This is a genomic window from Micromonospora sp. HM134 (assembly GCF_007833915.1).
Classification (GTDB): domain Bacteria; phylum Actinomycetota; class Actinomycetes; order Mycobacteriales; family Micromonosporaceae; genus Micromonospora; species Micromonospora wenchangensis.
The window spans coordinates 6587535-6644698 of record NZ_CP041061.1; the positions used below are offsets into that span (position 1 = coordinate 6587535).

The 57164-nt window shown below is 72.9% G+C and carries 52 protein-coding genes, 2 pseudogenes and 1 riboswitch (1 of these 55 only partly in view); of the genes and pseudogenes, 16 read left to right on the plus strand and 38 right to left on the minus strand.

Annotated elements, in window-relative coordinates; genetic code table 11:
- Nucleotides 1-75 precede the first annotated feature (75 nt).
- Nucleotides 76-1233 (plus strand): pyridoxal phosphate-dependent aminotransferase, encoded by a 1158-nt coding sequence (locus tag FJK98_RS28550; RefSeq protein WP_240763078.1) that lies wholly within the window; start codon nt 76-78, stop codon nt 1231-1233.
- A 38-nt stretch (nt 1234-1271) separates the two neighbouring features.
- On the opposite strand, the gene glmM is transcribed toward FJK98_RS28550, so the two are convergent.
- The 8 genes and pseudogenes from glmM to FJK98_RS34890 all read right to left on the minus strand — a co-directional run.
- Nucleotides 1272-2627 (minus strand): phosphoglucosamine mutase, encoded by a 1356-nt coding sequence (gene glmM, locus FJK98_RS28555; RefSeq protein ID WP_145921720.1) that lies wholly within the window; start codon nt 2625-2627, stop codon nt 1272-1274.
- A 115-nt stretch (nt 2628-2742) separates the two neighbouring features.
- Nucleotides 2743-3207: a 30S ribosomal protein S9 gene (gene rpsI, locus FJK98_RS28560; RefSeq protein ID WP_088647409.1), complete on the minus strand. Its 465-nt coding sequence runs from the start codon at nt 3205-3207 to the stop codon at nt 2743-2745.
- Between the two features lie 20 nt (nt 3208-3227).
- The gene (rplM, locus tag FJK98_RS28565) at nt 3228-3671 is read right to left on the minus strand and encodes a 50S ribosomal protein L13 (protein ID WP_088647410.1); all 444 of its coding nucleotides are present in this window, start codon (nt 3669-3671) and stop codon (nt 3228-3230) included.
- 211 nt (nt 3672-3882) lie between these two features.
- Nucleotides 3883-5325 carry a nitrate/nitrite transporter gene (locus FJK98_RS28570; RefSeq protein ID WP_240762401.1) on the minus strand — a complete coding sequence of 481 codons (1443 nt, stop codon included), beginning with the start codon at nt 5323-5325 and terminating at the stop codon, nt 3883-3885.
- Between the two features lie 121 nt (nt 5326-5446).
- The gene (locus FJK98_RS28575; RefSeq protein ID WP_145921721.1) at nt 5447-5740 is read right to left on the minus strand and encodes a type II toxin-antitoxin system PemK/MazF family toxin; all 294 of its coding nucleotides are present in this window, start codon (nt 5738-5740) and stop codon (nt 5447-5449) included.
- A complete protein-coding gene (locus tag FJK98_RS28580; RefSeq protein WP_145921722.1) occupies nt 5730-5987 on the minus strand; it encodes a DUF6364 family protein in 258 nt (85 codons plus the stop codon). Before FJK98_RS28580 ends, FJK98_RS28575 begins: the two co-directional genes overlap by 11 nt.
- Nucleotides 5988-6076: 89 nt before the next feature.
- Complete coding sequence (locus FJK98_RS34410; RefSeq protein ID WP_240762402.1) at nt 6077-6487, minus strand: trans-aconitate 2-methyltransferase; 411 nt, start codon at nt 6485-6487, stop codon at nt 6077-6079.
- A gap of 59 nt (nt 6488-6546) precedes the next feature.
- A pseudogene (locus tag FJK98_RS34890) lies at nt 6547-6774 on the minus strand (SAM-dependent methyltransferase); the annotation flags it as partial.
- 150 nt (nt 6775-6924) lie between these two features.
- Here FJK98_RS34890 and FJK98_RS28590 point away from each other — a divergent pair.
- Genes FJK98_RS28590 through FJK98_RS28610 form a run of 5 tightly spaced genes read left to right on the plus strand, consistent with a single transcriptional unit; the run spans nt 6925 to nt 14531 of the window.
- Entirely contained in the window at nt 6925-9072 is a 2148-nt protein-coding gene (locus FJK98_RS28590; protein WP_145921723.1) for a molybdopterin oxidoreductase family protein, read from the plus strand.
- A complete protein-coding gene (locus FJK98_RS28595; RefSeq protein ID WP_145921724.1) occupies nt 9069-10502 on the plus strand; it encodes an FAD-dependent oxidoreductase in 1434 nt (477 codons plus the stop codon). Before FJK98_RS28590 ends, FJK98_RS28595 begins: the two co-directional genes overlap by 4 nt.
- A 29-nt stretch (nt 10503-10531) precedes the next feature.
- Nucleotides 10532-13099, plus strand: a complete 2568-nt coding sequence (nirB, locus tag FJK98_RS28600; protein ID WP_145921725.1) for a nitrite reductase large subunit NirB — start codon at nt 10532-10534, stop codon at nt 13097-13099.
- Nucleotides 13096-13443: a nitrite reductase small subunit NirD gene (nirD, locus tag FJK98_RS28605; protein WP_145921726.1), complete on the plus strand. Its 348-nt coding sequence runs from the start codon at nt 13096-13098 to the stop codon at nt 13441-13443. The genes nirB and nirD overlap by 4 nt, the downstream gene beginning before the upstream one ends.
- On the plus strand, nt 13443-14531 hold the full coding sequence (locus FJK98_RS28610) for a uroporphyrinogen-III synthase (RefSeq protein ID WP_145921727.1): 1089 nt from the start codon (nt 13443-13445) through the stop codon (nt 14529-14531). The genes nirD and FJK98_RS28610 overlap by 1 nt, the downstream gene beginning before the upstream one ends.
- A 58-nt stretch (nt 14532-14589) precedes the next feature.
- Here FJK98_RS28610 and FJK98_RS28615 read toward each other — a convergent pair whose 3' ends face one another.
- The 5 genes and pseudogenes from FJK98_RS28615 to FJK98_RS33400 form a co-directional block, all read right to left on the minus strand.
- Nucleotides 14590-15213, minus strand: coding sequence for an ATP/GTP-binding protein (locus FJK98_RS28615; RefSeq protein WP_088647419.1), 624 nt, complete (start codon nt 15211-15213; stop codon nt 14590-14592).
- Nucleotides 15194-15556 (minus strand): DUF742 domain-containing protein, encoded by a 363-nt coding sequence (locus tag FJK98_RS28620; RefSeq protein WP_088647420.1) that lies wholly within the window; start codon nt 15554-15556, stop codon nt 15194-15196. The genes FJK98_RS28615 and FJK98_RS28620 overlap by 20 nt, the downstream gene beginning before the upstream one ends.
- 92 nt (nt 15557-15648) lie before the next feature.
- On the minus strand, nt 15649-16056 hold the full coding sequence (locus tag FJK98_RS28625; RefSeq protein ID WP_030329975.1) for a roadblock/LC7 domain-containing protein: 408 nt from the start codon (nt 16054-16056) through the stop codon (nt 15649-15651).
- Nucleotides 16053-19276: pseudogene (locus FJK98_RS28630) on the minus strand (nitrate- and nitrite sensing domain-containing protein). Before FJK98_RS28630 ends, FJK98_RS28625 begins: the two are co-directional and overlap by 4 nt.
- Nucleotides 19273-19434 carry a hypothetical protein gene (locus FJK98_RS33400; protein ID WP_168222566.1) on the minus strand — a complete coding sequence of 54 codons (162 nt, stop codon included), beginning with the start codon at nt 19432-19434 and terminating at the stop codon, nt 19273-19275. Before FJK98_RS33400 ends, FJK98_RS28630 begins: the two are co-directional and overlap by 4 nt.
- 279 nt (nt 19435-19713) lie before the next feature.
- Here FJK98_RS33400 and FJK98_RS28635 point away from each other — a divergent pair, with 279 nt between their 5' ends.
- Nucleotides 19714-20895 carry an ABC transporter substrate-binding protein gene (locus FJK98_RS28635; RefSeq protein WP_145921728.1) on the plus strand — a complete coding sequence of 394 codons (1182 nt, stop codon included), beginning with the start codon at nt 19714-19716 and terminating at the stop codon, nt 20893-20895.
- A 75-nt stretch (nt 20896-20970) separates the two neighbouring features.
- Here FJK98_RS28635 and FJK98_RS28640 read toward each other — a convergent pair whose 3' ends face one another.
- Together FJK98_RS28640 and FJK98_RS28645 are read right to left on the minus strand one after the other, a co-directional pair.
- Nucleotides 20971-21843, minus strand: coding sequence for an ABC transporter permease (locus FJK98_RS28640; RefSeq protein ID WP_240762404.1), 873 nt, complete (start codon nt 21841-21843; stop codon nt 20971-20973).
- A gap of 101 nt (nt 21844-21944) precedes the next feature.
- Nucleotides 21945-22976, minus strand: a complete 1032-nt coding sequence (locus FJK98_RS28645; RefSeq protein ID WP_088647305.1) for an ABC transporter substrate-binding protein — start codon at nt 22974-22976, stop codon at nt 21945-21947.
- Nucleotides 22977-23236: 260 nt separating this feature from the next.
- On the opposite strand from FJK98_RS28645, the gene FJK98_RS28650 reads away from it, so the two are divergent.
- The 4 genes from FJK98_RS28650 (at nt 23237) to FJK98_RS28665 (ending at nt 27949) form a co-directional block, all read left to right on the plus strand.
- Complete coding sequence (locus FJK98_RS28650; protein WP_145921729.1) at nt 23237-24022, plus strand: ABC transporter ATP-binding protein; 786 nt, start codon at nt 23237-23239, stop codon at nt 24020-24022.
- Between the two features lie 2 nt (nt 24023-24024).
- The gene (locus tag FJK98_RS28655) at nt 24025-24975 is read left to right on the plus strand and encodes an LLM class F420-dependent oxidoreductase (RefSeq protein ID WP_145923050.1); all 951 of its coding nucleotides are present in this window, start codon (nt 24025-24027) and stop codon (nt 24973-24975) included.
- Entirely contained in the window at nt 24972-25280 is a 309-nt protein-coding gene (locus tag FJK98_RS28660) for a cupin (RefSeq protein ID WP_145921730.1), read from the plus strand. The genes FJK98_RS28655 and FJK98_RS28660 overlap by 4 nt, the downstream gene beginning before the upstream one ends.
- Nucleotides 25281-25366: 86 nt before the next feature.
- A complete protein-coding gene (locus tag FJK98_RS28665) occupies nt 25367-27949 on the plus strand; it encodes a hypothetical protein (protein ID WP_145921731.1) in 2583 nt (860 codons plus the stop codon).
- A gap of 316 nt (nt 27950-28265) precedes the next feature.
- Here the strand turns inward: FJK98_RS28665 and thiC are convergent, their stop codons facing one another.
- From thiC to thiE, 7 genes are all read right to left on the minus strand, one after another.
- Complete coding sequence (thiC, locus tag FJK98_RS28670; protein WP_145921732.1) at nt 28266-29858, minus strand: phosphomethylpyrimidine synthase ThiC; 1593 nt, start codon at nt 29856-29858, stop codon at nt 28266-28268.
- A gap of 17 nt (nt 29859-29875) precedes the next feature.
- The gene (gene thiD / locus FJK98_RS28675) at nt 29876-30664 is read right to left on the minus strand and encodes a bifunctional hydroxymethylpyrimidine kinase/phosphomethylpyrimidine kinase (protein WP_145921733.1); all 789 of its coding nucleotides are present in this window, start codon (nt 30662-30664) and stop codon (nt 29876-29878) included.
- A complete protein-coding gene (locus FJK98_RS28680; RefSeq protein ID WP_145921734.1) occupies nt 30661-31317 on the minus strand; it encodes a thiamine phosphate synthase in 657 nt (218 codons plus the stop codon). The genes thiD and FJK98_RS28680 overlap by 4 nt, the downstream gene beginning before the upstream one ends.
- Entirely contained in the window at nt 31314-32084 is a 771-nt protein-coding gene (locus FJK98_RS28685; protein WP_145921735.1) for a thiazole synthase, read from the minus strand. Before FJK98_RS28685 ends, FJK98_RS28680 begins: the two co-directional genes overlap by 4 nt.
- A 5-nt stretch (nt 32085-32089) precedes the next feature.
- Nucleotides 32090-32290: a sulfur carrier protein ThiS gene (thiS, locus tag FJK98_RS28690; protein ID WP_145921736.1), complete on the minus strand. Its 201-nt coding sequence runs from the start codon at nt 32288-32290 to the stop codon at nt 32090-32092.
- 10 nt (nt 32291-32300) lie between these two features.
- Nucleotides 32301-33371 (minus strand): glycine oxidase ThiO, encoded by a 1071-nt coding sequence (gene thiO / locus FJK98_RS28695; protein ID WP_145921737.1) that lies wholly within the window; start codon nt 33369-33371, stop codon nt 32301-32303.
- A complete protein-coding gene (thiE, locus tag FJK98_RS28700) occupies nt 33365-33991 on the minus strand; it encodes a thiamine phosphate synthase (protein WP_145921738.1) in 627 nt (208 codons plus the stop codon). The genes thiO and thiE overlap by 7 nt, the downstream gene beginning before the upstream one ends.
- A riboswitch (TPP riboswitch) is annotated at nt 33986-34094 on the minus strand. Its footprint overlaps the gene before it by 6 nt.
- Before the next feature lie 338 nt (nt 34095-34432).
- Here thiE and FJK98_RS28705 point away from each other — a divergent pair.
- Together FJK98_RS28705 and FJK98_RS28710 are read left to right on the plus strand one after the other, a co-directional pair.
- Nucleotides 34433-40255, plus strand: a complete 5823-nt coding sequence (locus FJK98_RS28705) for a ThuA domain-containing protein (RefSeq protein WP_145921739.1) — start codon at nt 34433-34435, stop codon at nt 40253-40255.
- A 75-nt stretch (nt 40256-40330) separates the two neighbouring features.
- Nucleotides 40331-40879: a hypothetical protein gene (locus tag FJK98_RS28710; RefSeq protein ID WP_194821774.1), complete on the plus strand. Its 549-nt coding sequence runs from the start codon at nt 40331-40333 to the stop codon at nt 40877-40879.
- Nucleotides 40880-40948: 69 nt separating this feature from the next.
- Here the strand turns inward: FJK98_RS28710 and FJK98_RS28715 are convergent, their stop codons facing one another.
- The 3 genes from FJK98_RS28715 to FJK98_RS28725 all read right to left on the minus strand — a co-directional run bounded on the left by FJK98_RS28715 (nt 40949) and on the right by FJK98_RS28725 (nt 44323).
- On the minus strand, nt 40949-41911 hold the full coding sequence (locus tag FJK98_RS28715; RefSeq protein ID WP_194821775.1) for an aldo/keto reductase: 963 nt from the start codon (nt 41909-41911) through the stop codon (nt 40949-40951).
- An 85-nt stretch (nt 41912-41996) separates the two neighbouring features.
- Nucleotides 41997-43676, minus strand: coding sequence for an ABC-F family ATP-binding cassette domain-containing protein (locus tag FJK98_RS28720; protein WP_145921740.1), 1680 nt, complete (start codon nt 43674-43676; stop codon nt 41997-41999).
- A gap of 41 nt (nt 43677-43717) precedes the next feature.
- Nucleotides 43718-44323 (minus strand): class I SAM-dependent methyltransferase, encoded by a 606-nt coding sequence (locus FJK98_RS28725; RefSeq protein WP_145921741.1) that lies wholly within the window; start codon nt 44321-44323, stop codon nt 43718-43720.
- Nucleotides 44324-44479: 156 nt separating this feature from the next.
- On the opposite strand from FJK98_RS28725, the gene FJK98_RS28730 reads away from it, so the two are divergent.
- Entirely contained in the window at nt 44480-45583 is a 1104-nt protein-coding gene (locus FJK98_RS28730) for a hypothetical protein (RefSeq protein ID WP_205789263.1), read from the plus strand.
- An 84-nt stretch (nt 45584-45667) separates the two neighbouring features.
- Here the strand turns inward: FJK98_RS28730 and FJK98_RS28735 are convergent, their stop codons facing one another.
- On the minus strand, nt 45668-46162 hold the full coding sequence (locus FJK98_RS28735) for a GyrI-like domain-containing protein (protein ID WP_145921742.1): 495 nt from the start codon (nt 46160-46162) through the stop codon (nt 45668-45670).
- Between the two features lie 154 nt (nt 46163-46316).
- Here FJK98_RS28735 and FJK98_RS28740 point away from each other — a divergent pair, with 154 nt between their 5' ends.
- Both FJK98_RS28740 and FJK98_RS28745 read left to right on the plus strand, forming a co-directional pair.
- Complete coding sequence (locus tag FJK98_RS28740) at nt 46317-47126, plus strand: phytanoyl-CoA dioxygenase family protein (protein ID WP_145921743.1); 810 nt, start codon at nt 46317-46319, stop codon at nt 47124-47126.
- A gap of 8 nt (nt 47127-47134) precedes the next feature.
- On the plus strand, nt 47135-47965 hold the full coding sequence (locus FJK98_RS28745) for a TrmH family RNA methyltransferase (RefSeq protein WP_240762406.1): 831 nt from the start codon (nt 47135-47137) through the stop codon (nt 47963-47965).
- Here the strand turns inward: FJK98_RS28745 and truA are convergent.
- From truA to secY, 12 genes are all read right to left on the minus strand, one after another.
- On the minus strand, nt 47962-48792 hold the full coding sequence (gene truA / locus FJK98_RS28750) for a tRNA pseudouridine(38-40) synthase TruA (protein ID WP_145921745.1): 831 nt from the start codon (nt 48790-48792) through the stop codon (nt 47962-47964). The genes FJK98_RS28745 and truA overlap by 4 nt on opposite strands.
- 74 nt (nt 48793-48866) lie before the next feature.
- A complete protein-coding gene (rplQ, locus tag FJK98_RS28755) occupies nt 48867-49430 on the minus strand; it encodes a 50S ribosomal protein L17 (RefSeq protein WP_145921746.1) in 564 nt (187 codons plus the stop codon).
- 34 nt (nt 49431-49464) lie between these two features.
- Nucleotides 49465-50487 (minus strand): DNA-directed RNA polymerase subunit alpha, encoded by a 1023-nt coding sequence (locus FJK98_RS28760; protein WP_007073009.1) that lies wholly within the window; start codon nt 50485-50487, stop codon nt 49465-49467.
- Nucleotides 50488-50583: 96 nt separating this feature from the next.
- Complete coding sequence (gene rpsD / locus FJK98_RS28765; RefSeq protein ID WP_067301470.1) at nt 50584-51210, minus strand: 30S ribosomal protein S4; 627 nt, start codon at nt 51208-51210, stop codon at nt 50584-50586.
- A gap of 14 nt (nt 51211-51224) precedes the next feature.
- Nucleotides 51225-51632, minus strand: a complete 408-nt coding sequence (rpsK, locus tag FJK98_RS28770) for a 30S ribosomal protein S11 (protein ID WP_030329919.1) — start codon at nt 51630-51632, stop codon at nt 51225-51227.
- A 69-nt stretch (nt 51633-51701) separates the two neighbouring features.
- Nucleotides 51702-52082, minus strand: a complete 381-nt coding sequence (rpsM, locus tag FJK98_RS28775; RefSeq protein WP_088646990.1) for a 30S ribosomal protein S13 — start codon at nt 52080-52082, stop codon at nt 51702-51704.
- A gap of 263 nt (nt 52083-52345) precedes the next feature.
- Complete coding sequence (gene rpmJ / locus FJK98_RS28780; RefSeq protein WP_012184307.1) at nt 52346-52459, minus strand: 50S ribosomal protein L36; 114 nt, start codon at nt 52457-52459, stop codon at nt 52346-52348.
- A 93-nt stretch (nt 52460-52552) separates the two neighbouring features.
- A complete protein-coding gene (infA, locus tag FJK98_RS28785; RefSeq protein WP_007073013.1) occupies nt 52553-52774 on the minus strand; it encodes a translation initiation factor IF-1 in 222 nt (73 codons plus the stop codon).
- A gap of 250 nt (nt 52775-53024) precedes the next feature.
- On the minus strand, nt 53025-53627 hold the full coding sequence (locus FJK98_RS28790; protein WP_145921747.1) for a DUF1707 domain-containing protein: 603 nt from the start codon (nt 53625-53627) through the stop codon (nt 53025-53027).
- 781 nt (nt 53628-54408) lie between these two features.
- Nucleotides 54409-55260, minus strand: coding sequence for a type I methionyl aminopeptidase (gene map, locus FJK98_RS28795; protein WP_145921748.1), 852 nt, complete (start codon nt 55258-55260; stop codon nt 54409-54411).
- A gap of 95 nt (nt 55261-55355) precedes the next feature.
- A complete protein-coding gene (locus tag FJK98_RS28800; protein ID WP_088646992.1) occupies nt 55356-56009 on the minus strand; it encodes an adenylate kinase in 654 nt (217 codons plus the stop codon).
- A protein-coding gene (gene secY / locus FJK98_RS28805) for a preprotein translocase subunit SecY (protein WP_145921749.1) crosses the window boundary here: on the minus strand, nt 56010-57164 show its 3' portion. The gene runs 174 nt beyond the window's last position; 1155 of the gene's 1329 nt are visible here — the last part of the coding sequence; the start codon falls outside the window, past its right edge; the stop codon is at nt 56010-56012.

Below are 57164 nucleotides of genomic sequence, written 5' to 3' on the forward strand. Positions count from 1 at the left end.
GTGGCAGGAGCGGTCGCGGGCCGTAGGCTGACGGGCGTGACGACGCCTACCGATGTCGACCCGCTGGTGGCCCGGATGCGTCCGTTCGGGACGACCGTCTTCGCCGAGATGTCCGCGCTCGCCGTCCGGACCGGTGCGGTCAACCTGGGCCAGGGCTTCCCGGACACCGACGGGCCGCCGGAGATGCTGGCCGCCGCCGCCGAGGCGCTGCGCTCCGGGCACAACCAGTACCCGCCCGGCCCGGGGGTGCCCGTGCTGCGCCGGGCCGTCGCCGAGCACCAGCTCCGCTTCCACGGCCTGACGTACGACCCGGACGGCGAGGTGATCGTCACCGCCGGGGCCACCGAGGCGATCGCCGCCAGCATCCTCGCGCTCTGCGAGCCGGGCGACGAGGTGATCTGCTTCGAGCCGTACTACGACTCGTACGCGGCGTCGGTCGCCCTGGCCGGGGCGGTACGGCGGCCGGTGACGCTGCGCCCCGGCGACGACGGCCGGTACGCCTTCGACCCGGACGAGCTGCGGGCCGCGTTCGGGCCGCGTACCCGGCTGGTGCTGCTGAACTCGCCGCACAACCCGACCGGGAAGGTCTTCACCGCACCGGAGCTGACCCTGGTCGCCGACCTCTGCCGGGAACACGACGTGTACGCGGTCACCGACGAGGTGTACGAGCACCTCGTCTTCACCGACGCCGCCGCCACGCACCTGCCGCTGGCCACCCTGCCGGGGATGTGGGAACGCACCCTGCGCATCTCGTCGGCCGGCAAGACCTTCTCCTGCACCGGCTGGAAGGTGGGCTGGGTCAGTGGGCCCGCCCCGCTGGTCTCGGCGGTGCTGCGGGTCAAGCAGTTCCTCACCTACGTCAACGCCGCGCCGCTGCAACCGGCGGTGGCCGTGGCGCTGGCCCTGCCCGACGACTACTACACCGGCTTCCGCGACAGCCTCCAACGGCAGCGGGACCTGCTGATCGGTGGCCTGACCGACGCCGGGTTCGCGGTGCTCACCCCGGAGGGGACGTACTTCGTCACCGCCGACATCACCGGCCTCGGCGGTCGGGACGGGCTGGAGTTCTGCCGTTCCCTGCCGGAACGCTGCGGCGTGGTGGCGGTGCCCACCCAGGTCTTCTACGACGACGCCGAGGCGGGCCGCCGGCTGGTCCGGTTCGCCTTCTGCAAGCGCCCGGAGGTGCTGACCGAGGCGGCCGGCCGACTGCGCGCCCTGGCTGCCGCGCGCTGAAAACCGGCGGCGGCCGGCGGGCGGCGGACCGAGGTCGGTCAGCTGGCGGGGCTGGCGGTGCGGACCTGCTCGGCGATCCGCTCGGCCACCGACCGGGCGGCTTCCTCGGTGCCGGCCTCGACCATCACCCGGACCAGCGGTTCGGTGCCGGACGGGCGCAGCAGCACCCGACCGGTCTCCCCCAGCTCGGCCTCGGCCCGTTCGACCTCGGCCTTGACGGCGGGTGCGGCGGCACCGACGGTACGGTCGCCGACCGGCACGTTGATCAGCACCTGCGGCAGCTTGGTGACCACCGAGGCCAGCTCGGCCAGGGACCGGCCGGTGGCCGCCATCCGGGCCATCAGGTGCAGACCGGTGAGCACCCCGTCGCCGGTGGTGGCGTGCGCGGGCATGACGAGGTGGCCGCTCTGCTCGCCGCCGAGGGCGAGGCCGGAGGCGCGCAGCTCCTCCAGCACGTACCGGTCGCCGACCTTGGTCTCGACCAGCCGGATGCCCTGCGCGGACATGGCCAGCCGCAGGCCGAGGTTGCTCATCACGGTGGCGACCAGGGTGTCCCGGGTCAGCTCGCCGGCGTCGCGCAGGGCCAGCGCGAGGATCGCCATCAGCTCGTCGCCGTCGACCTCCTCGCCGTCGGCGTTGACCGCGACGCAGCGGTCGGCGTCGCCGTCGTGGGCGAGGCCCAGGTGCGCGCCGTGCTCGACCACGGCGGCCCGCAGGCCGTCGAGGTGGTTGGAGCCGCACTCGTCGTTGATGTTGAGGCCGTCCGGCTCGGCGTGGATCGCGATGACCTCGGCGCCCGCCTCCCGGTAGGCCACCGGGGCGACCTCGGCGGCGGCCCCGTTGGCGCAGTCGACCACCACCTTGATCCCGTCGAGGCGGTGCGGCACGGTGCCGACGAGGTGCTGCACGTAGTGGTCGGCGCCGTCGAGCAGGTCGTGCACCCGGCCGACGCCGGCACCCACGGGGCGGTTCCAGGCGGTGGTGGCGTTGGCCTCGACGGCCGCCTCGATCCGCAGCTCGATCTCGTCGGGCAGCTTGTGCCCACCGGCGGCGAAGAGCTTGATCCCGTTGTCCGGCATCGGGTTGTGCGAGGCGGAGAGCATCACGCCCAGGTCGGCCTTGGCCTCGGCGGTCAGGAACGCCACGGCGGGGGTGGGCAGCACGCCGACCCGGACGACGCTGGCCCCGGCGCTGGTGAGGCCGGCGACCACGGCGGCCTCCAGCATCTCGCCGCTGGCCCGGGTGTCCCGGCCGACGACGGCCAGTGGCGGGTGGCTGCGGTCCGACTCGGCCAGTGTGTGCGCGGCGGCCACGGCCACCGCGAGCGCCAGTTCCGGGGTGAGGTCGACGTTCGCCCGCCCGCGTACGCCGTCCGTGCCGAACAACCGACCCATACCCGCCAACCTCCGGTGCGACTGCGATGAGTGGAGAAAGCGGAACGGCCGGGCCACCTCCCGCGAGGGGAGGCGGACCCGGCCGTCCGTCAGAAGTACAACGCGCTGTCGGTGATCAGCGCTTCGAGTACTGAGGTGCCTTACGGGCCTTCTTGAGACCGTACTTCTTGCTCTCCTTGACCCGGGCGTCCCGGGTGAGGAAGCCGGCCTTCTTCAGGGCCGGGCGGTCGTCCGGCTCGCTGACGATCAGCGCGCGGGCGATGGCCAGCCGCAGCGCACCGGCCTGGCCGGTGGTGCCGCCGCCCCGCAGGTTGGCGATGACGTCGAACGCCTCGGGCTTCTCGGCGGTGACCAGCGGGTCCTTGATGAGCTGCTGGTGCACCTTGCTCGGGAAGTAGGCCTCCAGGTCACGACCGTTACAGGTGATCTTGCCGCTGCCGGGGACGATGCGGACCCGGACGATGGCCTCCTTGCGGCGGCCGACGGTCTGGATCGGGCGGTCACCACGCGGCGCGCGGGCGACGGGCGCGGGGGCCTCGGTGGCCTCGGGGGCGACCTCGGTCTCGGTGATGTCGGTCATGCTGTTTCCTTCGCCCTCGCTCACTGCGCGATCTGCTTGATCTCGAACGGCACCGGCTGCTGCGCCAGGTGCGGGTGCTCGGCACCGGCGTAGACCTTCAGCTTCTTGATCAGCTGACGGCCCAGCTTGTTGTGCGGGAGCATGCCCTTCACGGCCAGCTCGATCGCCCGCTCGGGCCGCTTGGTCAGCAGCTCCTCGTAGCCGACCTGCTTGAGGCCGCCCGGGTAACCGGAGTGCCGGTAGGCGACCTTGGTCTGCCGCTTGTTGCCGGTCAGCGCCACCTTGCCCGCGTTCACGATGACGACGAAGTCGCCCGTGTCGACGTGCGGCGCGAAAGTCGGCTTGTGCTTGCCGCGCAGCAGCGTGGCGGCGTGGGTGGCCAGGCGGCCCAGCACGACATCAGAGGCGTCGATAACGTGCCACTGACGCTCGATCTCACCCGGCTTCGGGCTGTACGTACGCACAGGTCTACCTTGTCTCGTCGTCGGTCTGGGGTCGCGCGCCGAGGTGACCAGAGGCTTCCCGGCCGGACCAGCGCGCACGAACGACCAAGCGTACCTGAGCGGCACGCCTCTGGATGTCGTACAACAGCAGGCAACGATACCCGCCGCCCCGTCGGCTGGTCAAAACGGGGGGTCGACCGGTGTGGCCTGCGATTTTCTCGCATGACCAGGGTCACACCCCGGTCAGCCTACCCGGGCCGGGCCGCAGGTACACCGTCCAGGTCACCAGGAAGCAGAGCGCGTACCACCCGATGAAGGCCAGATAGGCGGCGTCGGCGTTGCCGGAGGCGAGGAAGGACTGCCGGAAGGCCACGTTCACCAGCACCCCGCCCGAGGCGCCGACCGCCCCGGCGATGCCGATCAGGGCCCCGGAGAGCCGCCGGGCCCGGCGCTGCGCGGCGGCGGGGTCGCCGGTCAGCTCCGCCTCGGCCGTCGCGCGGGCCCGGAAGATCGCCGGGATCATCTTGTACGTCGACCCGTTGCCGATGCCGGAGAAGACGAACAGCGACAGGAACCCGGCCAGGTAGAGCGGGAACGAGCGCTCCCGGGCGGCGAAGAGCACCAGGCTGGCGCCGACGGCCATGGCGACGAAGTTCCAGAAGGTCACCCGGGCCCCGCCGAGCCGGTCGGCGAGTTGCCCGCCGACCGGGCGGATCAGCGAACCGATCAGCGGTCCGAGGAAGGTCAGCCAGGCCGCGTCGACCGGGGTGGGGAACCGCTCGGCGAACTGGAGCTGGAGCACCTGGCCGAAGGCGAACCCGAAGCCGATGAACGAGCCGAAGGTGCCCACGTAGAGCAGGGACATCACCCAGGTGTGCCGGTCGCGGGCGGCCTCGCGCAGCGCGCCCGGCTCGTTGTGGGCGTCCGGGATGTTGTCCAGCCAGCGGGCGGCGGCGAGCGCGGCCAGCACGATCAGCGGCAGGTAGACCGCCGGCACCAGCCGGGGGTACGCGGCCCCGGCGGTGGCCAGCACCGCCAGCCCGACCAGTTGCACCGCCGGTACGCCGAGGTTGCCGCCGCCGGCGTTGAGCCCGAGCGCACGGCCCTTGAGCCGGTCGGGGAAGAACAGGTTGATGTTCGCCATCGACGAGGCGAAGTTGCCCCCGCCGACCCCGGTCAGGCAGGCCAGCACCATCAGCGTGGTGTAGGACACCCCCGGCTCCAGCAGCACCGTCATCGGCACCGCCGGCACGAGCAGCAGCAGCGCGCTGACGATCGTCCAGTTCCGCCCGCCGAAGCGGGCCACCGCCAGGGTGTACGGCAGCCGCAGCACCGCCCCCAGCGCGGCCGGTACGGCGGTGAGCAGGAACTTTCCGGCCGGGTCGATGCCGTACGCCGGGCCGAGGAAGAGCACGGTGACCGACCAGAGGCTCCACACCGAGAAGCCGACGTGCTCGGCGAAGATCGACACCCAGAGGTTACGGCGGGCGACGGGCGCTCCGGTCGTCCGCCAGAAGGTGGGGTCCTCGGGACGCCAGTCGTCGAGCCGGTGCCGGCGTCCGGCGCTCCGGCCGGCCGGCGGGTCGGCGGCGGTCGACGGGTCGGCCTCCGGCGGTGCGTCGGTGGTGCCCGGCGGGTCGACGGCGGAGTTGCTGCTGCTGGCGAGCGAGCTCACGACGATTCCTCCTCATCGATATGAGGAGGATGGTAGGCAGAGCCGGTTTCCCGGTGGTGGCCCGGTTGGGTCGTTCCGGAAACGGGAATCGCACGTCGCCCGGCGGCCTGCGGTGAGGTGGTCAGAGCTCCTGGAGGATGCGCAACGCGCGGTTCACCCGCTGCATGGTCTCGGTGTCGGCGACGTCCACGCACTCGGTGAACCACTTCTTCATCGGCGCGGACAGCCGGTCGGGCATGACCACGTTGTCGCCCATCGGCACGGCGAGCGGGGAGTCACGCAGCAGCGCGGTCTCGACCACCTCGGCGACGATCACGATCGGCACGTCGGTGGAGTTGTAGACGTCGGAGCTGATCACCAGGCCGAGCCGTTCCCGGGCGCCCTCGATGCGCCAGACCTCTCCCCTACGCAGCACGTGGGCGACGACCGAACAGCACGTCGGCGACCATCCCCACCTCGCGGGCCTCGGCGAGGGCCGCGGATTCCAGGTCGAGCCCGGCCCGGCCGACCGCCTCGGCGTGCGCGGTGAACACCTCCCGCAGGGCCTTCTCCCGGGCGGCCTGGTCCATCCAGGCGGAGAGGGACAGGCCTTCCCGCTTGGCGAACCGGCGGGCCTCCTCGATCGTCTCGTCCGAGAACGAGAGGGTCACCTTGGCAGTCATGCCGCTGATCCTACCCCTGGTATGACCGCTGGTCATCCCCATGCACCGGTGGACCGCCCACGGGACAGACCCCGCCGGGGTGGCCCGGGTCAGGCCGGGCGGTGCCCGCCGAAGACGGCGAACCGCCACGCCTTGTAGAAGCAGTCCACGTCGACCAGGCCGGCGTCGGCCAGCCACCGGCACTGGTCGGCGACCGACGCCGGTCGGTCGTGCCGCATCCGCTCCCGGGCGGCGGCGATCTCGTCGGCGTCCGAGCCACGCGCGGCGGTGTGCGCCAGCCAGACGTCGTCGTACCGGCGGTCCAGCGTCGGGGTGGGGCCGGCGACCTGCTCGGCGTTGACGAACACCCCGCCGGGGACGAGCGCGTCGGCCGCCCGCCGGTAGAGCGCCCGCTTGCCGTCGTCGTCGAGGTGGTGCACGGCCAGCGCGGAGACCACCGCGTCGTACCGGCCGGCGGGCAGCGGCTCGGCCAGGTCGGCCACGACGGTGCGGTGCGCCACCCCCGGGCGGTCAGCCCGTCGGCGGCCACCGCGAGCATCCGCGCGGCCCCGTCGACCAGGGTCACCCGCACCCCGGGCAGCGCCGCGGTGAGCAGCAGCGAGAGCAGCCCGGTGCCGGCGCCCAGGTCGAGCACCTCGGGGGTACGGCCGGCGGCGAGCGCGGCCCGCAGCGGTGGGGCGGCCACCTCGACGGCGGTGCCGTAGAAGTCGTCGAAACAGGGGACGAGCCGGCGGCGGGCCTGATCGTAGGAGCCCGCCACCGCATCGAAGGCCGCCGTCACGTCCACGATCCACCTCTCTCATATATTAGGAAACTTGTCTCAGATTGTAGACCCTACCGTCCGGTCCGGTACCCCCGTGCGGTGTGAACCGCTCTTGACAGGACCGAAACAGAAGGGACCCCAGTCGGAAACCGCCCGGCGGCACGCTTTGCGGACATGACAGACGGTGCACGCGCCGCGACACGAACGGGGCCCCCACCCCGGGAGGCGGAGACGCACTGCCCGTACTGCGCGCTCCAGTGCGGCATGGTCCTGCGGGACGCCGACGACGGCCGGATCGAGGTCCAGCCCCGACAGTTCCCCACCAACCGGGGCGGGCTGTGCCAGAAGGGCTGGACCGCCGCCGACCTGCTCGACCACCCCGACCGGTTGACCACCCCGCTGGTCCGCGACCCGGCGGGCACGCTGCGCCCGGCGAGCTGGGAGACCGCGCTGGAGCGGATCGTCGACGGGCTGCGCGCCGTCCAACGGACGCACGGCCGGGACGCGGTCGCCGTCTTCGGCGGCGGCGGGCTCACCAACGAGAAGGCGTACGCCCTCGGCAAGTTCGCCCGGGTGGCGCTGCGCACCCGGCACATCGACTACAACGGCCGGTGGTGCATGTCCTCGGCCGCGGCGGCCGGACTGCGCGCCTTCGGCGTCGACCGGGGGCTGCCGTTCCCGCTGACCGACCTGGGCCGCACCGACACCCTGCTGCTGGTCGGGGCGAACCCGGCCGAGACCATGCCGCCGCTGATGCGCCACCTGACCGACCAGCGGGCCCGGGGCGGCCGGCTGATCGTGGTCGACCCCCGGTTCACCGCCACCGCCCGGCAGGCCGACCTGCACCTGCAACCACTGCCCGGCACCGACCTCGCGGTCGCCAACGCGCTGCTGCACATCGCACTCACCGAGGGACTGATCGACCGGGAGTACGTCGCCACCCGCACCGAGGGCTTCGACGCGGTACGCCGTACCGTCGCCGAGTACTGGCCGGCCGAGGTGGAACGGCTCTCCGGGGTGCCGGTGGCCGACCTGGAGGCGACCGCCCGCGCGCTCGGCACCGCCGGTTCGGCGATCATCCTCACCGCCCGGGGCGCCGAACAGCACGCCAAGGGCGTCGACACGGTCAGCGCCTACGTCAACCTCGCCCTCGCCCTCGGCCTGCCCGGCCGCCCGCACTCCGGGTACGGCTGCCTCACCGGCCAGGGCAACGGCCAGGGTGGACGCGAGCACGGCCAGAAGGCCGACCAGCTCCCCGGCTACCGCAAGATCGACGATCCGGCCGCCCGCGCCCACGTCGCCGGGGTCTGGGGCGTCGACCCGGCCGACCTGCCCGGTCCCGGGGTGCCCGCCTACCAGCTGCTCGACGCGCTGGGCACCCCCGACGGCCCCCGCGCGCTGCTGGTCTTCGGCTCCAACCCGGTGGTCTCCGCCCCCCGCGCCGCCCGGGTCGAATCCCGGCTGCGCGGGCTGGACCTGCTGGTGGTGGCCGACTTCCTGCGCTCCGAGACGGCCGAACTGGCCGACGTCGTGCTCCCGGTGGCCCAGTGGGCCGAGGAGGACGGCACGATGACCAATCTGGAGGGTCGGGTGCTGCGCCGCCGCGCGCTGCGTCCACCGCCTCCCGGCGTCCGCACCGACCTGGCCGTCCTCGCCGACCTCGCGGCCCGCCTCGACACCCCCGACGACCCGGTGCCGGCCGGCCCGGCGAAACCGGCTGCGGACCGCTTCCCCACCGACCCGAGGGTCGTCTTCGCCGAGCTGCGCCGGGCCTCCGCCGGTGGCGTCGCCGACTACGCCGGGGTCAGCTGGGAACGGATCGAATCCGCCGACGGGGTCTTCTGGCCGTGCCCCGACCCGGACGGCCCGGACTCCCCCCGGCTCTTCGCCGACACGTTCCCCACCCCGACCGGCCGGGCCCGGTTCCACGCCGTCCGGCACCGGCCGGCGGCCGAGCCGGTCTGCGCCGACTATCCGCTGCACTTCACCACCGGGCGGGTGCTCGCCCAGTACCAGTCCGGCACCCAGACCCGACGGGTCGACGCGCTGCGCCGGGCCGCCCCGCACGGCTTCGTCGAACTGCACCCCGACCTGGCCGCCCGGCTCGGGGTCGGCGACGGCGACGAGGTACGGGTCGCCTCCCGCCGGGGTGAGCTGCGGGCGCCGGCCCGACTCAGCCCGACCATCCGGCCGGACACCGTCTTCGCCCCGTTCCACTGGCCCGGGGCGGCCCGCGCCAACTCGGTCACCAACGACGCCCTCGACCCGGTCTCCGGGATGCCCGAGTTCAAGATCTGCGCGGTCCGGGTGGAGCGGGCATGACCGGCCACATCGTGATCGTCGGGTACGGCATGGCCGGCGCCCGGCTCGCCACCGAACTGCACGCCCGCAACGGGGACCGCAAGGTCACCGTGCTCGGGGCGGAGCCGCACCGGGCGTACAACCGGATCATGCTGTCCACGCTGCTCGCCGGCAAGGTCGACGAGCCCGACGTGGAGCTGGCCGAGGTCGCCGGGCAGGGCACCGACGTGCGGACCGGCGCGGCGGTCACCGCGATCGACCGGGCGGCCCGCACGGTGCGCACCCCCGACGGCGACGTCGACTACGACCACCTGGTCCTCGCCACCGGCAGCCGGGCGGTGGTGCCCCCGCTGGCCGGCCTCGACCCGGCCGCCCTGCCGCCCCGGGTGGCCGTCTTCCGCACCCTGGCCGACTGCCGTCGCATCCTCGCCACCGCCCGGTCGGCGCGCACCGCGCTGGTGCTCGGCGGTGGGCTGCTCGGCCTGGAGGCGGCCCGTGGCCTCGCCGCCCGGGGGCTCGCGACGACCGTGGTCCACCCCCACCCGTACCTGATGGAACGGCAGCTCGACCCGGCCGCCGGCGCGGTGCTCGCCGGCACGCTGGCCGGGCTCGGCGTCGCCACCCGGCTGGGCGTCCCGGCGACCGGGCTGGCCGCCGACCCCGACGGGGTCCGGCTCGACCTGGCCGACGGCACCGCCCTGCACACCGATCTGCTGGTGCTCTCCTGCGGGGTCCGCCCCGACACCGGCCTGGCCGCCGCCGCCGGGCTGACCGTCGACCGGGGGGTGCTGGTCGACGACCGGCTGCGCACCGGCGACGAGGCGATCTCGGCGATCGGCGACTGCGCCCGCCCACCCGGCGAGGGCCCAGCCGGGCTGGTCGCACCCGCCTGGGCGCAGGCCCGGGTGGTGGCCCGGCTGCTCACCGGGGAGGACCCCGCCGCCCGCTACCGGCCCCGGCCGGTGGTGACCCGGCTCAAGGCCGCCGGGATCGACCTGGCCTCGATGGGCGACCCGGCCGGTGGCCCCGGCGAGGAGCTGACCTTCAGCGACCCGGCCCGGGGCACGTACGCCCGGCTGCGCATCCACCACGACCGGCTCACCGGGGCGATCCTGCTCGGTGACAACCCGTCGGTCGGCACGGTGGTGCAGCTCTTCGACCGGGGCGCCCCGGTCCCCACCGACCGGCGGGCACTGCTGCTCGGCCGGTCGCTCGGCGCTCCCGCCACCCCCGTCGCCTCCCCGGCGCTGATGCCGGACACGGCGACCGTCTGCCAGTGCAACGACGTCGACAAGGGCACCCTGGTCCGCTGCTGGCAGGCCGGCGCCCGGACGGTCGACGAGGTGACGACCGCGACCCGGGCCGGAACCGGCTGCGGTGGCTGCCGGCAGGCCGTCGGCGGCATCGTCGACTGGCTGTCCGAGGCGGACTCGGCGCGGACGCCCCGATGACCGTGATGACACCACGAGGAGGTGACCCGATGACCGGAGGACGTTTGGTCGTCGTCGGCAACGGCATGGTCGGGCAGCGGTTCGTCGAGGCGTTGCGCGCCCGCGACCACGACCGGCGCTGGCAGGTGACGGTGCTCGCCGAGGAATCCCGCCCGGCGTACGACCGGGTGCGGCTGTCCGCGTTCTTCGACGGGGTCAGCGCCGAGGAACTGAACCTGCACACCCCCGACGACGGGGTGGAGCTGCGTCTCGGCGAGCCGGTCACCGGTATCGACCGGGACCGGCGGGTGGTGACCACCGCCACCGGGGTGCACCCGTACGACGCGCTGGTGCTGGCCACCGGGTCGTACCCGTTCGTCCCGCCGGTGACCGGCACCGACCTGCCGGGTGTCTTCGTCTACCGCACCCTCGACGACCTGGCGGCGATCCGGGCGCACGCCCGGGGCCGGTCGACCGGCGCGGTGATCGGCGGTGGCCTGCTCGGGCTGGAGGCCGCCAACGCGCTACGGCTGCTGGGGCTGCGCACCCACGTGGTGGAGTTCGCGCCCCGGTTGATGCCGGTGCAGGTCGACGAGGCGGGCGGGGCGATGCTGCGCCGCTACGTCGAGGAGCTGGGCGTCACCACCCACCTCGGGGTGGGCACCACCGCGCTGCGGCCCGGCCCGGACGGCACGGTCGCCGCCCTGGACCTCTCCGACGGCGGCACGGTCGACGCCGACCTGGTCGTGGTGGCCGCCGGCATCCGCCCACGCGACGAGCTGGCCCGCGCCGCCGGTCTGCCGCTGGGCCCGCGCGGCGGGGTGCTGGTCGACGCGGCCTGCCGCAGCGACGACGAGCGGATCTGGGCGGTCGGCGAGTGCGCCGCCGTGGACGGCACCTGCCACGGCCTGGTCGCCCCCGGGTACGCGATGGCCGAGGTGGTGGCCGACCGGCTGCTCGGCGGCGCGGCCACCTTCCCCGGCGCGGACAGCGCCACCAAACTCAAGCTGCTCGGCGTCGACGTGGCCTCGTTCGGTGACGCCCACGGCACCACCCCGGGCTGCCTGGACGTCACGTTCACCGACCCGGCCACCCGCTCGTACGCGAAGCTGGTCCTCTCCGACGACGCGCGGACGCTGCTCGGCGGGGTGCTGGTCGGGGACGCGACCGCCTACCCGACGCTGCGGGCCAGCGTCGGCGGGCCGCTGCCCGCTCCCCCGCTGGCGCTGCTGGCCCCGGCCGGCGAGGGCGGCGGCGGGGTGACCGCGCTGCCCGGCGCGGCGCAGGTCTGCTCGTGCAACGCGGTGACCCGGGACGACATCGACGCGGCGATCGCCGGTGGGGCGTGCGACGTGCCGGCGTTGAAGGCGTGCACCCGGGCCGGGACGAGCTGCGGCTCCTGCGTGCCGATGCTCAAATCTCTGCTCGACGCTGCCGGGGTGCAGCAGTCGACCGCTCTCTGCGAGCACTTCGACGTCAGCCGCCAGGAGTTGTTCGACATCGTCCGGGTGCGCGGCATCCGGACGTTCTCGCAGCTCGTCGCGGAGCACGGCCGGGGCCGGGGGTGCGACGTCTGCAAGCCGGTGGTGGCCTCGATCCTCGCCTCGCTGGGCACCGGGCACGTGCTCGACGGCGAGCAGGCGTCGTTGCAGGACACCAACGACCACTTCCTGGCCAACCTGCAACGCGACGGCAGCTACTCGGTGGTGCCCCGGATCCCGGGCGGCGAGATCACCCCGGACAAGCTGATCGTGATCGGTGAGGTGGCCCGCGACTTCCAGCTCTACACCAAAATCACCGGTGGGCAGCGGATCGACCTGTTCGGCGCCCGGGTCGAGCAGCTACCGCAGATCTGGCGGCGGCTGGTCGACGCCGGCTTCGAGTCCGGCCACGCGTACGGCAAGGCGCTGCGGACGGTGAAGTCCTGCGTCGGCGAGACCTGGTGCCGGTACGGGGTGCAGGACTCGGTCGGCCTGGCCGTCGCGCTGGAACTGCGCTACCGGGGGCTGCGCGCCCCGCACAAGCTCAAGTCCGCCGTCTCCGGCTGCGCCCGGGAGTGCGCCGAGGCACGCAGCAAGGACTTCGGCATCATCGCCACCGACACCGGCTGGAACCTCTACCTCGGCGGCAACGGCGGCTTCCGGCCCCGGCACGCCGACCTGTTCGCCACCGACCTGACCACCGAGGAACTGATCACGCTGATCGACCGGTTCCTGATGTTCTACGTCCGCACCGCCGACCGGCTGCAACGCACCGCCGCCTGGATCGAGGCGATGGACGGCGGCCTGGAACACCTCCGCTCGGTGATCGTCGACGACTCGCTCGGGCTCTGCGCCGAACTCGACGCGGCGATGGCCCGGCACGTCACGTCCTACTCCGACGAGTGGCGGGACGTGCTCGACGACCCCGACCGGCTGCGCCGGTTCACCTCGTTCGTCAACGCCCCCGACGTGCCGGACCCGTCGATCACCTTCGCCGTGGAACGCGGCCAGCCGGTGCCGACCCGCGACACCCGTCCCGCCGGGACCGCGCCACCCGACGCCGGCACGCCACCCGACGGGGCAGCCGCCCGCCGCCGGCAGCCGGTCGTCCTGGGCCTGCCGGAGGTGCGGCGATGAGCGGCACCGTCACCGTCGACTGGACCCCGGTGTGCCCGCTGGACCGGCTGGAGGCCGACCGGGGCGTCGCCGCCCTCGTCGACGGCGTCCAGGTGGCGATCTTCCGGCTCGACGACGAGCTGTTCGCGGTGGACAACCTCGACCCGCTCAGCGGCGCGTACGTGATGTCGCGGGGCATCGTCGGCAGCCGGGGCGGGGCGCCCACCGTCGCCTCCCCCCTGCACAAGCAGGTGTACGACCTGCGAACCGGGCTCTGCCTAGACCTGCCCGGGGTGACCCTGCCCCGGTACGACGTCCGCTGCCGGGACGGCCTGGTCGAGGTGCGGCTGCGACAGGAGGAGTGATGCGGGACGAACTGGCCGGCTTCACCATCGGGGTGACCGCCGACCGGCGACGCGACGAACTGGCCGCGTTGCTGGAACGGCGCGGTGCCCGGGTGGTGCTCGCCCCGGCCCTGCGGATCGTGCCGCTGGCCGACGACACCGACCTGCGGGACGCCACCCGGGCCTGCCTGGACCGGCCACCGGACGTGCTGATGGCGAACACCGGCATCGGCATGCGCGGCTGGCTGGAGGCGGCCGAGGGCTGGGGGTTGGCCGAGCCGTTGAAGAACGTGCTGTCCCGGGCCTACGTGGTGGCCCGGGGACCCAAGGCGCGGGGCGCGATCCGCGCCGCCGGACTGCACGACCAGTGGTCGCCGGCCTCGGAGAGCTGCGAGGAGGTGGTGGAGCACCTGTGCCGGCGCGGGGTGGCCGGGCAGGTGATCGCCATGCAACTGCACGGCGACCGGCAGCCGGAGTGCACCGAGGCGCTGGAGGCCGCCGGTGCGACCGTGATCGAGGTGCCGGTCTACCGGTGGGCCCCGCCGACCGACCCGGCCCCGCTGCACCGGCTGATCGACCTCGTCGCCGGCCGGCTGGTCGACGCCGTCACCTTCACCTCCGCCCCGGCGGCGGAGGCGCTGCTGCGGGCCGCCGGGGACCGGACCGAGACGGTGCTCGCCGCGTTGCGCGGGGACGTCCTGGTCAGCTGCGTCGGCGCGGTGACCGCCGAACCCCTGGTCCGGCGGGGGGTGCCGGTCAGCGCGCCGAGCCGCGCCCGGCTCGGCGCGCTGGTCCGCACCATCGTGGACGAACTGCCCCGCCGTACCGTCACCGTGAAGGCGGCCGGGCACCTGCTGACCCTGCGCGGGCACGCCGCCGTCATCGACGGGGAACTGCGTCCGCTGGCCCCCGCCCCGATGGCGGTGCTGCGGGCGCTGGCCACCCGGCCCGGGCGGGTGCTGTCCCGGACCGAACTGCTGCGCACGCTGCCCCGGGGGGCCGACGAGCACGCGGTGGAGATGGCGGTGGCCCGGCTGCGGGTGGGGCTGCGGGCACCCCGGGTGGTGCAGACCGTGGTCAAGCGCGGCTACCGGCTCCGGGTGGAGTGACCCGGACGGCCCGCCCCACCGTCACGCGGCGGGGCGGGCCGGGTCGTCACCGGTCGGCTCAGCCCACCGGGGTGGGGAAACCCCGGCCGTGCTCGGCCTGGAGCCGGATCATGGCGTGCTCCACCACCGTCACCAGCACCTGCTTGACCGACTCGCGGTCCCGGGCGTCGCACATCACCAGCGGCACGTCCGCCGAGATGGCCAGCGCCTCGCGGACCTCCTCCGGCTCGTACAGGTCCGAGCCGTCGAACCGGTTCAGCGCGACCACGTACGGCAGTTTGCGGTTCTCGAAGTAGTCCAGCGGGGCGAAGGCGTCGGTGATCCGGCGGGTGTCCACCAGGACGGCGGCACCCACCGCCCCCCGGATGATCTCGTCCCACATGAACCAGAACCGGGTCTGGCCGGGGGTGCCGAACAGGTACAGGATCAGGTCCTGCGCCATGGTGATCCGGCCGAAGTCCATGGCGACCGTGGTGGTCTCCTTGCCGGGCACCTTCGACGGGTCGTCGATGCCGACACCGGCGGCGGTCATCAGCGCCTCGGTGGTCAGCGGAGTGATCTCGGAGATCGCCCCGACCAGGGTCGTCTTGCCCACGCCGAAGCCACCCGCGACCACGATCTTCGCGGAGACGATTCCCCGGCTCTGGCGCGACCCGGCGGGGTCATAGCCTGCGAAGTCCACTTAGCACCCTTCCAAGGATTTCCATTCGCTCCTCGAACCCCTCGGCGGGAGCGGCAGTGTGTAGCGTGAGCAGACCGTCGGCGACCAGGTCGGCGATCAGCACCCGGGCGACGCCCAGCGGCATCCGGGTGTACGCGGCGATCTCCGCCAGCGACTGCGCCCGTCCCTCGCAGACGGTGGCGATTCGGTACTTGTCGTGTCCGGCGAAGCGGGACTCGGCCACCTGGGTCGCGTTGGAGCTGAGCACCGCCTCCAGCGCGATGTCCCGGCTCGGTTCGGTGCGGCCCCGGGTGACCGCGTACGGACGTACCAGCGCTCCACGTGGGTCCCGCCGGGGGTCCATCCCTCGATCACCTCCTCCCGCCCGGGTCCGGGCCCGGATGCTTCGTCACTCGGACCGGACGCGGTCGCGCCCGGCCCACCCACCGCCCGTGGCTACGAGCGCACGGCGTCCCGGGGCAGCGGCACCAACGCCGCGCCCACCCGCTCGACCAACAGCGCCATCTCGTAGCCGACCTGACCCACGTCACAGCTGCGGGCGGCGAGCACCGCCATCGACGAGCCGTCGCTGATCGACATCAGGAACAGGTAGCCGCTGTCCATCTCGATCACTGTCTGCAGCACCCCGCCAGCGCTGAACATCCGGGCGGCACCCTCGGTCAGACTCACCACGCCGGAGGTGATCGCCGCGAGCTGGTCGGCCCGGTCGGCGGGCAGGTCCCGCGAGGAGGCGAGCAGCAGCCCGTCCGCGGACACCGCCACCACGTGGGCGATACCCGCCACGCTGTCGGCGAAGTTGGTGAGCAGCCAACCCATGTCCTGCATGGCAGCTGGCCTGTTCATCGGTTCGTCTCCTTGGTCGAGGTGCTGTTGAGGTCCGCGCCCGCCGTGCGTCCGCGCTGTACGCCGCGGTGGTAGGCCGAGAGCAGGCCGCGTACTTCGTCGGGGGTGCGGCGGCTACGGTCCCGGCCGCCCTTCGGTTCGATCCCGCCGGGCACGAGCTGTGCCTGGGGTACCCGCTTGGGCAGGCCGGACCGGGTGGTGCCGGCGTTGGCCGGCTCGGCCGCCTGGCTGGCCCGGGTCCAGCCCTCGTCGGCCGCCGTCCGCCACGCGTCGGGATCGGTGCCCGGCGGGGTCGCCGGGGGGCCTCGGGGGCGGCCGGCGGAGGTGTGCCGTACGTCGGCGACGCGGTGGCGGCCGGCGGTACGGGACCGGTGGCGGCGGGCGCTTCCGGGGTGGCGGGCGTGACCGTCGGCGTGCCGGCGGCGGTCGGTGCGGTCGGCACCCGGGTCGGCAGCGGCGGGCGCGACGGCGTGGTCGCGCCGTTCGGGCGGGCCGGCGCGGCCGGCGGCTCCTCGTCGAACCGGGGCCGGGTGAAGATCGCGGTGGCGTCGTCACCGTGGGACCGGAACCACACCGCCTCCATCTCCCGGAAGATCGGCGAGTCGGCCGGCCGGTCCGGGCGGGCCACCACCGGCGTCGACGGGGCCGGGGCCGGCGGGGCGTACGAGGTGGCCGGCGCGGTGTACGGCTGCGCGGCGGGGGCGGCGTACGCGGCCGGCGGGGCGGCCGGGGCGAACGACGCGGCGGCGGCCGGGGCGAACGGGGTCGCCGCCGGTGCCCCCGCGTACGGGGTGGTGGCCGGTGCGCCGGCGAACGGCATGCCCCCCGCGCCGTACGGATCCGTCGGGTGCGGGGCGGCACCGGCGACCGGGCCGGCCGGCAGCACCGGGGCGGGCTCGGCCGGCGCGGCCCGGCGGGGCAGCGGGTCGATGGTCGGGTTCGCCATCGTGGGGCTGCCTGCGGAGAAGGCGTTGAACCCGGAGTCGGCGGTCGCCGGGGTGGGGACCGGCGCGAACGGCGGGGCGGAGACCGGCCCGCCGAACTGCACGGCGGGGGCGGTGTCCCGGGCGTCCACCGGCGGCTGCCAGGGGGCCGGGGCGGGCGGCGTGTTGCGCCACTGGTCGGTCAGGGTCGCCGCCGCGCTGCGGGCCCCGTTGAGGGCCCCACCGATACCGGCCTGCGCGGGCGGCTGCTCGACCGCCAGCGGCTGCCGGGGCCGGCTGATCGCCTGGTCCCGGCCCCGGTGGGCGGGGAGCACCACGGTGGCGTTGGGCAGCGTCACCTGGGCGACGGTGCCGCCCTCGACGTTGCGGCGCAGCTCCACCCGGATGCCGTACCGGCTGGCGAGCCGGCTGACCACGGCGAGACCCATCAGCCGGAAGGCGGCCACGTCCACCGTCGGCGGGGCGGCGAGCCGGCGGTTGAGCGAGTCGAGCTGCTCGTCGGTGAGGCCGAGTCCCCGGTCCTCGATCTGGATCAGCACGTAGTCGCGGATGCGCCGGCCGTCGGCGACCACGGTGGTGGTGGGCGGCGAGAAGCGGGTGGCGTTGTCCAGCAGCTCGGCGACGAGCCGTACCACGTCGTTGACCGCGTGGGCGGCGACCGAGATGTCGGTGTCGACGGTGCCGAACTCGATCCGGTTGTAGAGCTCCACCTCGGACTGGGCGGCGCGCAGCACGTCGACCAGCAGGGCGTCGTCGCGGCGCGGCACGGCCGAGTCGGCACCGGCCAGGACCAGCAGGTTCTCGTCGTTGCGGCGCATCCGGGTGGCGAGGTGGTCCAGCTCGAAGAGCTGGGCGAGCCGCTTCGGGTCCTCCTCGCCGCGCTCGATCGCGTCCAGTTCGCCGATCATCCGGTCGACCAGGGTCTGACTGCGCCGGGCCAGGTTGAGGAACATCGCGGAGACGCTGGTGCGCAGGGCCGCCTGCTCGGCGGCGACCCGGACGGCCTCCCGGTGGACGACGTTGAACGCCAGGGCCACCTGGCCGACCTCGTCCCGGTTGGTCAACCGGATCGGGTCCCGCACCTGGCGGACGATCTCCTCGACGCCGCCGTCACCGACGCTGCCCATGTTCTGCAGCCGCTTGACCGCGTCCGGCAGGTCGTGGTTCGCCACCGACAGCGCGCCCTCCCGCAGCCGGCGCAGCGAGTGGTTGAGCGAGCGGGCCAGCACCACCGCGAGGGTGATCGCGACGATGAGGGTGAGCAGCACCAGCACCGACTCGATGACGGCCTGCTGGATGACGTCGCTGCGGGCCTGCTCGGAGCGGGCGAGCAGGGTGTCCTGGAGCTGGATCTCGGTCCACCGCATCAGGTCGTTGACCGCGCCGATCGCGGCGCTGGCGTCACCGGCGCTGACCGGGCTGCGCTGACCGACCGAGCGGGTGATGTCCGCGGCCACCCGGTCGGCGAGGCCGACGGCGTCACCGGAGACCGCGCTGTCGACCAGCGCGCGCTGGGTGGGGTCGGCGGCCAGGGAGAAGCCGAGCAGCGCCTCCTGCTGGCTGGTCAGGGTCGCCACGAAGGAGGAGAACTGCTCCTCGTCGAGGCGTCCGCCGACCAGCGCGGTGTAGGCGACCGCCTCCTCCTCGGCGACGGCCGACTTGGCCCGGCTGAACGCGGCCACCGCGCGGCGGGCGTCCGCGAGGCTCTCCTGGCCGGGCAACTGGGCCAGGGTGTCGCCGTACGAGACCAGGTCGGTGAGGATCACGCCGTACCGCAGGGTGGCCTCGGCGACCGGCATCTGCCGGCGGTCGAGCACCTCCTGCCGGGTCGCGTCGAGCGTCCGCAGGTGGTCGTCGATCACCTTGAGCCGGTCCCGCACGGAGGACGGGACCTCGCCGAGGTCGGCCCGCTCGGCCCGGTACGCGTTGATCCGCTCGCCGGTGGCCCGCACCCGCAGGTTGTAGTCGTCCGGACGCAGCTGCGGGTTCGCCAGGTAGGCGGCGGCCGCCATCCGCTCCTTGTGCAGATCCTGCGTCAGCGCCGAGACGTCGATGGACAGTGCGGTCAGCGACCGGATCTGGGTCGCGTCGACAGCACCCTCGGTAGTGGAGACGAGTCGGATTGTTGCCAACGCGATGACTGCGGCGACCGGTACGACCAGAATGAGGGCGAGCTTGGAACGAATCCGCGCATCCCGCAACCGGGGCAGTCGGCGCTCCCGGTCGGGTCCGGCATTTTCGCCTGGCTCGGGCAGGGTCGTCGGTCCGGTGCTCACGACATCGCCTCCGTCGTATCTTCCACACGCCTGACCCGCCGACCCGCGCCTGGTGCGACGGACAGCGCCATGCGCGGCACGGCCGCGATTTCATCAGAGAAGATCCTGTTTGGGAAGCCGCGTTCGGACAGGAATCGGTCGACCAGTGCGCTGGTCACCATTTTCCCTGCTGAGCAGGCCGCCCCTGAACAGGGCATGTCACTCCAGAGTGTTCGTTCGCCTCTGATGAGTGAGCATGGGTAAATATCTGATGTCCCCACAATGTGAGATTCGCGTCCCGAAACCGCCGTCAGCATCGCGCTTGACCGCACGCCCCCGCATTGGCAAGGTTTTGCAGGCTTTCGCGCACACCGTACGGCACACAATCCCGTTTCTCCACTGAGGACGGACTAGCGGCGGTGACCGGGCCTCGCCCGCGCCGCACCTGGAGGACTGAGTTGAGCCCCATCCGCTCCGCGACCATCGTGGCGCTCGCATCGGCCGTGCTGGCCGCCACGCTCACCGGCTGCTCGTTCGGCGCGGCAGAGAAGGACAGCAGCCCGATCACCATCGCCGCCGACCTCGAACTCTCCGGTGCCGCCGCACCGGTCGGCAAGGCCTACCAGCGCGCCCTGGAACTGAAGGTCGACCAGTTGAACTCGTCCGGCGCCCTGGGCGACCGGAAGATCAAGCTGGTGGTCAAGGACAACCGCTCCGACGCCGCCGAGTCGCTGCGCAACATCGGCGACTTCAGCAACGACGCCACGGTCAACGCCATCATCATGGGCGGCTGCAACCAGTGCGCCGTCGACGCCGTGCGCACCATCAACGAGCGGAAGATCCCGACCATCGCGCTCGCCCCGTCCGGCGCGGTCGCCAACCCGGTCCCCGAACGCCGGTACGTGTTCAAGCTCGCGCCGAACGCGGCCGACAGCGCCGCCGCGCTCACCGCCGAACTGCGGCGGCGCGGGATCACCGAGGTCGGCGTCCTGCACAGCGACGACGACTACGGGCGCGAGGGCCTGACCGCGCTGGACGCCGAGTTCGGCAAGACCACCATCAAGCGGGTACGCGCCGAGGCGGTCCGCACCACCGACACCGAACTGGCCGCGCCGGTGCGCCGGCTGACCAACCGCGACCCCGCCGCCCTGATCATCTGGACCCCGCCGGAGCAGGCCACCCTCGCCGCCACCGCCGCCGACCAGTCCGGCTACGGCGGATCGCTCTTCCTCGACGCCGCCGCGGCCGGCGACCTGTTCCTGGGCGGCTCCGGCCGGGCCACCGAACGGGCCACGTTGATCTTCACGCAGACCATGGTGATCGACGACGTCATCGCCACCACCCCGGCCAAGGCCGCCCGCCGGCAGTGGTTCCAGGACTACACCGCCCGGTTCGGCGGTTACAACGGGCTGTCGTCGTTCGCCGCCGACGCCGTGCAGTTGATCGCCGACTCGGCGCTGCGCTCCGGTGGCCCCGACGGCAAGGTCGACCGGGACGGCCTGCGCGACGTGCTGGAGACGTCCCAGCTCGACGGCCTGTCCGGGCCGATCCGGATGACCCCGGACAACCACTCCGGCCTGATGCCGCAGGCGCTGACCACGCTGGTCGCACGCGGTGGCCGGTGGCGGCTGGCGGGCTGACCGCCGCGCACTGACGGGCCGGTCCCCGGGTGGGGTCGGCCCGTCAGTGGCGTCGGGGGGTCGCCCCGGGACGGGTCAGCGGGCCGAGGTGGTGGCCCGGACCCAGGGCAGGGCCAGCCGCTCCACCAGCGACAACGCCGAGTAGAGCAGGATGCTCATGGCGGCGATCAGCACGATCGCCGCCCACGCGGTCGCCGTGTCGCCGACGCCGTTGTACTGGAGGATCTGGTAACCCAGGCCCGGTTTGTCGGAGTAGAACTCCCCGATCACCGCGCCGATCGCGGCCAGCGGCATCGCCACCTTCAACCCGACGAAGATCTGCGGCAGCGCGGCCGGGAACCGGACCTTGCGGAACGACTGCCACCAGGAGGCGTTCAGCGACCGGGCCAGCTCGGCCAGGTCCGCCGGGGTGGTGGTCAGGCCGGTGGCGGTGGAGAGCACGATCGGGAAGAAGCAGAGCAGGAACACCATGGTCAGGATCGGCTTGGTCCCCCAGCCGACCGAGACCACCAGCAGCGGCCCCAGCGCGATCTTCGGGACCGCGTTGATCGCCACCAGCAGCGGGGCGAACATCCGCTCGACCCGCCGGGAGGCGGCCAGCGCCATCCCGATCAGCACCCCGGCGACCGTCGACAGCAGGAAGCCGAGCAGGGTCATCAGGGTGGTCGTGCCCAGCGCCGGGAAGAGCACGTCCGCCGACGCGGTCAGTGACGACCCGACCGCCTGCGGCGGCGGCAGGGACGCCGGGTGCACCAGGTGCAGCCCGGAGGTGACCGCCCACCAGACGGCCACCGTGACCACCAGGCCGAGCAGCGGCAGGCCGACCGTCGCGGGGCGTATCCGGGACCAGGGTGACCGGCCGGGCGTCGGGGGGGCGGTCGGCACGGCACCCGGCGCGGTCGGCGGTCCGGCCGACCCGGGTACGGGACGGGTCATCGACTCCGTCACAGGGTCCTCCTCTCCTGCCGGCACGCTGGCCGGCACACGACGGGGGTGCGACCCACCGGTCGAACCGCTGGGTCGCACCCCCGTGGCACCGTCGGTGTCGGTCAGGCCTTCGGCACGAGGTCGAAGTTGATGATCTGGTCCGGGGTGATGTTCGACTTGAGCGCGCCCGCGCCCTGGAGGATGGCGATGCTCTTGGCGACCCGGTCGCTGTCCAGGGTGCCGATGGCGGTGCCGGAGTTGCTGGAGCGGACGTAGCCGGCCATCAGCTGCAACTCGGCCGCGGCGGCGGCCGGGTTGGTGGCGTCCACGTTCTTCTTCAGGATCGTGGCCGCCTCCTGCGGGTTGGCCAGGGCGTACTCCAGGCCCTTGAGCAGGGCGGCGGTGAACTTCTTCACCTTCTCCGGGTTCTCCTTGGCGATCTTGCTGGAGGTGATCAGCGCGTTGCCGTAGAGGTCCTGCATCACGTTGCTGTACGGCAGCACGACGGGCTTCTTCTTGGTGACCGCCTCGACCGTCGGCTGGCCGACGACGAACTGGCCGATGCCGTCCACCTGGCCGGAGGCCAGCGTGCCCATCAGGTTCTGCGCCTGGTCGTTGACCCAGGTGACCTTGGTGTAGTCCACCCCGGCCATCCGGGCGTAGGTCGGGAAGAGGTTGCGCACGACGGAGCCGGGGGTGTCCGCGAGCTTCTTGCCCTCCAGGTCCTTCGGCGTGGCGATGTTCTTGCCCTCGACCGAGACGATGGCGGCCATGGTGCGCTGCTGGATCGCGGCCACCGCCACGAAGTCCTTGGCCTGCCCGTTGCCGACCTGGAGCAGGCCACCGGTCAGGTCGATCGGGCCGAAGTCGGCCTGGCCGCCGACGATGGTCTGGATGACCGCGCCGGTGCCCTGACCGGGCTTGATCTCCACGTCGAAGCCGGCCTCCTTGAAGAAGCCCTTGTCCTTCGCCACCCAGGCGTAGGAGTCACGACCGAAGTTGCCGAACGAGGTGAGGTAGGTCACCTTCTCCAGCGACGAGCCGTCGCCGGTCTTTGCAGCGTCCGCCGAGTCGGACCCGCCACTGCAGGCGGAGACCAGGGCGAGGGCGGTGGCCAGGGTGGCCGCGGCGACCGTGCGGGTCAGCCTTGTCATCTGTGCACCATGTCCTTTCCGACCGGGCGGTGTACCCGGAGGGGGTTGTCGGTCGGCGGCACGGCGTGAGGGGGCACCGAGCCGCCGTCGTGAAGGGACTCTTCGCTGGCACAGAGTACGAGACACTTACCGTCACCACACCAGGCGGATCGGGTTGCGGAACGGAAACAACTCCGTTCCACCCCGGACAGTGAGCGGCCGACACGCTGGGGATATCCTTGTCGGATTCCTGACCGCCGAATCAGGGGAGACCGACGGCGATGATCCGACTGTCCGATGTGTCGCGTACGTTCGACGGCCGTTCCGGGCGGGTCGAGGCGTTGCGCGGGATCGACCTCGACGTGGCCGAGGGCGAGTTCGTCGCCGTGCTCGGCCGCTCCGGCTGCGGCAAGTCGACCCTGCTCCGGATGATCGCCGGGCTGCTGCCGGTCAGCGGCGGCGAGATCACCGTGGCCGGTAGCCGGATCACCCGGCCCCGCCGGGACGTCGCGATGCTCTTCCAGAAGCCGGCCCTGCTCCCCTGGCGCAGCGTGCTCGACAACGTGCTGCTGCCGGCCGAGATCTTCGGCTGGAGCCGCGCCAAACACCGCGACCGCGCCCGCCAACTGCTGGAACTCTCCGGCCTGGCCGGCTTCGAGAAGCGCCTGCCGCACGAACTCTCCGGCGGCATGCAGCAGCGGGTGTCGCTGTGCCGGTCGCTGATCGGCGAGCCCCGGGTGATGCTGATGGACGAACCCTTCTCCGCCCTGGACGCGCTGACCCGCGAGGAACTCTCCGGGGAACTGCAACGGGTGCACATGGAGACCGGCGCGACAGTCGTCTTCGTCACCCACTCCATCGACGAGGCGGTGCTGCTGGCCGACCGGGTGGTCGTGCTCAGCCCCCGCCCCGGCCGGATCCGCAAGATCGTCGACGTGGACATCCCCCGGCCCCGTACCCTCGGCCGCAACGCGCACCTGGCCGACGTCGCCCGGGTCAGCGCCGACCTGCACGAACTGTTGATGGAACGGGACCTGCCGGCGGCGGCCGGGGTGGAGGGACGATGACCGTGCGGGTGGCCGTGTTCACCGAACCGCACCGGGGCGCCAGCTACGACGACCAGCTCCGGTTCGCCCAGCTCTGCGAGGCCGGCGGGTTCGACGGGTTCCTCCGGGCCGACCACTACCGGGCGATGGGCGACGAACCCGGGCTACCCGGCCCCACCGACGCCTGGCTGACCCTGGCCGCGCTCGCCCGCGAGACCTCCCGCATCCGGCTCGGCACCCTGGTCACCTCGGCCACCTTCCGGCTGCCCGGCCCGCTGGCCGTGATGGTCGCCCAGGTCGACCAGATGAGCGGCGGACGGGTCGAGCTGGGCATCGGCGCCGGCTGGTACGAACGGGAACACACCGCCTACGGCATCCCCTTCCCGAAGGTCGGCGAACGCTTCGACCGGCTCGCCGAGCAGTTGGAGATCGTCACCGGGCTGTGGCGCACCCCGGTCGGCGAGACGTACAGCTGGGCCGGTGAGCACTACCGGCTCGTCGACGCCCCGGCCCTGCCCAAGCCGGTCCAGCAGCCCGGCCCGCCGGTCATCGTCGGCGGCCGGGGACCGAAGCGCACCCCCGACCTCGCCGCCCGGTACGCCGACGAGTTCAACATGCCGTTCAAGTCGGTCGAGGAGACCGCCGAGGCGTACGACCGGGTACGGGAAGCCTGCGACCGGGCCGGCCGGGCCGAGTCGGGGCGGGCGCCGCTGGTGCTCTCCGCCGGGATCGTGGTGGCGATCGGGCGTACCGACGCCGAGGCCCACCGTCGGGCCGCCCCGCTGCACGTCAAGAGCGCCCTACCGCCGGAGGACCCGGTGGTCGGCTCCCCCGCCCAACTCGTCGACCGGATCGGCGAGTTCGCCGCGATCGGCGCGACCCGGGTGCACCTGCGGCTGATCGAACTCGACGACCTCGACCACCTGGAACTCATCGCCGCCGAGGTGCTCCCCCAACTGGACGGAACCCGATGACCGACGTGACGCACGACCTCGAACTCGGCCCGGTCGGCCAGGAGATCGTCTTCGAGAACGACCGGGTGCGGGTCTGGCACATCCGGCTGGCCCCGGGCGAGCGCCAGCCGCTGCACCGGCACGACCACCCGTACCTGGTGGTGGCGATCGAGGGCGCCAAGAACGTGGTGCAGACGATCGACGGCACCCGGATCGACGCCGACGAACCCACCGGCGGCGTGGTCTACCGGGACCCGGGCGCCGTCCACATGCTCACCAACGTCGGGGACACGACCTATCTGGCCCGCCTGGTCGAGCTGAAGTAGTCGCTGGTAGAGCTTGGGTAACAGGTCGTCACGGCCGCGCCGCGCCGCAGTGGCGATCGGGGGCACCGGGCCGTAACGTGCGCCACATGGCCTTTCGGACGTGGGGCAAACTGCTGCTCACCGCACTCGGGGTGAGCATGTTGGCCGGGGCCGGCCAACTCGGCATCGCGTACGGCTTCGGCATCGTCCGACTCACCGGCGACTTCACCGACGTCAACCGCTGGCCGGCCCAGCTCGCCTGGGTCGGCTGGTTCGCGGTGACCGCCGCCGTGGTCGGCGCGGTCCTCACCGGCCGGCTCGCCCGGCGCGAAGGGCTGCCCGAGGGCACCCCCGTCCAGCTCGCGATCTCCGGCGTCGCCGCGCTCGGCGCGCTGGTCGTCGCCCCGCTCTGCATGCAGCCCGCGCGGGCCGCCGACCTGAACGCCGTCGACCCGGTATGGGCGGTCGGCATCTGCGCGGTCGCCGGGGCGGTGGTCGGCGCGGGCGCCGCCTCGGCCGTCCTGCTGCGCCCCCCGCTGGGCTGGAACGTCGCCCTGCTGGGCGGGACGATCTGGCTGGTCGCGCTCCTGTCGGTCGCACCGGCGGTGCTGTCCAGCGAGCCGCTGCGCACCGTACGTCTGGGGGTCTTGGAACCCTCGTGGCTCGGGGCGGACCGGGCACAGCGGCTGGCGATGCTGCTGCTGCCCGTGATCGCGCTGGTGGCCGGCACGGTGACCGGCGGGCTGGCCCGGCGACGGGGACACCCCCCGCTGATCGGCGGGGCGGCCGGGGTGGCCGGGCCGGTGCTGCTCGCCTTCGCCTACCTGACCGCCGGCCCGGGTGACCAGGTGGACCGGTACCAGCTCGCCCCGTACTACGGCGCGGTGATCGCGGTGGTCACCGGCGCGCTCGGCTCGGTCGCCGCCACCCTGCTGCGCTGGCCGCTCTTGCCCGCCCGCTCCGCCCGTCGCGACGGCGGGACGGCGATCGAGCCGACCGACATCCTCGCCCCGCTGCCGGCCGTACCCGATCCGGCCCGCAACGCCGCAGCCGGCTCCGGCCCGGACCGGACCGGCCTGACCGGCTCCGACCCGGCTGGCTCCGACCTGACCGGTACCGACCTGACCGGCTCCGGCGCGGACGAGCCGGTCACCGTGGACCTGAGTGCCGCCACCAGTTCCCTGCACCCCGACCAGCAGGATGTCGCCCGATCCCGGGCCGCCGACCAGCCGGAGGCCGGCACCGCCCGTTCCCGCGCAGCCGACCGGCCCACTGCCACCGCCTCCGGGATGGCCGCCGCCTCCGGGTCCTCGGCCGACGTCGCGCCGGGGGGCGGCGGAGTGCCGGCGGTGCCGGGCACCGGTCCGGGGTGGCCGGTGCCCGACGCGCCGGGCACCGGCCGCCATCCGGCCCACTGGGACTGGCCGGACCCCGCCGCCACGGTCGCCGACCGGCACGCCTCCCACACCACCCCGCCTCCCGCCAGGCCGACCCGGCCCGCATCGGGCCGGACCGACTCGGCCCCGCCCGGCTCGATCCCGTCGACCTCGACCGATCCCGCTCCGACGGATCCGACCTGGATCGGCTCGACCTCAACCGGTCGCTCGACCCCGACCTACCCGGCCCGGACCGGCTCGGCCCCGACCGGGGCGACCTGGACCGGCTCGGCCTCGATCGGTCCGGCTCCCAGCCCGAACCGGCCGGCCTCGACCAGGCCGGACCCGACGGCAGCAGCCCCGAGCGGGCCGGCCGGGGACGGGCCGGGTGCGACGTCCCCCACCGGCGACGGGCCAGGTCAGGCCGGGTCGTCGCGAAGCCGCTCAGGCCAGCGGAAGGCGGCACCGGCCGAACAGGTCGGCAGCGAGGTCGGCGGAGCGGGGCCGGCGGCGGGCATCGGTCCGGCCACCGGGGAGGAGCCCGTGGCCACCCCCAAGCCCCGGGCGAAGCGGGCCAGCCGCGCCCGGTCCACCGCGACCGGAGCTGCCGCCGTCCCCGCCGGGCAACCCGAACCGTCGCCCGCCCCAGGGGCAGGCGACACCGGGGACGACCGACCGGTCGGCTCCGGCCCGACCGGCAGCCCGGCACCGGATGCCGTCGACACCGCCCCGGTCGGCACGGCGGCACCGGGAACCACCGGCCGGGGCACCACTGCGGCCACGCCGATCACCAGGGACGTGCCGCCGGTGGCCGGCGTACGGCACGTCGCACCGGAAGGCGTCGAGGGCACCCCCCGCCCCCGCCACCACCTGCCGGATCTCGGCGGTACGGGCGGCCAGGCCGATGCCGACCGGTCCGCACCGGCCCGGGCCGCCCTGCCGTTTCCCGAACCGGCTGCCGCCGAGCAGACGGACGTCCCGAAGCCGGTCAGTCTCCGCTGGGAGCCGGAGGAGTCCCACGGCACCGCACCGGTGGACGGTCAGCCCGCCGACGCTGACCAGGCCGATCCCGCTCCCCACGACGGCAGCGCGCCGGAGCGGGCCGGGAAGGTCAAGGGTCGACGGGGCCTGTTCCGGCGCAACCGCCCCCCGCAGGACACCCCGGCGGACGAAGCCGACCCGAAGTCGGCGACGCCGGACGACGAGTACGTCGACTGGGTCACCGGCCTGGGCAGGCCCCTGGCCGACAACGAGCCGGAACGGGACAGCGGCCGACGCTCCCTGCGCACCAGCGGCCGCCACCACCGCGACTAACCCCACCCGCCCCTCCCCCACCCCCGTTCTACCTCGGTGATCAAGAGCTTTGCGTCAACCCACCCCCCGAAACCTGACGCAAACCTCTTGATCACCAAGCCACACCCAGGCGGGCCGACCGGCCACCCGCCCGGACGGGCGCTGGAGCGCGGTGATCAAGAGCTTTACGTCATCCCCCGCGCGGAAACTGACGCAAACCTCTTGATCACCGAAGCAAACCGGGGGCCGGCCGGCACAACGCGAAACCCGAGCCGGCAAGCACGACGCAGAGCAGCCCAAGCCGGCACTCCCGGACGGCCGCCAGAGGCGGGACGGCTCAGGCGAGGGGGAGGTAGACGCGGTTGCCGGTGGAGCGGAATTCGGCTGACTTGTTCTGCATGCCCTGGGCGGCGTACTCCTTCAACTCCTGGGTGATCTTCATGGAGCAGAACTTCGGGCCGCACATGGAGCAGAAGTGGGCGGTCTTCGCCGGCTCCGCCGGGAGGGTGGCGTCGTGGTACGAGCGGGCGGTCTCCGGGTCCAACGACAGGTTGAACTGGTCTTCCCAGCGGAACTCGAACCGTGCCTTAGACAGCGCGTCGTCCCACGCCTGCGCGCCGGGGTGCCCCTTGGCCAGGTCGGCCGCGTGTGCCGCGATCTTGTACGCGATCACGCCGGCCTTCACGTCGTCCCGGTCGGGCAGTCCGAGGTGTTCCTTCGGGGTGACGTAGCAGAGCATGGCGGTGCCGTACATGCCGATCATCGCGGCCCCGATCGCCGAGGTGATGTGGTCGTACGCGGGGGCGATGTCGGTGGTCAGCGGGCCGAGGGTGTAGAACGGTGCCTCGTGGCACCACTCCTGCTGGAGGTCCACGTTCTCCTTGATCTTGTGCATCGGCACGTGGCCGGGCCCCTCGATCATCACCTGCACGTCGTGTTCCCAGGCGACCTGCGTCAGCTCGCCGAGGGTGCGCAGCTCGGCGAACTGGGCCTCGTCGTTGGCGTCGGCGATCGAGCCGGGACGCAGCCCGTCACCGAGGGAGAACGTCACGTCGTAGCGGGCGAGGATCGCGCACAGCTCCCGGAAGTTGGTGTAGAGGAAGTTCTCCTCGTGGTGGGCCAGGCACCAGGCCGCCATGATCGAGCCGCCCCGGGAGACGATCCCGGTGACCCGGTCGACGGCCAGCGGCACGTACGGCAGCAGCACCCCCGCGTGCACCGTCATGTAGTCCACACCCTGCTCGGCCTGCTCGATCACCGTCTCCCGGAACACCTCCCAGCTCAGCTTGACCGGGTCGCCGCCGACCTTCTCCAGCGCCTGGTAGATCGGCACGGTGCCGATCGGCACCGGCGAGTTGCGGACGATCGCCTCGCGCGTCTCGTGGATGCGCTTGCCGGTGGACAGGTCCATCACGGTGTCCGCGCCCCACCGGGTGGCCCAGGTCAGCTTCTCCACCTCCTCGGCGACCGACGAGGTGACCGCCGAGGTGCCGATGTTGGCGTTGACCTTCACCAGGAACGCCTTGCCGATGATCGCCGGCTCGCACTCGGGGTGGTTGACGTTGAGCGGCAGCACCGCCCGGCCGGCGGCGATCTCGTCGCGGACCAGCTCCGGCGGCAGCCCCTCCCGGATCGCCACGAACTCCATCTCCGGGGTGATCATCCCGGCGCGGGCGTACCAGAGCTGGGTGGGTCGCCTGGCGTCGACGCCGGCCAGCGGGGTGCCCGCGCCCCGGACCGGTGCGACGTCGCCCCGCTCGGCGATCCACGGGCCGCGCAGCGGCGGCAGCCCCACCTCCGGGTCCGAGCCGGGGCCGGAGGTGTCGTAGAGGCGTAGCGGCGGGTTGTCCCCGGTCAGCTCCACCTCGGCGAACGGCACCCGGACGTCCGGCCGGGACCCCTCGACGTAGACCTTGCGACGTGCCTGCATGACAGCCTCCCTGTTGGTCATCGGGACCAGCCGAAGTGGTCCAGCGGGCCGCGGCCCGCGCCCAGTTCCCAGTCCCGCGCGCCGGTCAGCGCGCGGGTGACGTACTCCTTGGCGGTGGCGACCGCGACCGGCACCGGGTCGCCGGCGGCGAGCCGGACGGCGATCGCGGCCGAGAACGAGCAGCCGGTGCCGTGGCTGTGCCGGGTGTCCACCCGGGGCGCACGGAGCAGGGTGGTCGTCCCGCCGCCGGCCAGCACGTCGACCGACTCGCCGGCCGCGTCGAGGTCGCCGCCGGTGACCACCACGTACTCCGGGCCGCCGGCCGCCAGGGCCTGCGCCGCCGCGACCATCTCCCCGACCGTGGTCACCGGGCCGCCGGTGAGGGCGGCGGCCTCCGCGCAGTTCGGTGTCGCCACCCGGGCGTACGGCAGCAGCCGCTCGACCGCCGCCACCACACCGAGCCGGTGTCCGCTGGTGGCGACGAGCACCGGGTCGACGACGAGGTGCGGCAGCCGGCCCGCCTCCGCCGCCCCGGCCACGACGTCGGCGACCGCCGGCGTACCGAGCATCCCGGTCTTCACCGCCCGGACCGCGAAGTCGCCGAGCACACTGTCGAGCTGCTCGGCGACGGTCTGCGGGGGCAGCGGCAGCACGGCGTCCACCCCGCGGGTGTTCTGCGCGGTGACCGCGGTCAGCACGCTCGTCCCGTACGCGCCGAGGGCGGCGAACACCTTCAGGTCGGCCTGGATGCCGGCACCACCGCCGGAGTCGGACCCGGCGATGGTGAGCACGGTCGTCGGTGTCATGTCCCCTCCTGGGGGATCGGGGTGCGAGGGGTCGGACGGGGTGCCGCCAGCGCGGTGAGCTGGTCGAAGACGCCGGTGAGTGCTGCCGCGACGGCGGTCGGGTCGGCGGCGCGCATGATCGCGCCGAGTACCGCCACCCCGGCCGCGCCCGCCTCGACACACGCCGTCACCTGCTCCGGCGTCTCGATGCCGCCGAGGGCGAGCACGGGTACCGGGCTGAGCCGCACCAGCCGGCGCAGCCCGTCCGGGCACAGGGGTGGGCCGTAGCCGGGTTTGCTGCGGGTGGGCCAGACCGGCGAGAGCGTCACGTAGTCCTCGGTGCCGAGTCGGGCCAGCTCCGCCGCGTCGTGGCAGGACCGGCCGACGAGCCCGACGGCCGGCGGCGGGTACGGCCCGGCGGCGGGCAGGTGGACGGCGTCCCCGTCCAGCGGGTCGGGGCCGGCCACGATCAGGGTGCCGCCGGCTCCGGCCAGGGCCGCCCGCAGGTCGACGGCGAGCGCGGCCCGGTCGGCGCGGGGCAGGTCCTTCTCCCGCAGCACCACCCACCGCACGCCACCGCGTACCGCCCCCGCGACGACCTCGACGAGATCCGTCTGCGCCGCCCGCCGGTCGGTCAGCAGCACCACCCCGGCCGGGGCGGCGGGGCGGGTCACAGGTCGGGTCTTCCGTCGTCGGGGGTGGAGGCGAGGGCGTGGAAGCGCCGGGGGATGCGCCCGGCGGTGTACGCGAGCCGCCCGGCCCGTACGCCGTGCCGCATGGCGGTGGCCATCGCCGTCGGGTCGGCGGCCCGGGTGACGGCGCTGGCCAGCAGCACCCCGTCGCAGCCCAGTTCCATGGCGAGCGCCGCGTCGGAGGCGGTGCCGATCCCGGCGTCGAGGATCACCGGCACGTCGACGCTCTGCCGGATGAGCCGGATGTGGTGCGGGTTGGTGATCCCCAGTCCGGAACCGATCGGCGCACCGGCCGGCATCACCGCCGCGCAGCCGACGTCGGCCAGCCGGCGGGCCAGCACCGGGTCGTCGGAGGTGTACGGCAGCACGACGAACCCGTCGGCGACGAGTTCCTCGGCGGCCCGCAGCAGCTCCACCCCGTCCGGGAGCAGGGTGCGTTCGTCGCCGATCACCTCCAGTTTGACCCAGTCGGTGTCGAACGCCTCCCGGGCCAGCCGGGCCACCTTCACCGCCTCGGCAGCGGTGTAGCAGCCGGCGGTGTTGGGCAGCAGCCGCACCGCGCACCGGTCGAGCAGGTCGAGCAGGCCACCGGCGGTGCCGGGGGCGGTGTCGACGCGGCGCAGGGCGAGGGTGACCAGTCCGGTGCCGGAGGCCCGGATCGCCTGCTCCAGCACGTGCAGGTTGGCCGCGCCGCCGGTGCCGAGGACGAGCCGGGAGGTGAAGGTGTGACTGGCGATGGTGAGGGGCATCCGGGTCACCCGCCCTGGGCGGCGCTGAGCACCTCGACCCGGTCACCGTCGCGCAGCACGGTGGCCGGCCAGCCGCCCCGGGGGACCACCTCGCCGTTGACCGCGACGGCGAGCCCGCGCCGTTGCCCGGTGACCGTGGCGACCAGGTCGGCGACGGTCGTGCCGCCGGCCAGGTCGCGTCCGACGCCGTTGACGATCAGTCGCACGTCTTCCTCCTCAGTGGAACCGGTCGGCGGTGAAGGGGGTGAGCAGCGGGTCCGGCTGACCGGTGACGATCAGGTCGGTGATCAGGTCGGCGGTGACCGGGGTGAGCACGATGCCGTGCCGGTGGTGGCCGGTGGCGGCGAGCACGCCGGGCCGGTCGGGCAGCGGGCCGAGGATCGGCGCGTTGTCCGGGGTGCCGGGGCGCAGTCCGGCGGTCGCCTCGGTCAGCGCGTACTCGGCGAGTTCGGGGACGAGGTCGACGGCGGCGCGGAGCAGGCGCAGCACCGCCCCGGCGGTCACCTCGGTGTCGGCGCGCTCCTCGACTGTCGCCCCGAGCACCACCTCGCCGTCGTCGCGGGGGACGAGGTAGACCGGCTCGCCGTCGGCGTACCCCCGGATGACGTGCCGGAAGCCGGGCGGGCGGTGGTCGGGCGCGTGGAGCCGCAGCACCTGGCCCTTGACCGGGCGGACCGGCAGCCCGGTCAGCGCGGCGGCGCCGCAGCCGGCGGCGACCACGACGACCGGCGCGTCCACCTCGGCCAGTCGGGTCACCGCGCCGGGCAGCAGGGTCGCGCCGGCCCGTCCGGCGGCGACCCGCAGCGCGTCGACCAGCCGGCGCGGGTCGACCTGGTGGTCGCCGGGGGCGACCGCGCCGCCGCGCAACCGGGGGGTCAGCGCCGGTTCGCGCTCCCGTAGCTGCGACGGCCGCAGCGCGCTGATCGGCAGCCCCAGCCCCTGCTGGTACGACCAGAGCCGGCGCGCCTCGGCCAGGTCGTCCCCGGTCAGCCCGACGACGAGGGTGCCGTCGGTGCGGTACCCGAACTCCGTTCCGGTGGCTTCGGTCAGCTCGGCGGCGAAGCCCGGCCAGCGGGCGGCGGACTCGGTGAGCAGCCCGGTCAGTTCCCGTTCCCCGAAGTACGCCTCGGCGACCGGGGCGAGCATCCCGGCGGCGACCCGGGACGCGCCGGAGCCGGGGGCCGGGTCGTGCACGGCCACCCGCAGGCCCCGGGCGGCGCAGCGCCAGGCGATCGCCAATCCGACCGGCCCCGCGCCCACGACTGCGACGTCGGGCCGGTTCAGCACGTCAGCGCCGCGATCAGTTCGGCGGTGGCCCGGCCCGGGTCGGCGGCGGTGGACAGCGCCCCGACCACCGCCACCCCGTACGCCCCGGCGGCCCGCAGCGCCGGCACCGTGGCGACGGTGACCCCGCCGATGGCGATCACCGGCACGTCGACGGCATCGGCGACGGCGCGGATCCCGGCGGGGCCGATCGGGTCGGGCAGGCCGGTCTTGGTGGCGGTCGGGTGGCACGGGCCGACGCCCAGGTAGCTGGCCCCGGCGGCGACCGCCCGTGCGGCGGCACCCGGTTCCCGGGTGGTCGCCCCGAGCACGGCGTCGGGGCCGAGGACCCGGCGGGCCGCCGCGACGGGCAGGTCGTCCGCGCCGACGTGGCCGCCGTGGGCGTCCACCGCGAGGGCTACGTGCAGCCGGTCGTTGACCAGGCAGGTCGCCCCGTACGGCGCGCACTGCTCGCGCACCCGGCGGGCCAGGTCGTAGGCCTGCCGGTCGGTGGTGTCGTCGGTCACCCGGACCTGGACGACCAGCTCGTCGCGGGCCACCGGGAGGGCGGCCCGCAGGACGGCGAGCGGGTCGCACCCGGGGCGGGTGTCGGTGATCAGATGCAGTCGGCCGAGGGACGGCACGGCAACTCTCCTCCCTGCGCCGGCATTACCCGGATCAGGTTCGACGGTCGGGGGCTCTCAGCCCCCCTCTCAGCCCGGTGTACCGGGCTCCCGTGGGTCACGTGCCTGTGACCGTACGACAGATCCGCTGATCCGCCAAGGGGTGTTAGATTGATCCAGCAACGTCGATGGCTACTATTTTGGGCTTGTATCCACATAAGCCGGAAAAGCGAGTCGCCGATACCGAATCGTTACATGCTCATGCCTTGCCGGAAACCAATCCAGCGGCGCTAATTTGTTCAACCGATCGACATTATTCCGGTGCGAAGCCTCGGCGTGGCCCGCACCTGATCGCCACCGGTGCGGACCTCGGCGGGCCCACACCGATCCGACCGGGGACGGTCTGCGGCGAGTCGTCCCCATGCCCCCACCACTGTCCAACGCGGACAAAAGGAGCATGGAGTGTCTCCATCCCGCCATCGCCGCGCACGTCGCGGTCCACTGGGTGCCGGTCTACTGGCCCTCTCCCTACTCGCCAGCGGTCTGATCGGCGGCACCGCCGCCCAGGCCGCTCCCGTCGCGCAGGCCCGGCCCCAGGCCGCACCCGCGCCGGCGGCGGCAGCCGCCGCCGAACCGTTCTCGGTCCTGGTCTTCTCCAAGACCGCTGCGTTCCGGCACGACGCCATCCCGGCCGGCATCGCCGCGATCCAGAAGCTCGGCACCGAGAACGGCTTCACCGTCGACACCACCGAGGACGGGGCCGCCTTCAACGACACCAACCTGGCCAAGTACCAGGCGGTGATCTGGCTCTCCACCACCGGTGACGTCCTCGACGCCACCCAGCAGGCCGCGTTCGAGCGCTACATCAAGGCCGGCGGCGGCTACGCCGGCGTGCACGCCGCCTCCGACACCGAGTACGACTGGGCCTGGTACGGCAACCTGGTCGGCGCGTACTTCTCCGGCCACCCGGCCAACCAGCAGGCCACCGTCAAGGTCGAGGACCACGCGCACCCGTCGACCGCCGACCTGCCGGACCGCTGGTCCCGGTTCGACGAGTGGTACAACTTCCGCACCAACCCGCGTTCCAAGGTGCACGTGCTGGCCAGCCTGGACGAGAAGTCCTACAGCCCGGGCGCCGGCGCGATGGGTGCCGACCACCCCACCGCCTGGTGCCAGGACTACGACGGCGGTCGGTCCTGGTACACCGGCGGCGGCCACACCCAGGCGTCGTACACCGAGCCGGAGTTCCTCAGCCACCTGCTCGGCGGCATCCGCACCGCGGCCGGGGTCGAGAACGCCGACTGCGGCGCCACGAAGACCTCGAACTTCGAGAAGGTCACCCTCGACAGCAACACCAACAACCCGATGGAGCTGGACATCGCTCCGGACGGCCGGGTGTTCTACGCCGAGCGTGACGGCCGGGTGCAGATCGTGAAGCCGGACACCGGCAACACGGTCACCGCGACCCGGCTGGACGTCTTCACCGGCAACGAGGACGGCCTGCTCGGCCTGCGCCTCGACCCGGACTTCGCCACCAACAAGTGGATCTACCTGTACTACGCACCGGCCGGTGGCGCCCCGCGCAACTACCTGTCCCGGTTCACCGTCAACGGTGACACCATCGACAAGGCCACCGAGAAGGTCGTGCTCCAGGTCGACACCCAGCGCAACACCTGCTGCCACGCCGGCGGCAGCATGACCTTCGACTCGAAGGGCAACCTGTACCTCGCCACCGGCGACAACACCAACCCGTTCGAGTCGAGCGCCTTCACCCCGATCGACGAGCGGGCCGGCCGGCAGGACTACGACGCGCAGCGCAGCGCCGGCAACACCAACGACCTGCGCGGCAAGGTGATCCGGATCCACCCGGAGGACGACGGCACCTACACCGTCCCGACGGGGAACCTGTTCGCCCCGGGCACCGCGAAGACCCGTCCCGAGATCTTCGGCATGGGCTTCCGTAACCCGTTCCGGATCGGCGTCGACCAGAAGACCGACACCCTCTACGTCGCCGACTACGGGCCGGACGCCTCGGCGGCCAACCCGAACCGTGGCCCCGAGGGCCTGGTGGAGTGGAACATCGTCGCCACCGCCGGCAACTACGGCTGGCCGTACTGCACCGGCAACAACAAGGCGTACAACGACTACACCTTCCCGTCCGGGCCGAGCGGCGCGAAGTTCGACTGCGCCGCGCCGGTGAACGACTCGCCCAACAACACCGGCCTGACCAACCTGCCGCCGGCCATCCCGGCGACGGTGGACTACGGCTACGCGGGCGACCCGCGCTTCCCCGAGATCGGCGGCGGCGGCGCCCCGATGGGCGGCCCGGTCTACCGCTACGACGCCGACAGCACGTCGAGCCGCAAGTGGCCGGCGTACTACGACGGCAAGGCGCTGCTCGGCGAGTGGAACCAGTCGAAGATGTACACGATGCAGGTCAGCGCGGACGGCAAGTCGCTGATCGACATCAACCAGCTGCTCACCGGCATGTCCATGATCCGCCCGATGGACTTCGAGTTCGGGCCGGACGGCGCGCTCTACCTGATCGAGTGGGGCACCGGCTTCGGCGGCAACAACGACGACTCCGGGGTCTACCGGATCGACTACACCGCCGGTGACCGCGCCCCGATCGCCGAGGCCAGCGCCGACCCCACCTCCGGGGCCGCACCGCTGACCGTGAAGTTCTCCAGCGCCGGGTCCCGTGACCCGGACGGCGGCACGCTGACCTACGCGTGGAAGTTCGGTGACGGACAGACCTCCACCGAGGCGAACCCCACCCACACGTACGCCACGGCCGGCGACTACACCGCCCAGCTCACCGTCACCAACCCCAAGGGCCGTACCGCCGTGGCGAACGTGCCGGTGACGGTCGGCAACACCGCCCCGACCGTGACCATCGAGTTCCCGCCCAGCGGCGGGTTCTTCGACTGGGGCGACCAGGTCAAGTACACGATCAAGGTGACCGACCCGGAGGACGGCACCGTCGACTGTGACCGGGTGCAGCTGCAGGTGCTGCTCGGCCACGACGAGCACGCCCACCCGCTGGAGCAGCACACCGGCTGCACCGGCACCGTGCAGACCTCGCTGGCGTCCGGGCACGGCGCGGAGGCCAACGTCTTCGCGGTCTTCGAGGCCACCTACACCGACGACGGCGGCACCGGCGGCGCCGGCCCGCTGACCGGTCGGGCGATCGAGATCCTCCAGCCCAAGCGCAAGCAGGCCGAGTACTACACGGCCACCGGGCGGGCCCCGGGCAGCACCGGCGGCGGTGACCCGGGCGTGCAGAAGGAGACCACCAGCGACACCGCCGGTGGCGGCCAGAACATCGGCTTCATCGAGGACGGCGACTGGTGGTCGCTCGTCCCGGCCAACCTGACCGGGGTCGAGCAGATCCGGTTCCGGGTGGCCTCCGAGGTCCAGGGCGGCCGGATCGACGTGCACGCCGGTGCCGTCGACGGTCCGGTGGTGGCCACGGCCACCGTGCCCGGCACGGGCGGCTGGCAGCAGTTCGTCGACGTGACCGCGCCGGTGACGGCCGGTGCGGAGGGCGCGCTGTACTTCGTCGCCAAGGACCCGGCCGGTGGCGCCGGTTCGCTGTTCAACGTCAACTGGATGGACTTCATCGGACGGGGCGTGACCGACAACGCGCCGCCGCAGGTGACGGCCACCGCCACCCCGGCGACCGGCACCGCGCCGGTCACCGTGACCTTCACGGGCACGGCCACCGACACCGAGGGTGACACCCCGCTGACGTACGCCTGGGACTTCGGTGACGGCGGGACGGCGACGACCCTGAACGCCACCCACACCTACACCACCCCGGGCACCTTCACCGCCACCCTGACGGTGACGGACAGCCGGGGCGCGAAGTCCTACGCGACCGTCCCGGTCAAGGTGGACGCGCCGAACAACTCCTGCCTCGGGGCGCGTTCGGACGAGTTCACCGGCAACACCCTCGACAAGGACCGCTGGACGGTCGTCCGGGAGAACCAGCTCTACTCGGTCTCCGGCGGGTCGCTGCGGCTGCCCACCGCCTCCGGTGACCTGTACGGCACGACCAACGGCGCCACCAACCTGGTCCTCCAGCCCGCACCCAGCGGGGCCTGGCAGGCCACCACCAAGGTCACCCTGCCCGTCACCGCCAACTACCAGCAGGCCGGCCTGCTGATCTACGGCGACGACGACAACTACGCCAAGGTGGACCTGCTCTACAGCGGTTCCCGCCGGGTGGAGTTCATCCGGGAGACCGCCGGTTCGCCCCGCAACGAGGGGGCGGACGCCACCGCCGCACCGGCCGGTGACACCATCTGGCTGCGGCTGATCAGCGACGGCACCAACCTGACCGCGGCGTTCTCCGGCGACGGGGCGACGTTCACCCCGGTCGGTCGGTCCGCCGCGCTGGCCGGCATCACCAACCCGCGGATCGGTCTGTTCGCCCTCAACGGTGCCACCACCGCCCCGGTGGTGGACGCGCTGTTCGACTCGTTCCTGGTCTCGCCGGACGCCCCGGCCGGCCCGGTCGACCCGTCGGACGAGTTCACCGGCACCACGCTCGACAAGTGCCGGTGGAACGCGGTGCTCCGGGAGGACCCGGCCGCCTACCGGGTGGCCGACGGCGCACTGAAGATCGACGTGCCGAAGGGTGACATCTACGGCACCAGCAACACCGGGCCGACGAACTTCATCCTCCAGACCGCGCCGAGCGGCGACTGGACCCTGGAGACGAAGGTCGACGGCAGCGCGCTGGCCGAGCAGTACCAGCAGGCCGGTCTGATCGTCCACGCCGACGACGACAACTACGTCAAGTTCGACTTCATCGTGGACAACCAGGCCGGTCAGACCCCGTCGCGGCGGATCGAGTTCCGTGGCGAGGTCGCCGGGGTGACGCAGAACCCGCAGCCGCAGGTCTCCAACCTGACCTCGGCGGTGTGGTACCTGCGGCTGGCCCGGGCCGGTGACACCTTCACCGCGTCGTACTCGGCCGACGGGCAGGAGTGGACGACGTTCGAGACGCTGACGAACACCGCCGTCGGGGCCACCCCGAAGGTCGGTCTGTTCACCCTCGGCGCGAACGCGGCCACCTCGAAGACGGCCTCGTTCGACTACTTCCGGCTCTCCACCAAGGCGGCCGACACGACCGCCCCGGTGACCACGGCCACCGTCTCCGGCACCCCGACCGAGGGCTGGTACACCGGCCCGGTCACGGTGACGCTGGCGGCGGCCGACGAGGCCGGCGGTAGCGGGGTGGCGAGCACCGAGTACCAGCTCGACGACGCCACCACGTGGACGGCGTACACCGAGCCGGTGCAGGTCACCGGGGATGGCGCACACGAGCTGCGGTTCCGGTCGACGGACAAGGCCGGCAACGTGGAGGCGACGAAGAAGGTCGCTGTGAAGATCGACGCCACCGCGCCGGTCAGCTCGGCGGCGTTCGCCCCGGCCAACGCCGACGGCTGGCACAACGGCACCGTTCCGGTGGTGATCACCTCCACCGACGCCGGTTCCGGGGTGAAGAAGCTGGAGTGGTCGCTCGACGGTGGCGCCTGGACGGCGTACACCACGCCGGTGGAGGTGACCGGGGACGGCACGCACGAGCTGCTGTACCGGGCCACCGACGCCGCCGGCAACGTCGAGGCGCTGAAGTCGGCGGTCGTGAAGATCGACGGCACCAAGCCGACGCTGCTGGTCTCCGGCATCGCCGACGGCCAGCTCTACGGTGACAGCCAGGACGTCCGGATCTCGTGGCAGGCGGTCGACCCGACCTCCGGCATCAAGACGACCTCCGGCGTGCTGGACGGTCGGGCGTACGCCAGCGGCACCCTCCAGGCGCTGTACGAGCTGCCGCTCGGCCTGCACGAGCTGACGGTGACCGCGACCGACAAGGCGGGTAACTCCACCACCTCGACGGTCCGGTTCTTCGTCACCACCTCGTTCCGGGACATGCAGAACCTGCTGGACCGGTTCAAGGCGACCGGACGACTCACCACCAAGGCGCACCGTCAGCTGTCCAACAAGCTGGACGCGGTGCGGGCCTCCGAGGCGGCGGGCAACGACAAGCGGGCGGTGCAGCAGTTGACCGCCTTCAAGGCGTTGGCCACCGACCCGGCGGTGGTGACCGACACGGACGTGCGGGACGTGCTGGTCCGTGACGCCGACGCCATGATCGTCCGGCTCGGCGGCGCGGCCACCAAGGCCGGCGTCAAGGCGAACGACAACAAGTCGGTCGACGGGGCCGGCCGGCTCGGCGCCGACCCCACCCGGATCGCCAAGGGCGGTTCGCTGTAAGGAGCACCACGGGGCCGCTCCCACCGTCGACACCGACGGTGGGGGCGGCCCCTCCACATCGGAAGGGAGACGTCGATGCGTACCTTCAGAGCCCTCGCCGCCGCGCTGGTCGTGGCGGCCCTGGTGGTCCTGCCGGCGGGTCCGGCGGCGGCGCACGGCGGGAAGGTCAAGCTGACGGTGGCCGGTGACGGCGCCGGCGGGGTCACCGTGATGGCCGTGTACGCCGACGGGCACCGGCTGGACCAGCCGGTCCGGCTCACCCTGACCGCCGAGGGCGAGGGTGGCCGGACGGCCGGGCCGGTGCAGATCGAGCCGGCCGGGGAGGGGCAGGGCTTCTACAGCAGCGGCCCGCTGCTGTCCCCCGGCGACTGGCGGGTGACGGTCAGCGCCCCCGAGCCGTACCGGAGCACGGCGACCGCCCAGGTGCAGGCGCGGGCGGCCCAGTCGCCGTCGCCGGCCGCCGCCGCGCCGCCGCCCACCGGCGGGGACACCGACGACGGCTTCGGCGGCTGGCCGTGGCTGGCCGGTGCGCTGGCGGTGGTCGTCGCGGGGACGACGCTGCTGCTGTGGGGTCGCGGCCGTGCTCGGCCGGGCCCCGGGGAACCGGCCGGCCTGGACAGCTGACCACCCGGTTCCTGGTCGGGCCCGGACACCGCGACGGTGTCCGGGCCCGACCGCGTCGGGGCCGGCCGGTCAGAGCAGGGCGTCCAGTGCGTCGAGGTCGTCGTCGGTGGGCTGCCACCCGCCGGCGGCGGCGTTCGCCCGGACCTGCTCGGCGGTGGTGGCGCCGGCGATGACGGAGGCCACCGCCGGGCGGGCGGCCAGCCCGCCGATGGCCACCTGGAGCAGCGTCAGCCCCCGCTGCGCCGCGTACGCCTCCAGCGCCTCGATGGTGTCCCAGCGGGCGGCGGCGAGCCGCTCGGCGTACCGGCCGCCACCGGAGAGCCGGCTGCCGGCGGGTGGGGCGCTGTCCCGCCGGTACTTGCCGGTGAGCAGCCCATTGGCCAGCGGGAAGAACGGCAGCAGGCCCAGGCCGAACCGCTCGCAGGCCGGGATGATCTCGACCTCGGCGTCCCGGTGGAGCAGGTTGTAGTGGTTCTGCGCGCTGACGAACCGGGTCAGCCCGCGGGTCTTCGCCGTCCAGTCGGCGTCGGCGATCTGCCAGCCGGAGAAGTTGGAGTTGCCCAGGTAGCGCACCTTGCCGGCGCGGACCAGGTCGTCCAGTGCGGCGAGCGTCTCGTCGACCGGGGTGTCCGGGTCGGGCTCGTGCAGCTGGTACAGGTCGATGTGGTCGGTGCCGAGCCGACGCAGCGACGCCTCGACGGCCCGCACCACGTACCGCCGGGAGCCGCGTACCCCGAAGTCGCGGCCGTTGCGCCCGCCCATCGACATGCCGAACTTGGTGGCCAGCACCACGTCGTCGCGCCGCCCCTTGAGGGCCTGCCCGAGCAGTTCCTCGGACCCGCCCGGCGGCTCGCCGTAGATGTCGGCGGTGTCGAAGAAGGTGATCCCCGCGTCGAGCGCGGCGTCGACCACCGTCCGGGTGCCGTCGATGTCGAGCTTGCGGCCGAAGTTGTTGCAGCCGATGCCGACCACGGACACCACGAGCCCGGAGTCGCCCAGCCGGCGGTAGGTCATCTCTGTCACGAGATCCACCCTATGCCGCCCGGACCGGCCCCGACCGGCGACGACCACGCCCGGTGACCGGGCGTGGTCGGCACCTCACGGACGCACGGGTGGCTCAGCCCACGTCCCAGACCGGCTCCGGGGTCTCCACCACGTCACCGTCGCCCCGGAACAGCACGAACCTGTCGAACGAGCGGGTGAACCAGCGGTCGTGGGTGACCGCCACCACCGTCCCGGCGAACGCGGCCAGCCCCGCCTCCAACGCCTCCGCCGAGGCCAGGTCGAGGTTGTCGGTCGGCTCGTCGAGCAGCAGCAGGGTCGCCCCGGACAACTCCAGCAGCAGCACCAGGAACCGGGCCTGCTGGCCGCCGGAGAGGGTGCCGAACCGCTGGTCGCCCTGGCCGGCCAGCTCGTAGCGGCTCAGCGCCGCCATCGCCGCGTGCCGGTCCATCCCGTCGCGGTGCTCGTCGCCGCGCCACAGCACCTCGACCAGGGTATTCGCCATCAGCTCCGGCCGGTCGTGGGTCTGCGAGAAGTGCCCCGGCCGCACCCGGGCGCCCAGCCGGACCACCCCGCCGTGCGCCACCGGGGCCAGCGCGGCGGCCCCGTCCACCGGGCCGTTGGCCGGGTCGGGGTCGGTGCCGCCCCGGGCCAGCAGGCGCAGGAAGTGCGACTTGCCGGTGCCGTTGGCCCCGAGCACCGCCACCCGGTCGCCGTACCACAGCTCCAGGTCGAACGGGTAGGTCAGGCCGTCCAGTTCGAGCTGTTCGCAGATGACCGCGCGCTTGCCGGTCCGCCCGCCGGCCAGCTTCATCCGGATGTCCTGGTCCTTCGGCGGTACGGGCGGCGGCCCGGCCTCCTCGAACTTGCGCAGCCGGGTCTGCGCCGCCTGGTAGCGGGAGGCGAGCCCGTCGTTGTACGCGGCCTTCTGCTTGTACATCAGCATCAGCTCGCGCAGCTTCTGGTGCTCCTCGTCCCAGCGGCGGCGCAGCTCGTCGAGGCGGGCGTGCCGGGCCGTGCGGGCGTCGTGCCAGCTCGCGAAGCCTCCCGGGTGCACCCAGGCGCTGCCCCCTTCGACGGCGACCACCCGGTCGGCGGTGTGCGCGAGCAGTTCGCGGTCGTGCGAGACGTACAGCACCGACTTGGTGGACTCGCGCAGCCGCTGCTCCAGCCAGCGTTTGCCGGGCACGTCGAGGAAGTTGTCCGGCTCGTCGAGCAGCAGCACCTCGTCGGGGCCGCGCAGCAGCAGCTCCAGGGCGAAGCGCTTCTGCTGCCCGCCGGACAGGGTGCGTACCGGCCGGTCCCGGGAGGCGTCCCAGGGCAGGTCGAGCACGGTGGTGGTGACGGTGTCGAAGAGCACCTCGGCGTCGTACCCGCCGGCCTCGCCCCAGGCGGCCAGCGCGTCGGCGTACGCCAGTTGGGCCTTGCCGGCGGCGGTGCTGTACTTGCCGCGCAGCTCGGCCTCCCGCATGGCCTGTTCGGTGGCGGCGAGCCGGTGACCGGCCGCGCGCAACACCGGTGGGGCCAGCGACAGGGCCAGGTCGGCCAGCGTCGACTCGTCGCCGATCATGCCGATGAACTGCCGCATCACGCCGAGCCCACCGGAGCGGGCGATCGCCCCGGTACGCACCGGCAGGTCACCGGCGACCATCCGCAGCAGCGTCGTCTTGCCGGCGCCGTTCGGCCCGACCAGGGCGACCTTGGCGCCCTCACCGACCCGGAACGACACGTCGGCGAAGAGTTCCCGGCCGTCCGGGAGGATGTGCCCGACCGCTGCCACGTCCACGTATCCCACGCCGGCATCCTGCCCGAGGCGTGGGGCCGGGCGACACTCGATTACCGGGTGACCCGCAGCACCCGGTAGCCCTTCTGGCTGGCCTGCCGGGTCACCGCGAAGCCCTCGTCGCCCAGCCAGCGGTGCAGCGAGTCGCCGCCGAGGTGCCGGGCCACCACCAGCCAGCCGACGCCGTCCGGGGCGAGCCGGGGCAGCCAGCGGCGCAGCAGCCCGTGCAGTTCGGGTTTGCCGATGTGGATCGGCGGGTTGGACCAGATCTGGGTGAAGGTGACCTCGACCGGCACCTCGTCCGGGGCGACCGCGTGGACCCGGTCGGCGGCGTCGACGCGGGCGGCGTTCGTGGCGGTCAGCTCGCGGGCCCGCGCGTTGACGTCGACCGCCCACACGGTGGCGGTCGGTGCGAGGTCGGCCAGCACGCAGCTGATCGGCCCGAATCCGGAGCCGATGTCGAGCAGGTGACCGCCGGTGCCGGCGGTCGGCAGCTCGGCCTTGCGCAGCAGTACGGCGGTGCCGGGGTCGAGCCGGGCGGCGGAGAAGACCCCGCTGGCGGAGGCGAGCGTGTAGTCGCGCCCGGCGACGTGGAACTCGACCTCGCGGGGGTGGGCCGGGGCGCTGGGCTCCGGGGTGAAGTAGTGGTCGCCGGTCACCGGGGCATTGTTCCACCGGCCCGTACCGGTCCCGTCGTCGGCGGTCGGTGTGCCCGGCGGGCCGCCGGGGTGGACGGTCCGGTGGACCCGACGCGCCACGCGCGGTATTTCCCGATATTATCCCCTAAAGGGGCAATGGACCCTACTCTGGGCGACATGGTATATCGGTACGAGTCCGCTGAGGACGCGTTTGAGGAGAACCTGCGGCCCGGGGCGGACCTGCCGCTGTTCCAACCCGGCCCGACCGCACCGGCCGGGCCCTCCCCGTCCCGCTTCCCGGCCCCCTCCCTGCCCCGGACCAGCCGGCCGACGCCGCCGGAGGCCGATCCCGTCCCGATCCGCTCCGCCGTCCAGGTGCCCGCCCCGACGTCCACGCCGGAGCGCTCCCGGTCCCGCCGCTCCGCCGACGCCCGGGGCGGCCGGCTCTGGCAGATCGCCGTCGGCGGGGCGGCGGTGCTGATGCTGCTCGGCCTCTGCGGCATCGGCGGGGCCCTGCTGCTCATCGACCGCTCCGCCACCGACGATCCGGGGCAGACCGGGGCCGCGCCGACGGCGTCGGCGAGCACCGCCCCGGCCGACCAGACCGCTACCGGCCCCCTGGACTCCCGGGACTCCGACCGGCAGCCGTTGACCGCCAAGGAGGTCTTCCCCGGCAAGACCCTGGTCGTCGGCGTCGACCGGCACGAATACCAGGTGCTCAAGACCCAGTCCGGCGCGAACTGCGCCGTGGCCGCCACCGGTGAGATCGCCGACCTGCTGGTCACCCTCGGGTGCAGCCAGGTGGTCCGGGCCACCCTGCGCTCCCCCGACGGCGACCACCTGCTCACCGCCGGTCTGTTCAACCTGACCGACCTGGCCACCGCGCAACGCGTCCGGGAGCGGATCAGGCCGCTGCTCGACGACCGGCGCGGCCGGTTCCGGGGCATGCCCGCCGGGGACGACACCGAGTCGGTCGCCACCGCCGCCGCCCGCGTCGCCTGGCAGGTACGCGGCCACTACGTCGCCTACTGCCTGGTCACCCGGGACGACGCCGGTGCCGTCCCGGCCGGTGACCGTACCGTCCGCGAGATCATCTACGACCTGATCGAGCTGCACCTCGACAAGGGGGTGCTGGACCGCCGCGCGGCCGGCGTCAGCGTGGACCAGCCCACCGCGAAGGCCACCGGCGCCTCGGCCACCCCGTCCGCCGGGACCCGCCGGACGCCCACCGCCTCCCCGCGCGGCGACGACCCGGACACCGACGAACTGCCCGGCGACTGACCGCCGGCGACGCAGGCCCGGCCGGAGCGGCCGGGCCTGCGTCTGAGGAGCCGGCCCGGGACTGGCCGGCGGCGGGCCCGGTCGCTACGCCGGTTCGACGGGCAACCAGAGTTCGCGGGTCGGACTGCCGAGGTCGTCCGTCGGGCCGGGCACCGCGACGATCTCCGGGCCCGGCCGCAGCCGCCACGGGTTGAACGGAAACCACCCCGTTGCGGCAGTGGCCCAGGTCCTCTGCAGGATCTGCGGATGCGGCCCCGCCACCCGGATGACCACCCAACGGCCCGCCGGGACCTCGATGACGTCCAGGTCGGCCGGGACCGGCGTGCTGCGGGACACGGCGACCCCGTGCAGGTACGTCAGCTCGCTCCCCTCGTCGTAGTCCGCGTCGAGGTCGTCGCAGACCGCGAGCAGGCCACCCGGCTCGGCATCGCCGAGCGCCTTCAGGCGCAGGTGCTCCCCCGCCGGCAGCGCCGCGACGTGCCGCTGGATGTACGGGTTGACGCCCCGGTGGATCAAGGGAACCCGGGCGGCGTGCCCCACGAGCCGGAATGCGGGACGGCCGACGATGCGGGTTTCCATGCCTTCGTTCCCTTCGGCGGTGGGCGGAACCTGAGCCGTGCTACCGGATGACCCGGCCTTTCGTATCGTGGGCCGGCGCGCAGGCGGCACACCCGACAGAAGTGGAGCGGAAAGTGTCGGGCGACCGGGCCCGGTGCCGCCCCACGATGGGCGCATGGACGACACGACACTGGTATCCCGGTTCCTCCACGACGGCTTCGTGAAGGTGGCGGGCGCCGTCGCGCCGCGTGTGGCCGCGCTTTGCGCACGGCTGCTGTGGCGGGAGACGGGCTGCGACCCAGACGACCCGGCCACCTGGACGCAGCCCGTGCACTGGGTGCCCGGCATGGCGCAGGGGCCGTTCGCCGCCGCGCCCAACTCCCCGTACCTCCATCACGCGTACGACCTGCTCGTCGGCGCGGGACGCTGGGAGCCGCGCTACTCGCTGGGCACCTTCCCGTTGCGGTTCCCGCACCGGGACGAGCCGGACGACGCGGGCTGGCACATCGAGGGCAGCTACCTGCCGGAGGGCGCGGACTGGTACTTCACGAACGTCCGCTCCCGGGGTCGGGCCCTGCTGATGCTGTTCCTGTTCAGCGAGGTCGGTGACGAGGACGCGCCGACCCGGATCAGGGTCGGCTCCCACCTCGACGTACCGAAGGTGCTCCAGCGGTACGGGGAGGACGGGGCGAGCGGGCTCGACCTCGCGCCCGAACTGGTGGCGGCGTCGGACCACCGGCCGGTCGCCCTGGCCACCGGGTCCCCGGGCGACGTCTTCCTCTGCCATCCGTTCCTGGTGCACGCGGCGCAGCCGCACCACGGTACGCGGCCGCGCTTCATGGCCCAGCCGCCGCTGATGCCGGCGGCACCGTACGAGCTGGAACGGCCCGACGGCGCGTACTCGCCCGTGGAGATCGCGATCCGCCGGGGGCTCGGGCACGACACCCCCGATCCGGAGGTACCGGGGAGGCGGGAACACCGGTGAGGGGGCGGGTGAGTGGCCGCAACGCGCGATTCCAGCAGTGGGAGGCGCTGCTCCGCAACCGGACCAAGCGGCAGCGTCGCGGCGAGTTCCTCGTGCAGGGCGTACGCCCGATCGCCATGGCCGTCGAACACGGCTGGCACGTCCGGGAGTTGCTGTACGACGCCGACGTCCGGTTGTCCGGCTGGGCCCGCGACACCCTGGACACCGTCCGGGCCGAGAGGTACGCCGTCTCCCCCGAACTGATGCACGAGCTGGGCGGCAAGGCGGACACGGTGCCGGAGCTGCTGGCCGTGGTCGCCCTGCCGGCGGACGACCTGTGCCGCATCCCGGCCGGACCGACCATGCTCACCGTCGTGTTCGACAGGCCCACCAGCCCCGGCAACATCGGGACACTCATCCGGTCCGCGGACGCCTTCGGCGCGTCCGGCGTCATCGTCACCGGCCATGCCGCCGACGTGTACGACCCGAAGGCGGTGCGGGCGAGCACCGGTTCACTGTTCGCGCTGCCCGTGGTCCGGGTGCCCGCCCACCAGACGGTGCTGTCCTGGGTCGCCGACCTGCGCGCCGGCGGTGTCCGCATCGGCATCGCGGGTGCCGACGAGCACGCCGTCCTGGATGTCACCGGGTACGACTTCACGCAACCCACGCTGACCCTGATCGGCAACGAGACCACCGGTCTCAGCGTCGGCTGGCGGGACGCCTGCGACCAGCTCGTCCGGGTCCCGATGTCCGGGGCCGCCAGCTCCCTGAACGCGGCGGCCGCCGCGACCGTCGTGCTCTACGAGTCGGCCCGCCAGCGCGGCGCCGCCGCCCGCCGACAGCACGGGCCGACCGGCTAGGACTCCACCGGGAGCCGCAACCGGCGGGTCCGGTCGGCACGGTCGGCGTAGTCGGCCGGGTCGTCCGGATAGCCGACGGCCACCAGGGTCAACCCGTGCGCCGGCGCGACCGTCACCTCGCTGGACCGTTCCCGGCGGACGAGCAGCCCGGCCGGCCAGCCGACCGGACGTCGACCGTCCCCGGCGGTCAGCATCGCCCCCACCAGGCTGCGCACCATCGCCTGGCAGAACGCGTCGGCCTGCACGGTGGCGACCAGGATGCCGTCGGGGTCCCGTCGCCAGTCCAGCCGGGTCACCTCGCGCACCGTCGTGGCGTTCTCCTTGCGCCGGCAGTACGCGGCGAAGTCGTGTTCCCCGACCAGGCCGGCCGCCGCGACGTTCAGGGCGGCCGGGTCCAACGTCCGGGGCCAGGCGAGGGTGTCGCGCCGCCGCAGCGGCTCGGCACCCCACGGGGCGTCGGTCACCCGGTACTCGTAGCGGCGGAAGGTCGCCGAGAAGCGGGCGTCGAAGTCGGCGGGCACCTCGGTCATCGCCCGTACCCGGACGTCACCGGGGAGCAGTCGGGCCAACCGGCGCAGCAGCCGCTCCCGGTGCTCCGCCCAGACGGCGGCGGGCAGGTCGAGGTGGCAGACCTGCCCGGTGGCGTGCACCCCGGCGTCGGTCCGACCGGCCACCGTCAGGCCGGTCACGGTGCCCGCCCCGAGCACCAGGTCCAGCGCCTCGACCAGCACCCCGGCCACGGTGCGCCGGGTCGGCTGGGCGGCCCAGCCGGAGAAGTCGGTGCCGTCGTACGCGACGTCCAGCCGTAGCCGGGTCCGCTCGTCCACCTCGTACCTCCCGTTCACGACGTCGGGCCCGGCACCCCAGGAAGGGATGCCGGGCCCGACGGTGCTGCCGTTGCTCAGGCCTTGTTCTCGGTGGCCTCGGTGGCCTCGTCGCTGTCCTCGCGGGCGGCGGCGGTGTCACCGGACGCCGAGACCGGCGCCTCGGAGTCCTGGTCGGCCGGGGCCGCCGGGGTCTCCTCGGCCGGGGCCAGGGCCTCGACCTTGTCCTGCTGGGCGCTCTTGCGGGCGGCGGTCTTCTTGTTCGCCTTCGGCTCGGCGACCTGAAGCTCCTCCACCAGCTCGATGATCGCCATCGGAGCGGCGTCGCCCTTGCGCGGGCCGGTCTTCACGATCCGGGTGTAGCCACCGTTGCGGTTGGCGTACCGGGGCGCGATCTGGTCGAACAGGGAGTAGACCACGTCCTTGTCCTTGACGACGCCCAGCACCCGCCGCCGCGAGGCGAGGTCGCCGCGCTTGGCCTTGGTGATGAGCTGCTCGGCCAGCGGACGCAGCCGCCGGGCCTTCGTCTCGGTGGTCTGGATCTTGCCGTGCTGGAACAGCGCGGTGGCCAGGTTGGCCAGCATCAGCCGCTCGTGCGCGGGGCTGCCGCCGAGGCGGGGGCCCTTGGTGGGCGTGGGCATGCTTGGTGCTCCTCAGGTGTGGCGGCAGCGCGGACTAGAGCTGCTCGGTCTCGCGATAGTCGTCGGTGTCGTAGTCGGCCTCGCCGAAGGCGTCCACGACGTGTGCCGGGTCGAAGTTCGGGGCCGAGTCCTTCAGCCCCAGACCCATCCCGGCGAGCTTCATCTTGACCTCGTCGATCGACTTCTGACCGAAGTTGCGGATGTCGAGGAGGTCGGCCTCGGTACGCCCGATCAGCTCACCAACGGAGTTGATGCCCTCGCGCTTGAGGCAGTTGTAAGAGCGGACGGTGAGGTCCAGTTCCTCGATCGGCAGGGCGAGGTCGGCCGCCAGCTGGGCGTCCTGCGGGGACGGCCCGATGTCGATGCCCTCGGCGGTCTCGTCCAGCTCCCGGGCCAGCCCGAACAGCTCGACCAGCGTCGAACCGGCGGAGGCCAGCGCGGTACGCGGGCCCATCGACGGCTTGGTCTCGACGTCGATGATCAGCCGGTCGAAGTCGGTCCGCTGCTCGACACGGGTCGCCTCGACGCGGTACGTCACCTTCAGCACCGGCGAGTAGATCGAGTCGACCGGGATCCGGCCGATCTCGGCGCCGGCCTGCTTGTTCTGCGCCGCCGTCACGTAGCCGCGACCCCGCTCGACGGTCAGCTCCATGTCGAGCCGGCCCTTGCCGTTGAGGGTGGCGAGCTTGAGGTCGGGGTTGTGCACCGAGACACCGGCCGGGGGCTGGATGTCACCGGCGGTCACGTCGCCCGGCCCCTGCTTACGCAGGTACATGCTGACCGGCTCGTCGTGCTCGGAGCTGACGCAGAGCTCCTTGATGTTCATGACGAGCTCGACCACGTCCTCCTTGACCCCGGGGATCGTGGTGAACTCGTGCAGCACACCGTCGATCTTGATCGAGGTGACCGCGGCACCCGGGATGGACGACAGCAGCGTACGCCGCAGCGAGTTGCCCAGGGTGTAGCCGAAGCCGGGCTCCAGCGGCTCGATGGTGAACCGGGAGCGGGTCTCGTTGATCGACTCTTCGGAGAGAGACGGTCGCTGGCTGATGAGCATTTCTTCTCTTCTCTTCCGGGACGCCCGCTATATGACGCCCACGACACAAACTGTTCCGGTGGCCCGCCCCGCAGGACGGGCCACCGCAACGAGCCCTTACTTGGAGTAGAGCTCGACGATCAGCTGCTCCTGGACCTGGGTGTCGATCACCTGGCGGGCCGGGAGCGAGTGCACCAGGACCTTCATCTGGCTCGGGATCGCCTCCAGCCACGCCGGGACGGTCTTCGAGCCGGCTTGGGCCTGCGCCACGATGAACGGGGTGAGCTCCTTGCTCTTGCCCCGGACCTCGATGATGTCGTGCTCCTTGACGCGGTACGACGGGATGTCGACCTTCTTGCCGTTCACGGTGAAGTGACCGTGCTTGACAAGCTGGCGAGCCATGTCCCGGGAGTGCGCGTACCCGGCCCGGTAGACCACGTTGTCGAGCCGCGACTCCAGGATCTGCAGGAGGACCTCACCGGTCTTGGCCTGCTTGGCCACGGCCTCCTCGTAGTACCCGCGGAACTGCTTCTCCAGCACGCCGTACACGCGGCGGGCCTTCTGCTTCTCGCGGAGCTGGAGCAGGTACTCCGTCTCCTTCGTGCGGCCACGGCCGTGCTGCCCGGGCGGGAACGGCCGGGACTCGAACGGGCACTTCGGGCCATCGCACTTGCTGCCCTTGAGGAACAGCTTCATCTTCTCCCGCCGGCAACGGCGGCAGTCAGCACCGGTGTAACGAGCCATCTCTCTCTAACCTCTCAGACCCGGCGACGCTTCGGCGGACGGCACCCGTTGTGCGGCTGCGGGGTGACGTCGGCGATCTGGCCGACCTCCAGCCCGACGGCCTGCAGCGAACGGATGGCGGTCTCCCGGCCGGAGCCGGGACCCTTGACGAACACGTCGACCTTGCGCATGCCGTGCTCCATCGCCCGGCGCGCGGCGGCCTCGGCGGCCAGCTGCGCGGCGAACGGGGTCGACTTGCGGGAGCCCTTGAAGCCCACCTGGCCGGCGGAGGCCCAGGAGATGACCGCACCGGTCGGGTCCGTGATGGACACGATGGTGTTGTTGAACGTGCTCTTGATGTGCGCCTGCCCGTGGGCGACGTTCTTGCGTTCCTTGCGCCGGACCTTCTTGACTGCGGCTCCGGCACGAGCCTTCGGTGGCATAAGTCTTCTGCGCTCCTGTATGGGTTCTCGATCGGCTGCTGGCTCTTGGCCTGGGCGCCGGCGTGGGAATTACTTCTTGCCGGGCTTCTTCTTGCCGGCCACGGTCCGCTTCGGGCCCTTACGGGTCCGCGCGTTGGTGCGGGTCCGCTGGCCGCGCACGGGCAGGCCCCGGCGGTGCCGGATGCCGGCGTAGCAGCCGATCTCGACCTTGCGGCGGATGTCGGCGGCGACCTCGCGGCGCAGGTCGCCTTCAACCTTGTAGTTCGCCTCGATGTGGTCGCGGAGCTGAACGAGCTCCTCGTCCGTGAGGTCCCGAGCGCGCTTGTCCGGCGAGATGCCGGTAGCGGCGAGCGTCTCCTGGGCGCGGGTGCGACCGACCCCGAAGATGTAGGTGAGCGCGATCTCCATCCGCTTCTCGCGGGGGAGATCCACGCCGACTAGACGTGCCATGTGCGGGCGTACTCCTCGTGATGTGTGGCGGAGGTGTGGACCCGTCCCACCCCGCTACCGACCTGTTCCGGCTCCGGCGCGTCGTGCGCCGGCGACCGGACGGCCGCTGCCCGAGCGGGCCCCGGCCTCCGACCGGGGGTTGGCCACGAGAAGGTACGCGTGCGTACGTTCCGCGGCTGGGACGAGCTGGTGACGTGTTGTCGTCGGATCTGCGCGACCCGGATTGGTCCGCCGCCCTCCGTCACACGGAGAGCGGGCTCGGATCAGCCCTGGCGCTGCTTGTGGCGCGGGTCGGTGCAGATCACCATGACCCGGCCGTGCCGGCGGATAACCCGGCACTTGTTGCAGATCCTCTTGACGCTCGGCTTGACCTTCACGGTTGCCTTACTTCCCATCCGGCCCGGCGACGCGGTGACCACGACTCCGGACGTCGAAGACGGACACGGGGACTTCCCGGCCGCCGTCAGGCTTTACTTGTAGCGGTAGACGATGCGCCCGCGGGTCAGGTCGTACGGCGAGAGTTCGACGACGACCCGGTCCTCCGGCAGGATGCGGATGTAGTGCTGCCGCATCTTGCCGCTGATGTGAGCCAGCACCTTGTGGCCGTTCGCGAGTTCCACCCGGAACATGGCGTTCGGCAGAGGCTCGATGACCCGACCCTCGATCTCGATGGCTCCGTCTTTTTTCGGCATGTACTCCGCTGTCCTGACGTCGGTTTTTCCGGACGACCCACAACGTCTTACACGGGCCTTCCGACGGTCGTCGGGGACCCGCGCCAGCCGCGGCTCCGGGCTCCCACCGAAGCGCGTGGTGGGCATGCCGGAGTGGACGCTGTGCGCCGATCTGAAAGTGTACGCCCGCCCACTGGTGGTCGCCAAACCGGCCACCGGTGGTGTCACCCACCCGGACAAAACCGGGCACCACCCGCGCAACACCCAGCTGTCAGCGGTAGTGCCGGCGCTTCCGCCGCCGGATGTCGCGGGCCGTCCGCCGGCGGTCCCGCGCGGGAGCGGCACCGGCCATCCCGCCCGCAGTGCGGAGGAGCAGCAGGACACCCCATGGGCCGAGCGCCCAGACCGGCCAGTAGAACAGCAGTTCCCGGCTGCCGACCGAGGAGATCGCCCAGATCGCGGTGAGCAGGGCCGCCACCCGCAGCCAGGGCACCCACACCTCGACCGGCCACCGGCCGGAGCCGGCACCCGCGGGCACCGGCTTCCCGACCACGGTGTCCCCGGTCACCGGCGGCCCCGGCGGCACCTCCCGGTCGGGCACCGACGCCCCGGGTCCGGGCACCGGCGGGGCCTGTGGGCCGAGCGGGGTCAGCGCGGAGCGCTCCGCAGACGCCGGCCCCGGCAGATCAGCCAGTACCGTGTCCAGCTCCGCATACGTCTTCGCCCCGTACGTCTGTTGCAGGCGCTCGTCGTACTCGTGCAGGTCGAGCCGACCCTCTTCCAGGGCGACCCGGAGCCGTTCCGCCGTCGCCTCCCGGTCGGCGTCCGCCGCCCGCATCCGGTCCCGACCCTCCATGCCGACGCGCCCCTCCATGCCGGCAAGCATGACACCACGGGTCCACCGCCGCCGAACCCGTAACCGCCCACCGGGCCACAGGGCGACTGCCGGACCGGGGGTCACACCGCCACCGCCACCGCTGGCCGACGCTGACCCGGCTGGCGCACCGGCCCCGACCAGCCCGGCCGGCGGCTAGCGGGCGGTTCCTCCCGGTAACGGCCCTCAGGGGGTCAACGGGCCGCCCCGACCCTTTCCCACGAGGCCCGTCTCCTCTCACCGGTGACCGCCTCTCCCCCACCGCATCCGTCCCCGGGTCCTTTCGACCTGATGACATCAGCGATTCACGTCCCTCTTCCGTCCCCCGGGTGGGCTTCACGCCCGTACTCCGCCGACGCCTCCCCTCCGCCGACGGTCGGGAGCACGTCCGCTCCCCGGCCGGCGGCCGAGATCGACGTCGCCTCCCCGACCACCGGGATGCCGGTTCCCTTCCTGCCCGACCACGGGCCCCCGGCCGACACCCGGGAGCCGGTTCTCTCCCTCGACCGACACCCGGGACCCCGGTTCCCGCCCCCGGCCGAGAGCCAGAATGCTGATTGCCGGTGCGGACCGATAGCTAGGTTGCCGGTTTCCTCCCCCGGCCGACGGTTGAGTCGTCAACGTCATCAGCTCGAAAGGACCCGGGGTGGTCAACTGGCACGGCCCGCCGGCAACGGGCCACGGCGGCGTGAACCACCGAGACCGGCACGCCTCGACACCACACCACCCGGACACCGCCAGCCCGAGAACCATCCCGCGTGCGGGTGGCCGAGGTGACGGGTCAGGTGGCCGGGGAGTCGGCCGGCTGCCGGGCGGTCACCAGATCGCCGAGCCGCGCCCGCCCGCCGTCGAACGCGGTCAGCACCCAGACCCCGTCCTCCAGCAGCGCCATCGAGTGCTCGACGTGCACCGCCATCGACCGGTCCCGGGTGACCACGGTCCACCCGTCGGACAACTCGACGGTACGCGGGGAACCCATCGTGATCATCGGCTCGATCGCCAGCGCCATGCCCGGCACCAGGCGTGGCCCCTTGCCGGGCCGGCCGTGGTTGAGCACGTGCGGGTCCTGGTGCATCTCGGTGCCGATGCCGTGGCCGCCGTAGCCGTCGACGATGCCGTACCGGCCACCCCGACGGACGGCGGTCTCGACGGCGTGCGAGATGTCGGTGAGCCGGCCACGGCCGTTCGCGGCCCCCCGCGCGGCGGCGGCGATCCCGGCCCACATGGCGTCCTCGGCGACCGAGGCCATCTTCAGCAGCGCCGGGTCGACCTCGCCCACCCCGACGGTGACCGCCGCGTCGCCGTGCCAGCCGTCCAGCACCGCGCCGCAGTCGATCGAGATCAGGTCGCCCTCCCTGAGCACCTGGTCGGCGGCGGGGATCGCGTGCACCACCTGCTCGTTGACCGACGAGCAGATCGAGGCGGGGAAGCCGTGGTAGCCCTTGAAGGACGGGATCGCGCCCGCCTCGCGGATGGTCGCCTCGGCGATGGCGTCGAGGTCGGCCGTACTCACCCCGGGGGCGACCGCCGCGCTCATCCGGCGCAGGGCCTCGGCGACCACCAGGCCGGCGGCCCGCATCTTCTGGATCTGGTCAGGGGTCTTCAGCTGGATGTCCAGCTGGGCACGGCGCATGGAGCGGTCACCTTTCGTTGCTTTGCACAGCGAAACAGCGGGGCACGTCGCGTACCCCGCTGTTCGCACTCTATCCGCCGGGCCCCGGCGGGAGGTCAGCCGCCGTACGAGCGCAGCGCGTCGATCGCGCGGACGGTGACGTCCTCCACCGGGCCGGTGGCGTCGATCCCGACCAGCTTGTTCTGCGCGCCGTAGTAGTCGACAAGCGGCGCGGTCTTGTCGGCGTATTCGCGGAGCCGGGCCGCGATGGTCTCCGGCTTGTCGTCGTCGCGCTGGAACAGCTCGGCGCCGCACCGGTCGCAGACACCCTCCCGGCTGGGGGCGTCGAACTCGACGTGCCAGATCTTGCCGCAGCCCCGGCAGGTACGCCGGCCGGAGAGCCGCCGGATCACCTCGTCGTCGTCGACGACCAGTTCCAGCACCAGATCCAGCGCGGTGCCCAGGTCGGCGAGGAGCTTGTCCAGCGCGGCGGCCTGCGGGGTGGTGCGCGGGAAGCCGTCGAGCAGGAAGCCCTCGGAGGCGTCCGGCTCGGCGAGCCGGTCCCGGACCATGTTGATGGTCACCTCGTCCGGGACCAGCTTGCCCGCGTCCATGTACCGCTTCGCCTCGACTCCCAGGGGCGTCCCCTGGGAGACGTTGGCCCGGAAGATGTCACCGGTCGAGATCTTCGGCACCGAGAGGTGTGCGGCGATGAACTCCGCCTGTGTGCCCTTGCCCGCGCCCGGCGGGCCAACCAGAACGAGTCGCATCTACCGCAGGAACCCTTCGTAGTTCCGCTGCATGAGTTGGCTCTCGATCTGCTTCACGGTCTCCAGACCGACGCCGACCATGATGAGCACAGCGGTGCCGCCGAACGGGAAGTTCTGGAACTGCTGGCTGTTCAGCCAGATGAAGAAGAAGTTCGGCAGGACCGCCACGATACCCAGGTAGAGCGCGCCCGGCAGGGTGATCCGGCTGAGGATGAAGTCGAGGTAGTCGGCGGTCGGCTTGCCGGGGCGGATGCCCGGCACGAAGCCGCCGTACTTCTTCATGTTGTCCGCGACCTCGGTCGGGTTGAACGTGATCGACACGTAGAAGTACGTGAAGAAGATGATCAACAGGAAGTAGATCACGATGTGCAGCGGCGCGTCGGCCTGCACGATGTTGTTCTGGATCCAGGCTTGGGTCTTGCCCGGGTCGTTCTGGTCGAAGAACTGGAGCGCCAGCTGCGGCAGGTAGAGCAGCGACGAGGCGAAGATGACCGGGATGACACCGGCCTGGTTCACCTTCAGCGGGATGTAGGTGGAGGTGCCGCCGTACATCCGCCGGCCGATCATCCGCTTGGCGTACTGCACCGGGATGCGGCGCTGCGCCTGCTCGATGAAGCAGACCGCGGTGATGACCACCAGGACCAGGGCGAGCACGAGGGCGAACTTGCCCCAGCCCTCGTTGGTCTTGATCTTCCAGCCTTCGCTGGGGAGCCGGGCCGCGATCGAGGTGAAGATCAGGACGGACATGCCGTTGCCGACGCCCCGGTCGGTGATCAGCTCACCGAGCCACATCACCATGCCGGTGCCGGCGGTCATCGTCATGACCAGGATGCCGAGGGTCAGCCAGTCCGGGATGCCGGTGCCCTCGGGCACGATCGGGAACTGGTCGCAGCGGTTCTGGAACAGCTGGCCGGAACGGGCCAGCGCCACGAACGCCGACGACTGGAGGATGCCCAGGCCGAGGGTCAGGTAGCGGGTGTACTGGGTGATCTTCGCCTGGCCGGCCTGGCCCTCCTTGCGGAGCTGCTCCAGCCGGGGGATGACCACCGTCAGCAGTTGCAGGATGATCGACGCGGTGATGTAGGGCATGATGCCCAGCGCGAAGACCGAGAGCTGCAACAGCGCGCCGCCGGAGAACAGGTCGAGCAGGTTGAG

Excerpts from the sequence above, each read along its gene's own strand:
- FJK98_RS28550 (WP_240763078.1), top strand. The coding sequence starts at position 76 with ATGCGTCCGTTCGGGACGACCGTCTTCGCCGAGATGTCCGCGCTCGCC.
- glmM (WP_145921720.1), bottom strand. The coding sequence starts at position 2,627 with ATGGGTCGGTTGTTCGGCACGGACGGCGTACGCGGGCGGGCGAACGTC.
- rpsI (WP_088647409.1), bottom strand. The coding sequence starts at position 3,207 with ATGACCGACATCACCGAGACCGAGGTCGCCCCCGAGGCCACCGAGGCC.
- FJK98_RS28580 (WP_145921722.1), bottom strand. The coding sequence starts at position 5,987 with ATGACTGCCAAGGTGACCCTCTCGTTCTCGGACGAGACGATCGAGGAG.
- FJK98_RS28590 (WP_145921723.1), top strand. The coding sequence starts at position 6,925 with ATGACAGACGGTGCACGCGCCGCGACACGAACGGGGCCCCCACCCCGG.
- FJK98_RS28595 (WP_145921724.1), top strand. The coding sequence starts at position 9,069 with ATGACCGGCCACATCGTGATCGTCGGGTACGGCATGGCCGGCGCCCGG.
- nirB (WP_145921725.1), top strand. The coding sequence starts at position 10,532 with ATGACCGGAGGACGTTTGGTCGTCGTCGGCAACGGCATGGTCGGGCAG.
- nirD (WP_145921726.1), top strand. The coding sequence starts at position 13,096 with ATGAGCGGCACCGTCACCGTCGACTGGACCCCGGTGTGCCCGCTGGAC.
- FJK98_RS28610 (WP_145921727.1), top strand. The coding sequence starts at position 13,443 with ATGCGGGACGAACTGGCCGGCTTCACCATCGGGGTGACCGCCGACCGG.
- FJK98_RS28620 (WP_088647420.1), bottom strand. The coding sequence starts at position 15,556 with ATGGACCCCCGGCGGGACCCACGTGGAGCGCTGGTACGTCCGTACGCG.
- FJK98_RS28625 (WP_030329975.1), bottom strand. The coding sequence starts at position 16,056 with ATGAACAGGCCAGCTGCCATGCAGGACATGGGTTGGCTGCTCACCAAC.
- FJK98_RS28645 (WP_088647305.1), bottom strand. The coding sequence starts at position 22,976 with ATGACAAGGCTGACCCGCACGGTCGCCGCGGCCACCCTGGCCACCGCC.
- FJK98_RS28650 (WP_145921729.1), top strand. The coding sequence starts at position 23,237 with ATGATCCGACTGTCCGATGTGTCGCGTACGTTCGACGGCCGTTCCGGG.
- FJK98_RS28660 (WP_145921730.1), top strand. The coding sequence starts at position 24,972 with ATGACCGACGTGACGCACGACCTCGAACTCGGCCCGGTCGGCCAGGAG.
- FJK98_RS28665 (WP_145921731.1), top strand. The coding sequence starts at position 25,367 with ATGGCCTTTCGGACGTGGGGCAAACTGCTGCTCACCGCACTCGGGGTG.
- thiC (WP_145921732.1), bottom strand. The coding sequence starts at position 29,858 with ATGCAGGCACGTCGCAAGGTCTACGTCGAGGGGTCCCGGCCGGACGTC.
- thiD (WP_145921733.1), bottom strand. The coding sequence starts at position 30,664 with ATGACACCGACGACCGTGCTCACCATCGCCGGGTCCGACTCCGGCGGT.
- FJK98_RS28685 (WP_145921735.1), bottom strand. The coding sequence starts at position 32,084 with ATGCCCCTCACCATCGCCAGTCACACCTTCACCTCCCGGCTCGTCCTC.
- FJK98_RS28710 (WP_194821774.1), top strand. The coding sequence starts at position 40,331 with ATGCGTACCTTCAGAGCCCTCGCCGCCGCGCTGGTCGTGGCGGCCCTG.
- FJK98_RS28730 (WP_205789263.1), top strand. The coding sequence starts at position 44,480 with ATGGTATATCGGTACGAGTCCGCTGAGGACGCGTTTGAGGAGAACCTG.
- FJK98_RS28735 (WP_145921742.1), bottom strand. The coding sequence starts at position 46,162 with ATGGAAACCCGCATCGTCGGCCGTCCCGCATTCCGGCTCGTGGGGCAC.
- FJK98_RS28740 (WP_145921743.1), top strand. The coding sequence starts at position 46,317 with ATGGACGACACGACACTGGTATCCCGGTTCCTCCACGACGGCTTCGTG.
- rplQ (WP_145921746.1), bottom strand. The coding sequence starts at position 49,430 with ATGCCCACGCCCACCAAGGGCCCCCGCCTCGGCGGCAGCCCCGCGCAC.
- FJK98_RS28760 (WP_007073009.1), bottom strand. The coding sequence starts at position 50,487 with ATGCTCATCAGCCAGCGACCGTCTCTCTCCGAAGAGTCGATCAACGAG.
- rpsD (WP_067301470.1), bottom strand. The coding sequence starts at position 51,210 with ATGGCTCGTTACACCGGTGCTGACTGCCGCCGTTGCCGGCGGGAGAAG.
- rpsK (WP_030329919.1), bottom strand. The coding sequence starts at position 51,632 with ATGCCACCGAAGGCTCGTGCCGGAGCCGCAGTCAAGAAGGTCCGGCGC.
- rpsM (WP_088646990.1), bottom strand. The coding sequence starts at position 52,082 with ATGGCACGTCTAGTCGGCGTGGATCTCCCCCGCGAGAAGCGGATGGAG.
- infA (WP_007073013.1), bottom strand. The coding sequence starts at position 52,774 with ATGCCGAAAAAAGACGGAGCCATCGAGATCGAGGGTCGGGTCATCGAG.
- FJK98_RS28790 (WP_145921747.1), bottom strand. The coding sequence starts at position 53,627 with ATGGAGGGGCGCGTCGGCATGGAGGGTCGGGACCGGATGCGGGCGGCG.
- map (WP_145921748.1), bottom strand. The coding sequence starts at position 55,260 with ATGCGCCGTGCCCAGCTGGACATCCAGCTGAAGACCCCTGACCAGATC.
- FJK98_RS28800 (WP_088646992.1), bottom strand. The coding sequence starts at position 56,009 with ATGCGACTCGTTCTGGTTGGCCCGCCGGGCGCGGGCAAGGGCACACAG.